Genomic DNA, 57,671 nt, shown 5'->3' on the forward strand with positions numbered 1-57,671 from the left:
CTGTTATACACAACAAAATCCACGGTCAGCTTCTTGCCATCCTTTTCCAGGATTCCGTCACCGTCGCCATCCTTCCAGCCGGCTTCTGCCAAGAGCTGTTTGGCCCGTTCTATATTATAGCCGTTCGGATCTGTAAGCTGTTCGAAACCGTAATCCATTGACGGCGGCACAGGGGCCTTGCCTTCAATAAAGGTTCCTTTTAAAATAACTTCATTGTACACCTTTCGGTCACAGGCGCTGATGAAAGCCGCGCGCACCTTGGGATCGCCCAGCAGACCTTTTTGGTTAATCCGCGCCAGCACAGTGCGCAGCGAGGCAATTCTGTCGACATGGAACTTGGCCTTGTCATTAAAGAGGCCAATGTCACCGGCCGCAATATTGACCGCCATGTCTACCTCGCCGGACTGCAAAGCCATGGCCCTTGTATTCGGATCATCGATGGAAGGAATCTCAACCGTTTCATAAGGCACTTCGCCATCCCAGTAATGGGGGTTTTTTACCATAACTGCTTTATCCTTAACGAAAGACTGGCACATATACGGCCCGGTGCCAATCGGACCTTCCTTGGCAAAATTGCGGGCCGGTTCAGCCGCTACATCCACAATCAAAAAGAGCGGGTCGGCCAAAAAGCCGGGCATATTCGGCTCCGGCTTTTCCGTCAGGATCGTAAGCGTTTGCCCGTCAGCCTTCATTTCCTTATATTTAAAAAACGTTACCGCCCGTTTATTTTTAGCAAAGGCCCTTTCCAGCGAGGCCTTGACAGCGGCCGCGTCCAACAGCTTGCCATTCGAGAATTTCACGCCCTCTCTGATTTTAAAGGTCCAGCTCATATGGTCGGCGCTAATCTGCCAGCTTTCAGCCAGCCAGGGCTGCACATTCATCTTCTCATCAAATTTTGTCAGACTTTCCCCCAAGCCATAACGCATAACGACCCAGCCAAAATAATTCTCCGTGGGTTCCAGTGAATCGGCAAAATTGGTTACCCCAATTTTCAGCGTCGTTGGATCGGCTGCCTTTTTGCTGTCGCCGCAGCCGGCCATAAGGGCCGCCGCCATACAAACCATCAGTAGCACGCCAATAATTTTCCCCAGTTTCTTCATGAAACTCTTCCTCCTAGTATTTATTTAATTTGCCCGCTGCGGGTCCATGATATCGCGCAGGCTGTCTCCCCACAGGTTAAAAATCGCTACAACGACCAGAATGGCCGCTCCCGGATACAGCATCAGCCAGGGAGCCGTCTGAATATGCTGTCTGCCCTCATTGAGCATCAGCCCCCATTCCGGTGTCGGCGGCTGCGCGCCAAAGCCCAAAAACGACAAACCGGCCAATTCCATAATCATCACACCGATATCCATGGCGGCCGTGATAACAATGGTCGGCAGGATATTCGGCAGAATATGGCGCCATAAAATATGCAACGGCCTGGTCCCTGTGGTTACGGCCGCCGCGATAAAATCGCGCTCACGCAGCTTCAGTGTAAGGCTGCGCCCCAAACGGGCGTACTTGGTCCAGTTCACCGCCGCCAGCGCCAAAATCGCATTGACAATATTGCCGCCCAGCATGCCGGCAATGGCAATCGCCAGCACGATCCCCGGAAAAGCCAGCATCATGTCGACAATGCGCATGAGCACAGTATCCACTTTACCGCCCACATAGGCGGCCATCACGCCGATAAATGTTCCCACCACCGTAATCATAGCCACTACCGTCATTGTCATCATCAACGAAGTGCGCGTCCCGTACAGAATGCGGGAAAAACAGTCCCGCCCCAGCTTGTCCGTACCGAATATATGCTCTGCCGACGGTGCCTGCAGCGACTGCCGCATGACCGCGTCATACGGATCATAAGGAGCCAGCCAGGGCGCGAAAGCGGCAAAGCCGATAACCAAAAGGACAAAAAACGTGTACAGGCCAAACAAGATCTTGTCCTTTGTCCAAAACGCCACTCAGCCCCCTCCTTTCTTCAGCCGCGGATCAAGATAAGTATAGGAAATATCGACTAAGAGATTAATTGCCATATATAACACGGCAATCCAGAGGACAACCCCTTGCACCAGCGGATAATCACGCATCGCAATGGCCTGCACCGCCATTTTGCCAAGACCGGGCCAGGAAAAGACCATCTCAATGACGGCCGCGCCGCCCAGCAGCCAGCCGATCGACAGGCCCAGGAGCGTGACCAGCGGCAGACAGGCGTTCGGCAGTACATGGCGCCAGAGAATCTTCCGCATGGGTAGGCCCCGCATCCGGGCGCCAATGATATAGTCCTGCCCCAGTTCCTCCAAAACGGCCGTACGTACCTGCCGCGTATATTTAGCCGACATCGCAATCGCCAGCGTCAGCGCCGGCAGCACCATCCGGTCAAACGACACCACGCCGCCCGCTATCGGAAACCACCCCAGCTTCAGGCCAAAAATATACAACAGAATGAGGCCCACCCAAAAGCTCGGCATAGATACACCTAAAAAGGAAACGCCGCGAATGAGATAATCGGCAGCGCGGTTTCGATACACCGCCGCCAGTATCCCGCACGGCACCGAGATCAAAAGCATCATGACAATCGACGCGGCGGCAAGCACCACAGTGCCCGGCAGGCACTGCCAGAGGCGCTCGGCTACCGGCATCTTCGCCGAATACGACATGCCCATATCCCCCTGCAGCAGACCGGTCAGCCAGCGGAGATACTGCACATGAAACGGCTGGTCCAGCCCCAGCTGGGCCCGCGTTTCGGCAATCGTTTCCGCCGCAACAATGGTATCGCCCACCTCCAGCAGCATCTCCACCGGGTCCCCCGGCGACAGATACATCAGAGAAAACGTCAGCAGACTTACACCGAACAGCGTAATAAGCATCTGCGCCAAACGATGCAAAAGCTCTTTTCTCTTCAAACCACCCTCTCCTCTCTGTAAAATTAGAAAAACTTGGCTTATGCCAAGTCTTCAAGACGCCGGCAGGAAGCCTTAGCCGTTCTTATCTATGAGCAGAAACCGCTACTTTCCGATCATGTAAAAATCCGGATAGAATCATTTTCTTAACGAGAAGAAAAGGATTCTATCCGGATTAAGCAGGACGCCCAGGCAGTCGCGCTGCGGTCGTATGCAGCAATCAGGCAACAGCACAGATTGGCACACACGCACGCATCCATTTCCTTATCACGCGTAAGTCAACAATGAATCTTATTATAAGCAGGCTTTCTGGCTCATAGATCATAACCTTGCTTCCGCCTTCCCAGAGTTTCCTCCAGTGACGATTTTTGAAGCAGGCTCCCTATTTACAGCTGCGGGACAGCACAGGACTCTCACCTGTTTTCCTCTCATCGTTCAGCAATACATACTGCTGACACTTATAACGTTCTGTATAAAATTGTCAGTAAAAATCATAATTTAGGAAGGTTACTTTTTATTATTATATAAACAAGCAGCAATGATTGTCAATCCATTATTTTGCTGTACCTACTCCTCCCGGGGCTCGTTGTCCCTGCTTGCGCCAAAGTTGAAAGCCGGCGAGCCTTCTTCGCTCACCGGCTTTTCGCGTTCTTGCGATTAATAATACGCGGCTCGGTCCCAGCCTGCACCCGGTTATATAATGTAGCTAAATTCCTGCCTGTTAATCAATTCCAGGATTTCTTCGCGGGCCTGCAAAAACTGCGTGGTATAGCGTATCCGGTTGGAATTTTCGCCGGAGATGGCATACGTGAACGCAGTTTTAAATTCTTTCACGATGCGTCCCGGTCGCTTGGACATGACCAGCACCCTGGTTCCTAGAGCCAGTGCTTCATCCACATCATGGGTGATAAATAAAATGGTGCATTTCGATTCCCACCAGATATTGCGCAGCAGGCTTTGCATCTGCTCCCGGGTCAGGGCGTCCAGGGCCCCGAAGGGTTCATCCATCAACAGTACGCGGGGTTTATTAACCAGGGACCTGGCAATCGCCACCCGCTGTTTCATGCCGCCCGATAATTCGTACGGCTTATGACTGCCGAACTCCTGCAAGCCCACTTTCCGCAGATATTCGTCAGTAAGCTTTTGGCTCTCACTGTCCGGGATATTGCGCATTCTTAGTCCGAACCGGACATTCTCGCGGGTGGTCAGCCAGGGATACAGGGGCTGCTGCTGAAAAACAACCCCCCGATGCCAGTCGGCTCCCTGTATTGCTTCGCCATCCATAACAGCCTGACCGGTCGACGGGCTGATAAAACCGGCAATAATTTTTAACAAGGTGCTTTTGCCGCAGCCCGAAGGTCCCAGCAGGCAGACAAACTCGCCTTCGTTCAGGCTAAGATTGATGTTTTCCAATGCATTTACGTCAGAGTCGGCATGATAAGTCAGCGACACATTCTTCAGGGCCACTACCGTATCAGTCTTTTCCTCAGCCCACCCCGGCTCACTTAGCACCATACCGCAGCCTCCTGCTTACATTTACTTTAATGTTGCCTCAATATATTGGGGATTAACGGCTTTCTCAAAAACCTCCAGGCCCGGGGCGGTTTCGATTGCTTTTTGCTCGACCAGGAAATCGGCGGTAGCCTTTAACACCTTAGCCAGATTACCCTTATTGGCGCTTGAGCCAAAGTATTTGTCGGCCACCTGCTCCCGGCCGGACAGCCATATCAATTCCCTGGTCTGCTTCAAAGCCTCGGCTTTATCGATATTCAGCCCTTTAGCCAGGGCTTCGGCCGCCTCATCAGGATTATTTTTGTAAAGGTCATGTGCTTTTTGCTGGATTTTTATATATTGAGCGACAACCTCCGGATATTTCTGGGCAAATGCTTTGCTGACAACCCCGAGATCGGCCGTTATAATGCCTTTCTCCGCTAGTTTTCCACTGTCGGTGATCACCTTGCCATCGGCCAGCAATTTGCCTAAAAAAGGATTCCAGACATAAGCGGCGTCAATGTCGCCCCGCTGCCAGGCCGCAAAAATATCAGGCGGCTGCATATCCAGGATCCTGACGTCAGCCTGATTGACACCCTCTACTTTCAGGGCGTTCAGCAGGCTGTAATGAGCCGTGGAACTAAACGGCACCGCCACTTTTTTCCCTTTCAGGTCCTGCACTGAATTAATATTGGCCGTATTCTTTACCGCCAGCGATTCCGCGGCTCCGATAACATCATGAATCCAGAAAACCTCATAGCCAATCCCCTGGGAGATGCCGACAGCCGCAGGCGTACTCCCCATTAACCCAATATCAATGCTGTTGGAGGCAAAGGCATTATTGACATCGCGGCCGGAATCAAATTTTTTAAAATTAACCTTTACCCCCAGCTCAGCCTCATAATACCCTTTCACTTTGGCTACAATCTCGTCATTGGGTATATCCTGAAAACCAATAGTGATTGCTTCCGGCTTTGCCGGTGTGCTGGCCTGGTTGGTCTGGCTGCCCTGGCCGCAGCCGGTCAACTGCAGGGCCACAGCCAGCATCAGTCCGCCGGCCACCAAAAATCTTTTCCATTTTGTCCTCATTAACAACCTCTCCCTTATCTGTTTATTCTTTACCTTTCCAAGGTACGATCCTGCTCTCGGCCAACCTGATCAGCCCGTCAATGATAATGCCTGTTATGCCCATAATAATGATGCCGAGAAAAATGATATCGCTTCTCAGAAATTTGCTCGCATCCAGCACCATCCAGCCGATACCGGTCACAGCCGCAACCATCTCGGCCGCAACCAATGTGGTGTAAGCAACACCAATGGCGGTCCGCAAACCAACAAAGATATCAGGCAGGCAGGCCGGAAAAATTACATGCAGGAAGACCTGCCTGCTGTTGGCCCCCAGGGTATAGGCGCCGTCAATATAGTCGTCCCGGATCTTCCGTACCCCTGCCACACAGGCGATATATACCGGGGCGAAGCCTGCCAGGTACAACAGCGCAATCTTGGATGAATTCTCTATCCCCATCCATAGCACCAGTAGGGTATAATAGGCCAGCGGCGGCAGCGGCCGGTAAAATTCAATCAGCGGGTCAACCACCGCCCGGATTTTGGAATTGTAGCCGCTGACTAAGCCCAGCGGAATAGCGGTAAGGACCACCAGCAGAAAAGAAGCGCCAAGCCGGATCATGCTGTCCCCCAGGTGTGTAAGCAGGCTATTTTCCTTATAACCGTTCCTGACAATCTCCAGAAAGCTGTTCATAACCTTGTGCGGCGAAGGTACCAGTATATCTGACACCAGCTTTAACTCCGTAACGGTAAACCACAGCAGCAGTATGCTGCCGACTGTGCTGAACGCCAGCAAGCGCTCGGTGGTAATATGCCGGCCGGCAGTGCGGCCTGCTCCCCCTATCTTACCTCTGGCCATGCCATTCCTCCTGTCCCCGGCCTTACTTTCATATATCTCACTCCCTCTGCCGCACGATTAAACCCGCAGCTTGCCCAGCGCGCCCCGCAGGGCAGCGGTAATTTTATCAATCCCCGCTTTGTCGATAATCAGCGGCGGCGCCGTATACAAGACATTATTGAGCTTAGGAACACTGCGCACCATTCTGCCGATAATAACCCCGGCCGCTTTGGCGTCAGCCACCGCCTGGGCCAGATATTTTTCCGGCAGCGGCTGCTTGGTTTTTTTGTCGGCCACTAATTCAATGCCTACCAATAGCCCTTTACCCCTGACCTCGCCGACAACCGGCAGCTCGGTCAGTTCTTGCAGGCCCGCCATTAAGTATGTACCCATGGCCGCACTATTTTCCGCCAATCGCTCCGTCTCAATGATCCTGATATTCTCCAGCGCCGCCGCCGAGCAGCCGGTACAGCCGCCAAAGGTGCTGATATCCCGGAAGTAACCGGTTGTGTCCTCCGGTGCAGCCAGAAACCGGTCAAAGATATTCTGCTTCGCAACCGTGGCCGCTATCGGCATATAGCCGCTTGCCAAACCTTTGGCCATGGTAATGATGTCCGGCTCCACCCGATAATGCTGATGGCCAAACATTAAACCGGTTCGGCCAAAGCCGGTAACCACTTCATCCATAATCAGCAGCACCTCATAGCGGCGGCAAATCTCCTGCACCAGCGGATAATACTCGGCCACCGGCGGAATAATCCCGCCGCCGGCTGTAACCGGCTCGACAATCACGGCGGCCACCGTATCTTCGCCTTCTTGTTGGATGACAGTCTCCAGAGCCCGGGCACATTCAATGTTACAGCCGGGGTAACTCTTGCCAAAGGCGCACCGGTAACAAAGCGCATGGGGGATTTCCACAAAGCCGGCCGGCAATGGCCCAAATTTCAGCTTCCGCTCTGTCTGCCCGCTGCTAGCCAGCGCCGCCAGAGTAGTACCGTGATAGTCGCGGTTGCGGTAAACAATTTTATATTTGTCCTGCCGGCGGTTTTGCTCACGAAAGTATTGTCTGGCAATTTTAAACGCTTTCTCATTCGCTTCGGAGCCGCTATTGGAAATATATACTTTCGGCAGCTCAGGCAATAAGGCTGCCAGCTTCTGGGCCAGCAAAATATAAGGCGGGGTCGCCAGCGAGCCGGCGTAATAAGGCAGCCGCCGCAATTGCTCGCTGATTGCCTTGATCATGCTTTCCCGGCCATAGCCGACATTGACGGCCCAGACCCCGCCGGATAAGCCATCCACGTATTCCCGGCCCAAGGCATCTTTAATCATAAAGCCATAGCCCTCAACCATGATCGGCGGTTCCTGGTGATCAAACTGCCTATGGTTTGTAAGGTGCAGCCACAGGTGCTGCCGGTGGAGACGTGCCAGTTCATCGGCAGCGAGCCCGCCTGCCACTTCTGTATTCATAATGTAACCTCCCGCTTAAAAATTTCCTGTTGTCCGCAAGCAATCGCCAATTTTGCGAAAATATCGTCGTATGGTCATCATGATGTACGGACAATATAAAATATAAGTAATACTGACAAAATATAAAGGCTAAGAATCACTTCCCCCCAGGGATGTTGATCTTAGCCTTCAGTTATTCTGATCAGCTTGCTCGCAATTAAGTTATATATTTTATATCACATAAAACTGTACGTTGTCAATGACTTCAAGGGAATGATCCATGACTTTTTGCAAATTAAATAATTTACAGCAGGAAAAGAAAAAATAAGTTGTCCGAACATCCGGATAATGATATAATTAACAGCAAATTGTAAAATATGGCGTAACCGCTTATAACCGGAGATATGGTTCCACCCGAGGAAGGATGTACAGGGCTGTGTTAGATCGAAAAAATTCTATGCCGCTCCATTTGCAGGTGCGGAATTGCCTGCACAACGAAATTTTGAAGGGGACGTTTACCGATAAGATCCCGGCCGAATATGATCTTATGGCTCGGTTTGCCGTAAGCCGGGCCACCATCCGCCGGGCCATCCGGAGCCTGATTGAGGAAGGTATCCTCGAATCACGGCAAGGACTGGGAACATTCGTGGCCGTCAGGCCGATTGAAGAATGGCTGGGCAATTTAAGCACTTTTTTTGAGATTGTTGATGAAATGGGAATGAACCCTAATATCCGGGTGCTGAGCCAGGGAATGGTTGCCGCGCCCCAGGATGCAGCCAAGATTTTCGGCGTAAAAGAGGTCTATGAAACAATCAGGCTGCGCTTGGCCAATGACACCCCGGTAGTGCTGGAAACCCAGTATTATCCATTGGCGATTGGCCAAAAGCTGGCAGAATTCGATTTAAATAATGTTTCAACCTACGATATCCTGGAAACAAAACTGGGTATCAATCTCTGGGAGGCCAAGCAGACAATCGCCTCCATTATTCCGGCCGACCGGGAGAAAAAACTGTTAGGACTGACTGCCGATCCTTGTTGCGCGCTGCTGTCCAAGCGCCTGGTCACCGATCACGACGGCAATCCGCTGGAATATGAGAAAAGCATCTACCGGAGCGACATGTATGCCTTCCGGATTAACTTAACCCGCAGGCGTAAAATCTAGCCTGCTAGTACTTCATCTTTCTTAAAAGCGAGGGAATAGTTTGCGTAGATTTTTTCGCAATGCAAGGCGGAGGAGCCGCACATATCGGACATATGTAAGGTGACGACAACGAAGCAGTGCGGGAAAAGATGCGCAAACTATCCTTGGTTTTAAGGGAGATGAAGTACTGCCCAAAACCGGCTGATCAGAACCACTGAAGGCCGGAGAGCGCTTTGCTTTCCGGCCTTTTTCTTTTTGGGCGCAGGGACAACGTTGTCCATAACCAATAATAAAACAGGAGAGTGTTTCATGTGGAACTGAGTACTGTCATTGCCAACCGGAGAAGCATCCGGCAATTCAAGCCTGACCCGGTGTCTGACGACGACATCAAAGCAATATTGGCGGCGGCAAGGCTGGCCCCCTCCGGGTCCAACCTGCAGCCTTCACGCTATGTGGTTGTTAAAAGCCAGGAAACCAAAGCCCGACTGGCAGAACATACACTGCCGTTTGTAACGAAAGCCCCGGTGATCATTGTATGCTGCACAGACTCGCAGGTATGGTCGACGGCCGCGGCCCGCTGGACAGAGCTGCAAGACGCAGGCGCATTTAAAAACAATCCGCTTGATGTGGAAAAAATTCTTGAGTATAAGCAAAAAAACCCGCTTGACCCGGAAACAGCCAAGGCCTACGCCTGGCTGAATGCGGCGATTGCCATTGATCATATGACCCTAACAGCCTTCGACTTAGGCTTAGGCAGCTGCTGGATCGGCATCCTGGACCGCCAAAAGATTAAAGCAGTGCTTGGGCTGGACGCCAGATATGATGTGGTGGCCCTGTTGCCGGTCGGCTATCCTGCTCAGCAGCCGGCGCCAAGGCCGCGGCTGGCAATGAGTGAATTATTGTTAAAAGAGGCTATAAGGCTGCGCCGTATGCATAAACTCCACCGCTTGGTGGAGTTTAATCCTGACAACGGGGACGTTCCTTTTCTGTCATGGACGTGACAGAGGTGACAGAGAGAGGTGACAGATAGGTGACAGAGGGACGTTCCTTTTTTGGCATAAGTTCAGCAGAAAAAGTGAAATAGTAAAATGGACAGACAGGAGTAGAAAGATGCGTGCTACAGGCTTTTACCATATAATCTTTTAGGAATTAACCGGCAGCAGTTATTTAAAGAAGGATTTTCTATTCGCCCACTAGAGCAGGCTACAGGGATATCCCAAGGATGATAGCAAAAAAGTTGATAAAAAAGGAACGTCCCCGCGTGTCGAAAACTGCTGCCGTCTCCGCAAAAATTCCCTGCCGGCCGGCCACCCGTACTTGCATTTTACCGCAAACAGGCTATAATTAGAAATAGGTGGAAATTAAAAAGTCGCCGTGACCTGAAAGTGCTGGAACACTTCCAGGCCCGCGCAAGGTGCCGTAACACCTACACGTAACAGCCAAGCTGTCCACGACGACATTTCTATTATACACCGCGCTTCTGCCGCGACACAAGCGGGCAGCGCGAGGTTAATAGCGGTTGCCGCCGGCGACGCCGGGCTGGGAGTGCGACTGGACGCAGCAAATGATTCTAGCCTCAGCCGCTGATAATTAGCAGCAGGGCACCCGAACCCCGAGGTTTGTGGCCGCCCTTGTTGTTCAGGCCGGGTATGTCCGGCTTATTAGCATTGAGTACGTAACAGACATCGAAACAGGACGCATGTGTAGGGTAAACCCTTTGCATGCGTTCTTTTTAATTTCCCCCTGTAAAAAAGCTGACGGCAATAATGGCCGCAGTCTAAATATAGGGGGTATATACATGTCTGACGAAATAACGGGTTCCGGCTCAGCCGCTTGTCCCCAGCCAACATCCGTCCTGCCGGCAGCACCGGACCGGGAACCGCAGCAGCCCGGCGCAGAGCCGGCGGACCGGCTGATGCTGAAAAGCATTTTAACCGAGACCTTTAATCAGTATCTCTTTACCAGGGTGGACAATATCCTCAAACTGGCCGAAACCAATGATGCCGACTACCGTAAGACGGTTCATGAGGTCAGCGGCCTCCTGAACCGTCTGCTGAAGCTGGCCGGAAAACTGCAGGACCAGTATCCGGAATTGATTGACCTGGTCATGGAATTGGAGTCGTTCACAGCCCTGGAATCAGGCCAGGCGGCGGAAATCGCCTACAAGCAGGGCTTGCGGGACAGCGGCTATATTCACCAGGAATTTATGGCCTTCCTGCAGCAGCGGTAGGATTGAAGCACACTGGTGGTTAATCTCTCCTAGCAAGCATCGGAAATGCCCGCAGCGGGCAAACAGGTCTGCTTTTTCTCATTAATTACTTCATAATTAAGGCTAGAAAGACGAGTGCCGCTGGCATTCGTCTTTCGCCATAGAGCAAGTTACAAAGACATCGAAAAAGTTGTCAAAAAAAGGAACGTCCCCACGTGTCTCACGTGTCTTGCGCTTTTTATATGCAAGTTAATAGCCATAACTGCTATTTATTCATCGGCAGTTATGGCTATTGCTTCTCAGGCCGGCATTCGGCCGGTGCGTTTACCAGCCGTTACTGCGGTGGGGACAGATCACAGAGGCTGCCGCTTCGCCGGCTTAAGCTGATGAATGATATCGCCGTCAATCCCGTGGGCACATTCCATAACGACCTCGGACAGGGTGGGATGGGGATGAATGGTGTGGGCAATGTCCCGGGCGGTCAGGTTATTGCGGATGGCCAGCGCTCCCTCCATAATAAGATCACTGGCATGGGCCCCGAGAATGTGCATGCCCAGGACTTTGCCGGTGCCGGCCGCTGCCACGATTTTAACCAGGCCGTCCGGTTCAGCCATGGATACCGCTTTGCCGTTGGCGGCAAAGTTAAATTTGCTGATTTTAATAGCCTCGCCGCCGGCCAGCGCCGCCTGTTCGGTCAGCCCTACCGACGCTATCTCCGGTGTTGTAAATATGCAGGCCGGAACAGCACTGTAATCCATCAGCGAGCCGGCGCCCAGCGCATTTTCCGCCGCCACAAGGCCCTCGGCTGAGGCAACATGGGCCAGCATGGACCGGCCGGTGATATCCCCGATGGCGTAGATACCGGGGACATTGGTTTCCAGGCGCTGATTAACGGTTATACCGGAGCGGTCATAAACAACCCCGGCCGCTGCCAGCCCCAGATCGGCCAGCACCGGCCGGCGGCCTGTGGCCACAAGTACCTTGCCGGCCGGCAATTGTTGCCGGCCTTTATCGGTCTCAACTGTAACAAGCACCCCGGCCTGAGCCGCCTCGATAGCCGTTACCCTGGCGCCAGCCAGGATTTTAATACCCTGCTTGCGCAGAATCAGCCCCAGCCGCTTGACCAGGTCATTGTCCAGACCGGGCAAAATAGCCGGCAGCAGCTCCACAATTGTCACTTCACAGCCAAAGGAGCGCATCAGGGCCGCGAACTCAATGCCCACGACCCCGCCCCCAATAACCAGCAGGCTGGGGGGAACCTCAGTCAGTGCCAGCAGTTCATCACTGGTAATCACGGCCGGCAGCTCGCAGCCAGGCACAGTCAGCAGGGCGGGCTGCGAGCCGGTGGCGATAATGATCTTCCGGGCCTCATAACTCTCCCGGCCGTCGTCAGCAGGCAGCCTGACCTCCAGCCGGCCCGCGCCGGTCAGCACGGCGGTCCCCTGTACCACTGTGATCCCATGACTGCGCACCAGTTGCTCAATCCCGCCCCGGAGCTGGCCCACCACTGCATTTTTCCGGGCCATGACCGCACCAAAATCAAAACCTATCCCGGTTGCTGTCAGGCCAAACTCGGCGCTGCGCTTGAGGTCTTCCCATTTTTCCGCACTTTTTAATAAGGTCTTGGTCGGGATGCAGCCCCGGTTCAGGCAGACGCCGCCCAAAGACGCTTTTTCCACCAGGAGTACCCTGCCACCCAGTTGGGCGGCGCGAATCGCCGCCACATAGCCGCCAGGCCCGCCGCCGATAACCGCTATATCATAAATCATGGGATAATTCCCTCCTGTATTTGAAGCTACCGCAACAGATTCCAACTGTCACAGCCGTATTTTGTCCTGACAAGTTCTTCAGCCGCTGCCTGCTCCTGCGCACTCAGACGGCCCGGTTCCAGTGTCAGCCCCAGCGCCGTAGCAAAAGCTATGGTCATTGTCTGGCGAACTGAATCCCAGCTCACCTCCCGGCCCAGTATTTCCTGCACCGAGATGGCCCGGCTTGCCAGCAGGGCCGCCACCGAGCTCTGTTGCTCCGGTGACGGGAGCTTAAGCAAAGCCGCAACCTGCTCCGGCTGAAACGCCAGCAAAATGGATCCATGCTGCAGAATAACCCCATCTTTGCGCACCTGCGCGCTGCCCGCCAGCTTCCGTCCCGAGACAGTCAGCTCATACTGCGAGGGGGCGTCAAAACAGGCCGCCGAGGCCGGCCGGCGCCTGGGGCCGGCCTGGCTGTAGGCGGCCCTGGGCATGCTCAGGCCGGCCTCAATGCCCAGCGCCTGCAGTCCGGCCAGCAAACCGGCACTAAAATAGTGATAAGAAGCGGTAATAGTAGCCGGAATCCGGGGAGCATCGGCCCGCACCACCACACTGTAGGTTAGTTCCGCCGCATGGAGAACCGCCCGGCCGCCGGTAAGCCTGCGGACAACAGCAATCCCAGCCTGGCGGCATTGCTCCAGGTTGACTTCTGCGGCCGCTTTTTGAAAATAGCCGATACTCATGGCGGCCGGCTGCCAGCCATAAAACCGGACTGTCGGCGGTACAGCATCGCCGGCATGGGCGTGCAGGATAGCCTCATCTACCGCCATATTCCATGCTGCCGGGCCAAACCCGCTGTTAATAACCCGCCATTTCATCGGCTCCGTCACCTCGCCGCCGCGGCCGGTCCGGCCAGGATGCCGCTCTCCGCCATGGCCTGCTCCACTTCGGCCCGGCTTAGCCGCCGGGGATAGTTGTACATGGTCCCTCCCGGCCGTTCGTTGTAATATGGCCGGTTACAGTCAGGACAACCGCTGGTTTCAAAAGCCGTCCCCGCCCGCAGCAGCTGCCTTAATTCGCCCGCGGGCACATGGATGCCGGTTAAAGTCCCGGCCCGATACCGGAAAACGTCCGGACTATAGCCTGACCGCAGCAGGAAATGAGCAATCTGCACCCGCCGGTATTGACCGACAGCCGGCGGCGGCCGCTCAGCCCAGGCGGTGCCCCGCACAGGCGTAAAGGCAAACAAGCCAACCCCAATCCCTTTATTGACACAGAGTTCTATCGTCTTTATCATTTCCGCTTCCGTTTCCCCCAGACCAACGATGAGATGGGTACTGGCCCGCCCCGGTATAGCTGCGGCCACCTGCTGCAACAGTTCCCACCGCTGCTGCCAGTGCCCCGCCTTCACCTGACGGAATATGGCCGGCGTGGCCGCGTCAAGGGCGATGCAAATCCGCTCTGCACCCCGGCTGACAAGCTCCCGGGCCTGCGCCACCGTGTCGATGGCACTGGCAACACAGACCGGAATGGGGCTGGCCTGGGTCAAAGCTTCCACCGCCCTGGCCGCCGTTGGCCAGCTGGCTTCGCTATCGACGACCTGCAGACAGGCCCGTTTCAGATTTCCAGCCTGAAAGGCGGCGCTAATGGCCTGAACAGCCTCCGCGCCGGCCAGCTCGGGCCAGGTAACCCGTGACAGCAGATCGGCCCGGGCCGCACTGCCGCGGGCCTGCGCGCAAAACCGGCAGTTATGCCGGCATTTAGACCCCAGCATAATATAAGCAGTTGTCGGCAATACATCAGCCTGTGCGTGTTTTTTGCCGATCACACAGGCCGTGCCTGCCGACAGTTTCCACAGGTTCACAGTACACAGCACTCCTCTCCCCGGGAAATTGTCAGGCCCAGTCTTTTCGCCAGAGCCACCGCCGCCGGCGCCGGATTAACGACAGTGTCAAAGCCGATGCGGACAGCCCACTTGTCGATTTCCTCCCGGTAGCGCCCGCCGGGCCGCATGCAGCCCAGATGCAAGGGGATAGCGGGGAAATTAAGCCGCGCATAGGTCAGCAGCCGGGCAACCTCGGCCATACGGGGGGGCTTACGGTCGCCAAACCGGGTCCCCCGGGTCGGCACAAAAATAATGAAGGTTAGCGCCTCGGCGCCTAAGGTCTGTAAAAGGTCTAACGCCTGGTACTCGCCGCTGATCTCGCCTCCTTTCAGGCCGGCGCAGATATGGGGCATTACCCGTACCTTGCGGCGCAGGGACTGGTAGCAGGCGATATAGTCCGCCCCCTGGCGGCCATTGCCAAACACTTCCCGGATTGTGGCATCATCAATGACAAAATCAAAGGACACGCAGTCGGCGACGGCGGCCAGTTGATCAATTTCAGGCTCTCCCACCAGGCCCACATGCAGGTTGTACCGCCGCCCGCTTTTCACTGCCGTCAGTTGCGCAAGGTGCTCCGCCACCGGCACTGACCCGTCGGCCCGGCAACCGCCGCTGACCAGCCAGCTGGGGCTGTCATCGGCGGCAACGGCTGCTGCCAGGGGCTGCATATGCCGCAGGTAATGCCCCCCGCAATGGGCGCAGTTCAGTTCGCAGGCAGGCCCTGTCACACTAACCGGCCGGGTTTTGTGGGGATAAGCAAAACAGATGCTGCTGCGCTCCGGCAGCCGCTCTAGCCTTTCCATTTTACAACCGGTTTCCGGGCCGCCGCCGCCTCGTCCAGACGGCCTACCACCGTTGTCCGGGGAGCGCCGGTAATCAGGGACGCATCCTCCCGGGCATCCCGGGCAATCTGCCGCATAGCGGCAATAAAGCCGTCCAGAGTCTCCTTGCTTTCCGTCTCGGTAGGCTCAATCATGATCGCTTCCTCCACAATCAGCGGGAAATAGATCGTCGGCGGATGATAGCCATAGTCCAGCAGCCGCTTGGCAATATCCAGGGTACGGACGCCATAGTCCCGCTGTTTCCGGGACGTTATAATGCATTCATGTTTGCACAGCTGGGCAAAGGGGGCATGATAGTCCTCTTTTAACTGGCTAAGAACATAGTTTGCATTCAATACCGCGTCCTCGCTGGCCTGTTTCAGCCCCGCCGGTCCCATCGCCCGGATATAGGCATAAGCCCGGACCACCACCCCGAAATTGCCATAGAAGGAATGCAGCCGGCCAATGGACAGCGGGCGCTCCTCCTCCAGGCGGAAAGCACCGGCCTCGCGGACAATAACCGGCACCGGCAGAAAAGGAATCAGGGCCTGTTTGACGCCTACCGGGCCGGACCCGGGGCCGCCGCCGCCATGGGGCGTGCTAAAGGTTTTATGCAGATTTAAATGAACGACGTCAAAACCCATATCGCCGGGCCGGGCAATACCCATAATGGCATTGGCGTTGGCGCCGTCATAATACAGCAGCCCGCCCGCGTCATGGACGATCCTGGCAATTTCCTTGATATGGATCTCAAACAGCCCCAGCGTGCTGGGATTTGTCAGCATGAGGGCGGCTGTATCGGGACCTACGGCCGCTTGCAAAGCCTCCAGGTTGACAGAGCCGTCGGCATTGGACTTTATTTCCACAATTTCCAGACCGGCCACCGCCGCTGAGGCGGGATTGGTGCCATGGGCCGAATCGGGCACAATCACCTTGGTCCGGTTTTCCCCCCGGTGCCGGTGATAAGCCCGTATGAGCTTAAGACCTGTCAGTTCCCCCTGGGCGCCTGCCACCGGCTGGGTGGTAACGGCATCCATGCCGGCAAGCTCGGCCAGATAGGCTTCCATATTCCCGAGCAGTTCCAGCGCCCCCTGCACCGTTTCCGGGGCCTGCAGCGGATGGATGGCGGCAAAGCCCGGCAGCCGGCAGGCATCCTCGTTTATTTTCGGGTTATATTTCATTGTGCAGGAGCCTAATGGATAAAAGCCCGAATCCACTCCGAAGTTGCGCCTGGACAGGCCTGTATAATGGCGCACAAGGTCCTGCTGGCTGACTTCCGGCAAAGCCGCCGGTTTTTTTCTCAGAAACCGGGCGGGAATCATATCGGCAACCGCGGCCTGCGGCACATCGCTGTCAGGCAGGTCAATCGCCCGGCGGCCGGTTCTGCTGATTTCAAAGATCAGTGCTGACGCTTTTCGATTACTCATATGCTTGCCTCCAGTCTGGCTGCCAGCAGGTCAATCTCCTGCCGTGACCGGTTTTCCGTCACACACAGCAGGGTGCAGCCTGTCAGCTCCGGATAATAGTTGCCCAAATCAAGGCCGCCGATGATATTGGCAGCCAACAGCTTTTTATTCACGGCGGCAACCGGTTGCGGCAGACGAACGGCGAACTCTTTAAAGAACGGGGCGCCGAACACGGGCTCAACCCCTTTGATCCCGGTCAACTGCGTATAGGCGTAATGCGCCTTTTGCAGGGACAAGGACGCTATCTGCGGCAATCCCTCCTGGCCCATGGTGTTTAAGTACACGGCAGCCGCTAAAGCGCATAAGGCTTCATTGGAGCAGATGTTGGAGGTTGCTTTTTCCCGGCGGATATGCTGTTCCCGGGCCTGCAGGGTAAGCACAAAGCCCCGGTTGCCCTCCTGGTCCACAGTCTGGCCCACAATCCGGCCGGGAATTTTGCGCATTAGCTTTTCCGTCGTCGCAAAAAAACCCAGATAAGGACCGCCGAAGGACAGAGGAATGCCCAGGCTCTGCCCTTCACCCACAACAATATCCACCCCCAGCTTGCCCGGTGCTTCCAGCAGCCCCAGCGAAATGGGATCAACGGCCGCAATCAGGAATGCTCCCTGCGCATGGGCCGCAGCAGCTACAGCCGCCAGGTCCTCAAGGCAGCCAAAAAAGTTGGGGCTCTGGACAATAACAGCCGCCACTGCCGGCCCGAGTTTAGCCTGCAACTCGCCGGCAGCGAGGCTACCGTCCTCATAGCCGATCTCGGTCAGCGTATAACCCCGGTCCAGGGCGTAGGTGCCGAGTATTGCCCGGTAGTGGGGATGCACGGTCCTGGCCACCAGGAACTCTTTACGGCCATTGGCGCCGGCGGCCACCATCGCGGCCTCAGCCAGGCCTGTGCCGCCGTCATAGAGGGAGGAATTAGCCACCTCCAGGCCTGTCAGTTCAGCAATAAGGGACTGATATTCCCATAAAGCCTGTAAATAACCCTGGGAAATCTCCGGCTGGTAAGGGGTATAGGCTGTATAAAATTCGGAGCGGCGTAAAATATGATCAACCACGCTTGGTATATAGTGGTCATAGGCACCAGCCCCGAGAAAGCAAATATTCTCACCGGCATGGGCGTTGGCTCCGGCCAGGGCGGCCAGATGCTTCGCCAGATCAGATTCAGCCAGCGCCGGCGGCAGGTTTAGCGGCCGCTGCAAGCGCAGCTCTGCCGGAATATCAGCAAACAGCGCCCCGCTATTTTCCACGCCGACAGCCGTTAACATGGCTTTCCGGTCCGCTTCGGTATGAGGCAAATAGCTCCAGGCCATGCTAGTGACCCTCCTCAGCCAATAACTGTTCGTAGGCCTCACTGTCCAGCAGGGACTCCGGCTGGGCCGTGTCGGCGATTGCCAACACAGCGATCCAGCCGGTTCCGTACGCATCCTGATTAATGGTCTCAGGCGCATCAGCCAGTAGTTCATTGATCTCGACTACCTTGCCGGCCAGCGGTGCATAGATGTCGGACACCGCTTTCACCGACTCGATCACCGCCAGGCCGCTGCCGGCAGCCACTGCGGTTCCTACTGCCGGCAGCTCCACGAATACGATGTCGCCCAGCTGGGATTGGGCAAAATCGGTAACCCCGATAATGGCCCTGGTGCCTTCAATCTTTACCCATTCATGTTCCCGGGAGTATTTCAGCTCTTTTGGAATATTCATCTTTTTTCCCCCTCCATATTATATGTACACACGCAAAACCGCATTGATTGCGCCCTATTTCCTTGCCGCGCTCCGCCTGATACCAGCAATTAAGAACGCCGGTAAAAGGGTTTGCCGATTACTTCGGCGGCTACTATGTTTTTACCACGGATTTCCACAGCAAGCTGCTGGCCGATACCGGCATAGGCAGCCTCGATTAAAGCCAGGCCGATATTCTTATTGAGTGTCGGCGCATAAGACCCGGTGGTTACGGTACCAATCCGCTGCTCTTGAAACAGAACCGGATACCCTGCCCTGGCTACACCACGCCCGTTCAGAACAAAGCCGGCCAGCCGGCGCTGAGGCGTAAGCCGCCTTTGCTCGGCCAGGGCGTCCCGGCCGTTAAACTCGCCTTTATCAAAGGCTACAAATTTGCCAATACCGGCTTCCAGCGGGGTAATATCCCGCGCTAATTCATGGCCATAAAGCGGCAGCGCCGCTTCAAACCGCAGGGTATCCCGGCAGCCCAGCCCGGCCGGGAGCAGGCCATAGGGCTCACCGGCTTGCATAATCGCCTCCCACAGATAAGCGGCATCTGCCGGCCGGCTGTAAATCTCAAATCCGTCTTCACCGGTATAGCCGGTGCGGGAAATCATGACCGTCCGGCCGGCCACAGTTGCCTCAGGTATAAACCAATAGTAGGCAAGCTGCTGCAAATCCGCCTCTGTCAGTTTACTCAGGATGGCTTCTGCCAGTGGCCCCTGCAAAGCCAGTTCGGCCGTTTCCGCCGACAGGTTGCTTAATTCCACATGAAAACCGGTGCTGTTCTCCTCCATCCAGGCCCAGTCCTTTTCAATATTGGCGGCGTTAATAACCAGAAAATACTCGCCTTCGCCCTGTTTGTAGATCAGCAAATCGTCAACCGTGCCGCCATCGGAATAACACATCGGCGTATACTGGACCTGATGATCGGCCAGGCGCGCCACATCGTTGGTTACTAATTTCTGCAGAAAGGCCAGCGCATCCGGTCCCTTAACCAACACCTCCCCCATATGGGACACATCAAATAACCCGGCTCTTTCCCTGACTGCCTTATGCTCCTCCAGTATCCCCGTATACTGAACAGGCAGCAACCAGCCGCCAAATTCGACGATCCTGCCACCGTACCTGATATGAGCTTCATACAGTGGCGTCTGCCGTACGGCCATAACCTCATCTCCCTTTTGGTATATGTTGTCGTCAGACAAAACTACTCCACCGCTACCATTCGCGTTCTCTTTTTATAATGGCCACAGGCTAAAAATCGACAAATAAAAAAGAGGCAAAGGAATAGTTCCCTTTGCCTCTGTCCGTTGTACCTGAGAGATTTGCCTTTTTCAGGCTTCCCCATCGGTGACACCCCCATTCCTGGCGGTGTGCTCTCCAGAGTATAGTCCGGTTACAGTCCTTCTGCCTGAGAGTTTGACAAAGCACTTACTCCTTCGGCGCCGCCTGCGCGGTCTCTCCCATAACCTTCATCCTATATATCTAATTGTATTTATCTTAACAAACCTTACTAATTTTTGTCAATGCGCAAATAGTTACATCTTATTCCCGCCAGCAAGGCCAGCCATTACAGCCGTCTGCTTTCATTCTTATCCAGCAAAGCATCTGCCGCATCAACCGGGGGTTCGGAGTAATGCTTGCAGCCTGAGACAATCGAGGATAATTCACCGCTTTTTTCGACAACATCGTTATAAAAAACCATGTAAATATGGCCCAGGGCAAAAATAAAGAAACACCAGGCAATCACATGATGGACGACATGGGTCATATATTCACTGCCAAGCCAGCCGTTAACCGGAGCAACCAAATAAGCAACAGGCGAATTAGGGTTAATCATGGCGTACATGGCCAGCCCGGTGATCAGTTCGATAACCATCAGCAGATATGCTGCCAGGTAAGAAGTCGCCGCCAGCGGATTCCGCAGATAAAGGCGATGCCGCGGGCGGAGAAAGGAATAATACGCGGCCATTTCTCCCAGCCCCCGCCAATAATCGCCTGAGCGAAAATCAGGAAACAGCCGGTTTCCCGGGTAGGTAAACAGCAGATAGACCCGCAGCAGCAGCCCGCCGCTGAAAACAAAAGCAGCTGTAAAATGAACAAACCGCATGGTTTCCATAGAAAACAGATTGGTTACCGCGAAGGTCGGTTCAGTCCCCTGAGTGCCAATATATCCCGGACTGCCAATGTAGAGGCCGGTTAAGAATAAAACAGCCATACACGCTGCCATCAGCCAATGGAAAAACCGCAGACCGGGGCTTAATACACGATAAACGTACACGCTGCTCACCTCCAGGCCTATACATAAGGGTCGGTATGCACGACTGACACTTCCTGGCCGTCAGGGTTGTACAGATGGGCCGCGCAAGCCAGGCAAGGGTCGAAGGAGTGAATGGAACGCAGTATTTCCAGCGGTTTGTCGGCAATTGCAACCGGTGTGTCGATCATGGACAGCTCAAAAGCGCCTTGCTGGCCATCAGCGGTGCGGGGGCAGGCATTCCAGGTAGTCGGCACTACGGCCTGATAGTTTTTTATGCGCCCATTTTCGATGACCGCCCAATGGCCAAGCGAGCCGCGGGGCACCTCGTGCACCCCCACCCCCTGAGTTAGTTTGGGCCAGGTGCCGGGTTCCCATTTTTCATTATTCATTACGGTCGTGTCGCCATTACGGATATTCTCGACCAGCTTATTGAAAAAGTGGCGTTCCAGGGCAACACATACCTGGCTTTCCAAAGCCCGGGCCACCGTCCGGCCCACCGTGGTCGGCAGCCAAACCTCAGGTGCCAGCCCGAATATCCTGGAGGCTTCATCCACTTGCTGCACAATCATCGCCTCAACCCAGTTGGGCTGGATCACGCCCTGCTTCACCTTGGTATAGATAATCATGTAGCGGGCCAACGGGCCAACCTCAGCCGTTTTGCCTTTCCAGGCCGGCGTCTTGACCCACGAATATTTGCCCTTTTCATCCAATTCGAGCCACTGATTGCCTTGCTTTTTGCCGGTGAACTGAAAGTCCGCCGCCGATACGCCCTGCCAGGGATGCAAAGTCGTGCTGCCGGCAGGATATTTGTACCACGAATGGTCGACCGCTTCCGTGATGATCCCGGCCGCGGTCAGGTCGGCTGCACCAAGCTCATGCACCGTAGCCGTAAGCACACCGCCGGCAAAATTTTCGACCACCCCGTTGGAGCGCAATAAAATCCGGTCATAAAATTCGCCAATGCCTTTAAACGGGTTATCAGGATAATCACCGTAGCCAAGCACGCGCTGCTTGGCCAGCCCGCCCCCGCCGGTCTGTCCCTTCGTCAAGTATATATGGGCCATCGCCAGCACATCGGCAATATAATACTGATCCACGAGGGTAGCTGTCAGATTGATACTGGTGTCAACCATCGCCAGGCGATTGCTGTTAATGGGCGCATTCATGTCGTTCATGGAAATGGCACAGGGCATCCCGCCCACAGCATAATGGGGATGGGGGTTTTTACCGCCAAATACAACCTGGGGCACCATAATATCGGCCTGCTTGTCCAGGGTGGCCAGGTAATGGGCAATCCCGATCAGATGCACCTCCGGCGGTAAGAGTTCATAATCGGGGTGCTCCCACCAGTGAGCCGCAAAAATACCCAGCCGGCCGCTCTCGACAATGTCTTTGACTTTATTCTGCATATCCCGGAAAAAGGCGGCCCCGGCGCGGGGTGTCTCTTTCGGATAAGCGCTGAAGGCATGAACGGCAGGGGTGTCTGTTTTCAGCCGGTATTTGTCCAAAATCGTATCCTGCAATTGGGCGGCAGCCGCAGGATCAGCCTGCAGTGCGGCCACAGGGCTAACCCAGTCGAGCGCATGGAGGTGGTAAAAATGGACCAGGTGGTCATGAACCATAATGGCTCCGGCCATAATGTTCCGTATGTAATTGGCGTTTTTAGGAATTTCAATCCCCAGCGCATCCTCAACCGCCCGCAGGGAAGCATTGGAATGCTCTGAGGTGCACACGCCGCAGATGCGGCCGGCAAATGCCCAGGCATCCCGCGGGTCCCGGTCCTTGAGCACGACCTCAATCCCCCGCCAGGCAGTCCCGCTGGATAAAGCATCCTGCACCCTGCCGTTATCATCTATAATTAACTCCAGGCGCAAATGCCCTTCAATCCGTGTAATCGGGTCGACGACAATTCGTTTCATAGTTACTCACCACCTCCGATTGTCTGATCATGGCCGGTCCTTTCATCCTGCTTGCCGGCCCGGTTATGCCGCAAGAGGCTGGCCCCGGCATGGACAGCAATCCCGGCTGCCGTGGCCCCGGCGACCGCCATCCCGATCTGGTCGGCGTTACTGATGGTGTTAGGCGTGGCTACATTGGGCAGCCGTTCGAAGAACGGGTCATTATCCCAAAAACCGTTGTCACTGCAGCCAATACAGGGTGAGCCGGCCTGAATCGGATAGGACAACCCCTGCCACCAGCGCATATTGCCGCAGGAGTTATACGTAACAGGGCCGCGGCAGCCCAGCTTGTACAAACACCAGCCGGCCTTGGAGCCGGCGTCGTCCAGCCGCTCGGCAAACATCCCGGAGTCAAAAAAAGGCCGGCGGTAGCAGGTATCATGAATCCTGTTGCCAAAAAACTGTTTCGGCCGGCCGAAGCGGTCAAGCGGCGGCAGCTGGCCAAACAGGGTATAATGCATAATGACGCCGGTCATAACCTCTGGAATAGGCGGACAGCCCGGAATCTTAACAATGGGTTTATCGGCTAATACCCGGCTTACAGGCAGGCTGTCCGAAGGGTTAGGTCTAGCCGCCTGAATCCCGCCCCAGGCAGCACAGGAGCCAAATTCCAGAACAGCAGCCGCCGGTTTGGCCGTCTCTTTCAGTACGTCAACATAAGGAAAACCGCCGACAGTGCAGAAATTGCCGCCACTGCCCACCGGCACGCCGCCTTCAACCACCAGCAGAAACTTGCCGGCAAACTCCTGCATTACCTGTTCCCGGTGATGCTCTATTCCCAGCCCGGAAGCGGCCGACAGGGTGTCGCTGTACTCCAGGCTGATCATTGTTAAAAGGACATCAGAAGCCAACGGTGCTTTGGAACGGATAAATGATTCGGAGCAGCCTGTACATTCTAAACCATGCAGCCAGATTACCGGGACTAAAGACCGTTGTTCCGCCCGGGCAATAACATCCGGTAAAGCAGTGGGTGCCAAGCCCATCATCCCGGTCAGGGCAACGCAGGTTTTGATGAAATTACGCCGTGAAATCTTCTTCTTTTGAAATAAATCCCATAATGACTGGTCATAAAGCACGCAATTCCCTCCTTCATGTTAAGCCTTGCATTAGGGTCTTGAACGGATTAAAACGTTGGCTAGCTTGTGAATCTTTTCCTGTCCTGCCCTGTTGTCACCGTCTACATATGTCCGATATGCGCGGTCGTCCGCCTTGCAGGACAAAAAAATCTCCCAGCCTAACCTAAATTTTCAAGCCGGTCAAGACACTAGGCAGCTTCCCAAAAACCATCAGGAAATATATTCCTATATTTAGGTGATTTCTCTAAACAATGACAAAATCCTGCATATTTCAGCATTTTTACGCTGTTGAGCATTTTTCAAGAAAAAAACAGCAACGGCGGAAAAAACTCCTGCCAATTGCTGTAACAAACTTGGAAAACGTATGGACAGCGCGTAAGCTGATCTGTGAGTTACACATGCTGATTACTATAGGCCGGTTTTATCATTGCGCTCGCCGCCACTTGCCAGACCGCCAGTTGGGCCATAATTTCCAACAGCGCCCTGTCGATCATGGCCCTGACAGGTGCCGACAGCTCCAGCCCCACTTCCAGTGTCGCCGGCTCAACCCCCATAATTATTATCTCGCCGACTGGCTGTTCCAATAGCGCCAGCGTAGCCAGCACATCTTTAAGCCCCAGGTCATGCATTGACACTTTATTTTGCCAATACAGTTTAGCCTCATTGCCGGCAAAGCGGTAAAAAGTACCCGGCACCCCGCCGCCGTCAATAGCGTCTATTACCATTAGTTTATCGGTTCCGGCCAGAAATCTTACTAACCCCAGGCCAAGGGTCCCGCCGTCCAAAACCTGAACATGGGCCGGAAAGCAGTACCGCTCGCGAAGCTGTTCTATTACCCTGACGCCGAATCCCTCATCCTGCAAAAGAATATTTCCTATTCCCAGTACGGTGATCCGCTCCATTCGTTATCCCCTTTCCGCCTCTGTCGTAATCTTATATATATCCCTTGTTATAGTTTCACCACATTTTTTCTCTAAATTTCACCGGTAAAGTCTAATTAGGCCAATATTTTTTGAATAATATTACACCATTCAGAATAATTAAATTGAACTGAAAGCATCTTTACTATAAAATAATAATATACACTAACTGTAAGAACATTCGTGCTAATATTCCAAACCTTACACTGCAGCAACAGCATTTAATATCATTACACCATCAGAGTAAGAAAAGACGGTAAGTCAATTTATCAAAAAAGGAGGGTAAATGATAAGTAGTCAAACTATGCCGCAAGATATAGAAAATATCAATTTCTTTAATTAGTTTTTTCTATATCTATAAGCTGGTATTATCCTAAGATTTTACGATTTAGTGATTTCTAGGCAATACTCATGTAAAGGAGCGCGATAAAAATTTATGGAAACAATTAATTTGATAATTGATGGTTTGCCGGTACAGGCTGGCAAAGGGGCATCCGTTCTTGATGCCGCCCGCCAAGCCGGCATCAAAATTCCTACCTTGTGCCACCTGGCCGATTTAACCCCTGAAGGCTCCTGCCGTATCTGTGTTGTTGAGGTGGAAGGAGCCCGGGGCCTGGTTACAGCCTGTACGTATCCGGTTGCGGAAGGAATGGTTGTACGCACAAGTTCGGTCACAATTTTTGAAGCCCGCCGCAGTGTTGTGGAACTGATCCTGGCCAATCATCCGCAGGATTGTCTGTCCTGCAAACGCAACCTCGATTGTGAATTGCAAGCCCTGTCTACTCAGCTTGGCGTAAAAGAAGTGCGCTTTGCGGGAGAAAAACGCCAGCATGCTCTTGATGACAGCAATCCGTTTATCATTAGAGATAACAACAAATGTATTTTATGCGGCCGCTGCGTGCGCGTCTGCCAGGAAGTGCAGTGCTGTAATATCCTGGATTGGACGGATCGCGGCTTTACTGCCAAAGTCACACCTGCCTTTGATGATCCTTTAGTCAAAACCGATTGCTTTTTCTGCGGCACCTGCGTGTCGGCCTGCCCGGTAGGCGCCTTGCTGGAAAAACCGCTGTTCAACGAAGGCCTGCCGGATAAAAAAGTTAAGACCACCTGTCCCTTCTGCGGTGTAGGCTGCAATTATGACCTTAATGTTAAAGAAGGCAGGGTAATAGGCGTTACTTCCAACCTGACCAGTGTGGTAAACGGGCGGCTCACTTGTGTAAAAGGCCGCTTTGGCATCGATTATATCCACAGCCCCGAACGGTTGACCACGCCGCTGATAAAGAAAAACGGAGAATTTGTGGCGGCCACGTGGGACGAAGCATTGGAGCTAATTGCGACAAAATTTAGTGAAATAAAAAACAAACATGGCAGTGATGCCCTGGCTGCCATTAGTTCTGCCCGCTGTGTTAATGAAGATAACTACATTATGCAGAAATTTATGCGGGCTGTTATCGGCACTAATAATGTCGATCATTGTGCCCGGACCTGCCACGCCCCCACGGTAGCAGGGCTGGCCGCCTCCTTCGGCTCGGGCGCCATGACCAATTCAATTGGCGAGGTTGCGGACTCGAAAGTAATCTTCTTAATTGGCGGCAATCCTACAGAAGCCCATCCGGTCATTGCTGCCAAAATGCGTCAGGCCCTCCGTAAGGGGGCAAAACTGATTGTTGCCGACCCGCGGAAGATAGAGCTGGCAGGAAAAGCCGATGTCTTTATGCAGCTGCGGCCAGGTACTGATATTGCGCTTATTAATGGTCTGATGCATATCATCCTCAAAGCCGGCTGGCATGACCTGGAATTCATTAAAAATTGCACTGTCGACTTTGATTTAATGGTAGAGGTAGTCGAAAAATACACCCCTGAATATGTGCAAAATATAACAGGAGTACCGGCGCATTTACTGCGCGAAGCTGCCCGCATCTATGCCACGGCGGAGCGGGCTGCGATCTTCTACACCCTGGGCATTACCGAACATACCTGCGGCACTGACAATGTAATGAGCCTGGCCAATTTAGCCATGCTGACAGGCAATGTTGGTAAACTTAATGCCGGCGTAAACCCAATGCGTGGTCAAAACAATGTACAGGGTTCCTGCGACATGGGGGCGCTGCCGAATGTTTATTCCGGCTATCAGAAGGTTAATGACCCTCAGATGCAGGAAAAGTTTGAAAAAGCCTGGGGGGTAAAGTTGTCGGGAAAAATCGGACTGATGCTGCCTGACATGATTGATGCTGCGGTCGAGGGCACTTTAAAGGCCATGTATGTCATGGGCGAAGACCCGGTACTGACAGACGGCGATGCCAACCATGTGCACAAAGGGTTTGCCAATCTTGAATTTTTGGTAGTGCAGAACCTCTTCATGACCGAGACCGGTAAATTAGCTGATGTTATCCTCCCCGGCGCCTCGTTTGCTGAGAAGGATGGCACCTTCACCAATTGTGAACGCCGCGTGCAACGGGTCCGCAAGGCCATAGAACCCATTGGCAGCAGCCTCCCCGACTGGCAGATTATCCGCGATCTGTCAGCCAAAATGGGTTATCCCATGGCCTACAGCAATTCCAGTGAGATTATGGATGAAATGGCCGCTTTAAGCCCCATGTTTGCCGGCCTCTCGTTTGAGCGGATTGACGAAAACGGCTTGCAGTGGCCGGTACCAAGCAAGGAGCACCCCGGCAGTCAGTATCTTCACAAAGACGGTAAATTTACCAGCGGCGCCGGCGTATTTAAGGCGATCGAGCATCAGCTTCCCGGCGAGGAGCCTGATGCCGAATATCCCTTCGTCCTTACCACCGGCCGTATTTTGTATCACTATAATATTACGACAGCAGGCAAATCTAAACATTTGACCGAGTTCCGCCCGGAGGAACAGGTTATGATCCACCCTGCTGACGCGCAGCGCCTGGGCATCAATAACCAGGATATAATTAAGGTTTCTTCCCGCCGGGGTTCAGTACAAGCTAAAGCCTGGGTAACTACTGATGTATTGCCGGGCGGAATATGGATGTCTTTCCATTTTGTCAACGCGCCGACCAATCAGGTCACCAGCGGCTTCTACGATAAAGTAACCAAAACCTATGAATATAAGGTCTGTGCCGTAAAGGTTGCCAAGGCTGCCAGTTGATTGAAATTTTATAATTGCTGACGCGGTGAAGAAAAAAGCCGTCCAAAAGCGCAACGCTTGGGGACGGCTTTTTATTGCCCCTTACTATGAGGATATTTTACCGGATTACTTAATACTTGGTAATAAGTTTCACCACATCCATAATTAGCTGGAGTTTTTCGGGCGGACATTCCCGGAGCAGTTGGGCGATGTCTGCCTTTAGATAATCCTGTGAATGATAAGAAATACCGGTAAGAAAATAACCTGGCTCAGTGTCCAGCAAGCCTGCGAGCCGGACCAGCATTTCCAGACTGAGCTTTGTCCTCCCGTTCTCTATCTGACTGATATAAACAGTGGAAACTTCCAGGCTTTCGGCTACTTTCTCCTGTGTTAGTCGTTTTTGTTTGCGAATTTTCTTAATTCGTTGACCAATTGCATTGTAATCAACATACACACACATCACCTGACTTTTACTATATCAATGTCCCGAAAATGTATACATAAAATTATTGATTAATATTAAGTTATACATTAATATTTAATTTATAACTTAATATTAATTATGACGTAGGCATTGTTGGTTAGTACTGCAATAAACACGTCAACTTGACATCAGCAGAGGTGGGTAAGTGTTTTATAATTACGCTTGGTTAATACTCTCATCATCCGGAGCGCTTATCGGTATAACCGGCTATTATCTGGACATAGTTCTGGCGGGAAATTATGGCGGGTTATTGTGGGCAGGTATTACCGGCATCATTGCCGGCAGCGGTTTGGTAACCGGCAGTTTAATCCGGAAACTAAACCGGCTTTCCCACACCGATTTTCTCACAGGCTTATGGAATAGACGTTATTTTTACTCGGTCCTGCAAAAACATTTTTGCCGGGCAACGGCCCAAAGACTGCATTTATGTGTGGCCATGATCGATGTCGACGGGTTTAAAACAATTAACGATACCTACGGCCATACGACCGGCGATCAGTTATTATCAGGCCTGGCAGTCCTTTTGAAAAAAAATGCCGGCACCACTGTCGTTACCCGCTGGGGCGGTGACGAATTTGCCATTATTTTTGCCGGGACTACGATAGAAAGATCCCGCGAGGTGATGGAGAAAATACGCCGCCTCGCGGAAACCACTTTTTTACCCTACCAGCTTACGATAAGCGCAGGCGTTGTGCCATTACAGCCAGGCCAGACGTTAAATGAATTTTTGCTGCAGGCAGATCACGCTCTCTACAAAGCCAAAATGCAAAAGAATTCAATTATTACTATCATCGACGATGAACTGCTTACACTTTAAAAAAATTTGTTGTTCTACCCGTATCAGGCCCGTTTTTTTGCGTTTAAATCCCGGTATGGCGCAGATTTTGCCGGTTTTCGGCCGAAATTCGCTGAAGAGTTCAGCATGCAGCGCTTAGTGCCTTGACCACAGTATCTTGTTAGGCTGCTGACGGCCAAAATGGCAAGTGGCGGCGTCAGCCCCTCCCAGCAGACCCCTGCCGGTATGCGTCGGCGGCGCTGCCTTGCCCTTTGCCATTATCTCGCCCTAAAACTAAAATATAACCTGGCTAAGACACTGGCAGGAAATCACTGCTATTTTCTTGAATACTAAAAAGAGCCGGCAGTCGTCTATATCAACCCGGTTGAAAAAATTGCTGGAGGAGTCTATCTATGAAAAAGAGCAGGTTACTGATAATAACCTTAACTTGCCTGCTGCTGCTCACCGGCAGCGTTACCGCCCATGCAGCCAAGACAGTCAACTGGCATATCGAAAAAATCGGCCTGTACTCTATTCCTGAAAATTGGCAAACAACCAATTTGCTGTTTGTATTCTCGAAGATCATAACAGAAGCCCAGGAAAAAGCAAGTGCCGATAAGCCGGCCCCTCCCAAGCCGGTGCCGCCGGCCGATCCCCTGGTCCTGCTGGATAAATTAAACCTGCAATTATACCAGATTACTGCCAACGACGGTAAAACCTACCGTACGGCAGTCCTCTTGTTTTACCGGGACGACAAACCAATGTCAGCCCGCGATAAGGCATATTTCACCAGAGAAATTACCGCTGCCGAACGGCAAAACCTGGAGGCAACAATTACCGCCACCGCCAGTGTAGTGACAAAAGAACTGGCTAAAGCCTATGACCAAACGCGGGCCGGTGTGCCTTTCCTGGAGGTCAGCCGCCCTGACTATCTGACAATCAATGACCGGCCGGCCTATGGCCTGAGTGCCCGTTTACTTATGTCGGTGTACGGAATAAACATGCCGTATTATGCCAAAGGCTATACTTTTAATGATAATGGTCACCTGGCAACCGCGGTCCTGCTGACCACAGACAGCGAACGCAAATATTGGGAACCGCAGGTCCGGAAAATGCTCCGGTCATTTGCGCCTGCCAAGTCGTAATTGCTTTCCCCTACAGTGCGGCGGCATTGCTAGGGGCTTTATCTTTTTCAACAGTAGCTGTTGTACTTGTTAGGAGGTTCAAATGAATTTTATCAAAAAGCTTATTCTGTTTGTCATGGCAACAGCCATTCTGAGCAGCAGTGCAACCGCCGCTGCCCTTACAGTAACGCCAGGCCTGAATATCGGCTGGCTGCCGGAATGGGAGGTAAGCACAAGCTCCCGGGGCGGAACCTTACTGCTGTCTGATAGTCCGGAAATGGTAAGGGGTAACGGCATACTCTACCAGGATAAGGTATCAGGTTTTGTACGACTTTTCTTTTATCATGTCAATGCATCCAGGGATGTAAAAAAAATTGCTGTGCTGTTAACAAATCAGGGAGAGCATACCGCCCAGGTTATGGTCAGCCAGGCTACCCTGGGGGGACCGGGCAACCCCTGGCTCAAGGTCGGCAAAGAAACGCAGGCTGCTTACTTCGGCGCAAAACAGGCTTACCGGCTCAGCATTCCGCCGGGGGGAGTACTGCCGCTGGCTGCCAGCCTGGAGGAAACCGCCATTGTCCCGAATATGCTGGTCAATGGCATTTATGATTTTGAGGTTGACCAGCCGGTTACCGTTACGGTTATGATGCTGCCGGTGACGGAGAGCAGCATTTCCTATGCCCGGACGGCAACCGTGCTTGCAGCTGATGAGTGTCATTTACGCGGGACCTTTGCCGGGGCGAACAGGCGGATTACCCCTGTCAGGGACTATGACCCGGCAGCGGGGGAAATCGCCGGCATCACCCTGGCTGACAACGAAATCGATCCTTATGTTACGGGAATCGACGCCACTGACGGCTCCGCCGTGCTCAATTACGGCAATTACGGCATTGTTTATGAAATACTGCTGCCTTCCAAACCTGGCGGCAAGGTTTCCTATTACCTGGTGCCACTGGGGGGCACCTACGCCGGCGCTATCGGCATAAACCATCCGGAAGTAAACTGGAGCCCTGTTGCCACCCCCCGTGGCCGGCTGCATTTCGGCGATGCCCACAAGCAAGAATGGGCGTTCCTGGGCACGTACACCAGCGGTGACCCGCTGTCTTTCACCTTCAGCCCGCCAGGGGCATCAAACCTGCCGGTCAGACTTGTCATTGTGCCGCAGTGACGGCTCAGCCCCTAAAAATCCATATATTCCGCCGGCCGCGAAGGGCTGTCGGGATAGCTGCATAACAGAGACGGCCTGAAGCAAAAGGGCACAGCAAATGCCAGGATAAAAATCCTTGGCTGCTGTGCCCTTCTTATTATTAGGCGAAGCTTATGATAAATCTCTTCATCGATATCCTGGGTTCCTGGCCAGAGGGTCATCCGGATGAATCACAACACATAATCTGCCTCAACGCACAAAAACCCCGAAACCAGGAACAACCAGAAGCCAAAAACTTTCTTTGCAAAAGCAAGTAAACCTTGCAGGATTTTTCTAATTGATGGTAAAATTATATATTGATAATGAGAATTATTCTCTTTTGAATGGTTTATATGAATAAGAATACTATGCTTACAGGAGGAAGATAAAAAATGGCGCGAGTTTTGGTAGTTGATGATTCGATGATGATGAGAAATACGTTGCGTAAAATACTGGAAAAATCCGGACACACCGTGGCCGGTGAAGCCGCTAACGGCGAACAGGCCATTGCCCGCTATCCGGCATGCCAGCCGGACATTGTAACAATGGATATTACCATGCCAGGGTTGGGTGGGGTGGAAACAATTAAGCGCCTGCTCGCAACGGACCCGGCGGCAAAAATTATTGTAGTGAGCTCATCCGGCCAGAAACATGTCATCTTTGATGCGCTGCAGGCCGGGGCCAGAAACTATATTATCAAACCGGTCAGTGAGGACAATTTGCCGCCGGTTATTGACCTGGTCCTGCAAAATAAACAGACGCCGGCGCCACAGCTGTAGCCTGGCGTCCGGCTGCTGGTTATACTTGATTGTAAAGGAGCAAACACAATGTTTAATCAATATTTTGGGCATTATCTGTTAAATAAGGGCTTGCTTACGCCGGATCAGCTTTTCCAGTCACTGCAGCATGAGCGCTCCGCCCGGGTCAGGCTGGGCACCCTGGCGGTGGATGCCGGCCTGTTGACAGGGAAACAGGCGGAAGAACTCCATGATCTGCAACGGGCAAGAGACAAAAAGTTTGGCGAGCTGGCCCTGGAGCAAGGCTATCTGACGGCCGAACAGGTAGACAGGCTATTGGCCGCCCAGGGCCAAAGCCACCTGGCATTGGTGCAGGCCATCAGCGACAACGGCTACTTGACCTTACCGGCTATCGAAAAAGCCTTAGCCGATTTCCGCCAGGAGTACGGCATTGCCGGCAACGCCCCGCTCACGGCTGACGATGCCGAACTCAACAGGCTGCTGGATTTCTCGCAGGCCGGCGACAAGGCCCAGCTGCTATACAGCTATGCCGGGCTGACCTTGCGCAATATTGTCCGCTTCTTAAACGCCACGCCCTTCCTGCTGCCCCAGACCGTCCCGGCCGGCGCAGCCGGCTGCTGGGTTGCCTCCCAGCAGCTCACCGGTGATCAGGCTGTTACAATCGACTTAATGCTGGACGAACAGACTGTGCGCGCAGCAGCCAGCCGGTTCAGCGGCGAAAACCTTACCAGTGTCGACGAAATGGCCCTTGACAGCATTGGCGAGTTTCTCAATGTGCATAACGGGGTGTTCGGCGGCCTGCTGTCCACCAAGGGCATTAAGGTCGATTTACAGCCCCAGACAGTCCGCAAGCAAGAACTCCCGCCCGCTGAGGCCGGTTACAGCCTGGCCATCAATACCTCCCTCGGCCGGTTTGATTTCAGGCTATCGGTATCATAGCGCTCCTACGAAGCCAGTCCGCAGACTCTCGTCTGCGGACTGTTCTGCTTCACTCCCCCTTACCCGGTGCCAGTCGCGCAGCTTTATCTTTTTTTTAACTATTTTTATAAAAACTTTATAAACAGTTTAAAACGGCTTTAATTTCATTAGGTACAATAACCTCAAACAAATGAGGAGGTTATCATAACTATGAACAAGCTCAAATTATTGTATGATGTGGTGCAGACACTGAAAAGAAAAGAGGTAATCACCGGCGTTCTTACGGCCCAGGTGCAAAAAAACCAGAAACAAATATTCTTTTTGCACAATGAATTCGAAAAAAACCTGGCTTCCCGCCAGGTAAAAGCCAAGATTGCCACTGAATTGGATTACGGCGGCACGGCATGCCAGCATAAAGACAGCGATGAATTTACGCCAGACCGTTGGGGTGCACGCGGCCATCATGGGGAACGCCCCTTTCATCCCCATGGCCATGGGTTTAAGCACGGTGGGTTTCGGGGCGGTTTAACCAGGCTGTCATTAGCGCTAAGCTTATTAAATGCCCTGCAGATAACAGAACAGGAAGGCGAATCAACACTGCTGTCGCTGCAGAGCACTGACCTGCCGGCCGATCTGCAAACACGGCTGTATGAAAAATTAAGCGGTGAACGCCCGCATCACCGTCATCACCGTTTGCTCAAAGAACTCGGCCCTGTCGCCCAGCCCCGGTTTACGGTGAATGTATTTATCGACAAGAGTTATGAGATCCAAAAGGCAGTCGTGGCCTTAAGCGGTTCCGGAACCGAGGAAGATCAGGAACCGCAGGAATTAACCGCCAAGGTTGAGTTAACCTTCGCTGCAGCAGCAGGCTAATAATTTACAGGGCGCAATATTTTGCGCCCTGCAATTATTTGGAATATAATAGTGTAGTAAGTAAGCTGCCAAACTAAAACATATAGGGGATTGACATGTTCAGACACAGACGGCCTCAGGGCATTCATGCCCATTTACGGCGGTTGCATGATGGTCATGGCGGCCATCATGGCCGGTTTTTACGCCATTATAAATACTTCCGCTATCTGCGCCCGGCCTTTATTTTGTTTAACCTGCTTATCATATATCTCTTGTTTAGCTGGGTCGGCATCAAGGAAGTCGCTATTTTTTTCGCTGTGGCAATCGGTCTTAAAGAGTTGATGCAGCTCCTGTTCCTGCTACGGTTGGAAAAACGGATACTCCTGCCGATGGAAAAGCTCAGGCAGGGCCTGGATGAGGTTGCCCGGGGCAATTACAGCATTACACTGGAATATGACAAACCCAACGATCTGGAGCTGTTAATAGCTGCTTTCAACACAATGACCGAAAAATTATCTAACAGCGAAAAGCGGCAGGCCGAATATGAAGCCAACCGCAAAGCCCTTGTTGCCAATATCTCTCACGACCTGAAAACACCGATAACCGCCATTCAGGGATATATTGAGGCGCTGGTTGAGGGAACAGTCGCTGCCGGGGAGGGGCAACGCAAATATTTGCAGACTATCCATAAGAACACGGTTTATGTGAATAAACTCATAGATGATCTGTTCCTGTTTGCCAAATTGGATATGCAGAAGTTAGACCTTCACTTTGAGCGGGTACACATCGGCCAGTTTATGCAAGACCTAATGGAAGAATACAAGTTCGAACTGGCAGAACAGAACGTCCGCTTGCTGTACCATCCACACCTGGCGGCAGATTACTGGCTGCAGGTGGACGGCAAAAGAATCCGCCAGGCGCTGAGTAATCTGATCAATAACGCCGTCGTCCACAGCCCCGGCCAGGATTTGCTCATCACGGTCCGGCTGTATCAGCAGGCCGGCTCCATCTGTCTCGATATCGCGGATAATGGCCCTGGCATCCCTGCAGACAAACTGCCGTTTATCTTTGACCGGTTCTACCAGATTGACGCCGAACGCCCCAAAAATTGCGCCAGTACAGGCCTGGGGCTGGCAATTGCCAGGGAACTGGTGGAAGCCCATCAGGGAACGCTTGCCGTATCAAGCGGCCGGCAGCACGGTTCCTGCTTTACCGTCAGGCTCCCGCTGCCCCAGGCCCAGGAGGAGGAAGATCAGGCATGAAACGTGTGTTAATTATTGAAGACGATCCGGACATTGCTGAATTGGAGCGCGATTACCTGCAGCTGAACGGTTTTCGGGCCGATATTGCCGCCGAGGGGCTGCTGGGCCTGAAAAAAGCGCTAACCGGTGCCTATGATGTCGTGGTCGTTGATTTGATGCTGCCTGGTACAGACGGCTATGCAATTATCAGGGACATCAGGAAAACCCTGGAGATACCCATTATTGTCGTTTCCGCCAAAAACGACGACATTGACAAAATCAGAGGCCTCCATCTGGGGGCTGACGATTATCTGACCAAACCCTTTAGTCCGGCTGAACTGACAGCAAGAGTAAAAGCCCATAGCAAAAGGTATGAGCGGCTGCGGGGACATATGCCGGCTTATGAAGTAATCCAGTATAAAGGCCTGGAAATTGATACTGCCTCCCATAAAATTCTTGTCAACGGCCAAGAGGTACAGCTTACGGCCAAGGAATATGAACTATTGGTATTCCTTGCTTCCAATCCCAATATAGTATTTAGCAAAGATCATATTTTCGGGACGATCTGGGGGGACGATTATTGTGGCGATACGGCCACAGTAGCGGTGCATATCCAGAAAATACGCAAAAAAATTGAAAAAGATCCCGCCAATCCTGAATATATCGAAACCCTTTGGGGTACAGGCTATCGATTCAACCCGGTATAGCGACGGCGGCATTTTTGGACCACTGTTTACAAGAAAATGGTCACTTTCGCCAGCACCTGAATACTATATAATAACTGGTTATGTAATATTTCAGGAGGTGGCGTAAGTGACCATGCAAGATACCAGGGCAGACCTTACCAGATTTTTAAACCATTCGCTGGGACAACAAGTCGAGTTTGAGATATTGGAACGGTTTATATTAAAAGGTACGCTGTCTGCTTATGATGATGCCAGAGTAAACCTTACCGACGTTGTCCTGGAAGCAAATGAGCAAGCTGTTGCTTTTCCCTGCTATACGCTTGATGTAAAACATATATCAAACTATTCTCCGAATCGGTTTGTGTTTCCCTATAACCTGGCCTTCCGCAAAATAACGCCCGTAAACGGGTTCGATATCGACAACCCCGACAATGCCAGACAGAACAATTATACCGCGTCAATGGCTGAATTAGGCGATTACATGTATGTCGGCACAGCCAGAAATATTCCCTATACAGTGATAAGCAGCGGCTTATTCGGAAATATTCCTGTTCCGTCGGCCCTGATACCCCAAAATATCGATAACGCCGCCGAAATCTGGCGCTATAAAAAAGACGGCACAGCGGGCTGGCAGCGTGTGTATAAAGCACCGGCCGCACCGTTAATCATTGGCTTTCGCTACATGATCACCTACAATAATGTCCTGTATGCCGGCGCGCTTACACCGTCAAGCCCGGAATTGTTAATCCTAAAATCCACAGACGGCGAAACCTGGACGCTCCTGGACGCCAATATTCAGGGCTATGCAACCAGCGCCATTGCCATCCACCAGGGACGGCTGTATATGGGGGCCCAGCCGCTAACCGGCGTTGCCGAAGCCCGGTTATTTACCACAACGGATCCGGAACTTGGCTGGGAAGAAGTGAATCTCGCCGGCGGTCCTAACGGCAATCCCCGGGGTAATATTGACCTGCTGCTAAGTTATAACGACCAACTCTATGTGGCCACAGCCCTGCCGACAGGCTTTGAACTTTGGCGGACCAACAATACGTCACCGCAGGTAAACGACTGGAAGCTGGTTGTCGATAAAGGCGCCGGCGATGCCCGCAATGAACACCCCTGGTCGCTGGCGGTCTTTAAAGATCATATCTATATTGGTACAGCCATGGAAGCGGCGATTCTAAGCCTCAATCCGGGCGACCAGATTGTAGCCCCCAAGGGCTTTGATGTCATCCGGATTGCGCCCGATGACAGCTGGGAATTGGTTGTAGGGGGAATCCCGGTCAGTCCCACAGAACCTGTCACCGGCACGCGCGGCCTGCCGTTAAGCGGCTACCCTTCCGGCTTTGGCGATCTGACCAATGGCTACTGCTGGCAGATCCAGGCTTTTGACGACAAGCTTTATCTGGGCACCTGGAGCTGGAATAATCTGCTGCCTCAGCTTATCTCCGTGATTCCTGATATCGTGGAAACACTGCTGCCTGCCAATCCAGCAGGCACTATGACCCGCTTTCTTAGATATATCTTCTCCGCTTATCTGGTTAATGCGCTGTATGTTATCGGCTACAGATCACTTGGCTGTGATCTCTGGGAATCCAATGACGGCATTCTCTGGCTGCCGGTGTCTCTAAATGGTTTGGGTAATCCCTATAATTATGGTGTAAGAAAATTATTTGCCGGGGCAGATCAAAAACTATACCTGGGGACGGCAAACCCGTTCCAGGGCTGCGAAGTCTGGGTAAAAACCGCTCAATAATAATAGTGAGCAAAACAGACCTGCAATAATAGTGAGCAAAACAGACCTGCCGCGCCAGGCACAAACGCAAGCAGCTTTCCCTGATCAGGGAAAGCTGTTTTACTCACTATACGTCCTGTATATACTAAACAGATTGCTGCAAGTCTTCAGCAAGAGGCAGGGGTGGCCAAGCTAATATACAGGAATATTCTGCCTGAACATCTCGGCTATGATCGTTTCCATCGCGTACATGCCCGGCGGCTTGCCTATCAGAAAATTCACGGCAAAGATAGCGCCCTGGCCAAAGGCTGCCCGGCTAATGCTTTCATGGGACAGCCGGATCGTCTGGTTCGGCATGCCAAAGATAATTTCATGGCGGCCGACAATACCGCCGACGCGGATAGAATTCAGATGCTCCTCCACATTAAGGTTAAGCACATTGGCAATTCTTTTCGCCGTTCCCGATACCTCTTTTTTCCCCTTAAAATGCTCCTCAACAATCTCAATGTCCGCATGGGGCGCTATTTTTTGCAAAATTTGCGCCGCAACCATCAATACATTAATCCCTAACGTAATATTAGGAGAATAAAGTACTGGCGCAAATTCTGCATAGGATTTCAGCACTTCCTGCGCTTCCTGCTCATATTGGGAAATGGCGGAAATTATGGGTATTCCCGCCTGTGCCGCTTTGGCGTATTGGTATACACCGGATGAGTCTGAAAAATCCACCAGCGCATCCACTGGCCTTTCTCTAAAAAAACTATCATCAATGTCATCAACAGAGAAAATCTCCCCGGCATCAAACTCATGCCCCAGCAGCCGGCTGGCATATTTTTGATGATCAGCATCACCTTTACGAACTACCCAAGCCAGCGTAAATAAGTTGTCCTGCAAAAATTCATTAGCAACCACTTTACCTGTTTTCCCAAAACCGAAAATGCCAATCCTTGTTTTCCCCATCATACTCCTCCTTAAAACTGTAGTTTGTTCTTTTTCTACCCTCATCCTGCATGTTGATAGAAATTTCAAAACCAGCTTTGAGAAGGATTCTCAAAGGTATTTGTTAGCCTTTGAGAGCGGCAGGACAATAACATCCTTCTCTTTCAACGCCTACGAGGTTAGCTGACGGATTCGGGCAGAAAGAAATTCGCCCTACCTGCTTGCACAGGATTCACCCCAAAGATGGTTCCCCCGCTTCCAATTACATGAAACTCGGCGATTGCCTTTTAACAGAAAACACAGGTTTATGTTTAATAATACCTTATTTTCCTTTTATTTACAACTCCTAAGTGACAGCAGGCCCCGGAATTGTCTGCAGGACCCGACTGGCAACTTTACACCTTCCCCTAAAGCATATCATTAATAACGACGATTTACAAGACGAAACCACCGTCCCCGTGTCAGCATAAATTAAAAACTCCTGCACTTGGCCTGCATACAGGAGTTTAGAAAATGTTTTTTACCGGGAATACATTTAAAGCAGGCCGTAAGCCTCCATCTCAGCCCGGAGCAACGCCAGGTTTTCCTCACTGATTTCTGTTAACGGCATCCGGCACTGGCCGGCTTTGTACCCCAGCAGCCTGACCGCGGCTTTAATCGGAATCGGGTTTACCTCGCTAAACAAGGCTTTGATCAGATTAAGGGTTTGCAGCTGCAGCCTGATGGCACCGGCAAGGTCTCCCTGGATAAATTTCATGACCATAGCGTGAGTATCCCGGGGGATAATATTGGCCATCACCGAAATAACCCCCTTCCCCCCCAGTGACAATACCGGCAGGACCATGTTATCGTCACCTGAATACACGGTAAAACCCTCACCACATAAATTTACCACATCACCTACCTGCCCCAGGTTACATTCTTTAACCGCAATAATATTGTCTATTTCCGCCAGGGCTTTTATCGTCTCGGGATTCAGATTAAGGTTGGTTCTACTGGGTACATTGTACAGAATTAACGGAATGCCCACACTGTCGGCAATAAGCTTAAAATGGCCATACAGTCCCTTTTGCGTGGCCTTATTATAATAGGGCGTAACTGACAACAACCCGTCGGCGCCAACCGCTTCGGCGGCCTTCGACAGCTCGATGGCATGGCGGGTATCATTACTGCCGGTACCGGCAATAACCGGTACCCGTTTGTTAATTGCCTGTACGGCAAATTTAATCGCGGCAATATGTTCGTCATCAGGCATTGTTGAGGCTTCGCCGGTAGTGCCACAGACAATAATGGCATCTGACCCGCCCTGAATCTGAAACTCAATCAGTTCTGTGAAAGCCTGATAATCAATGCCGCTGTGGGCAAAAGGAGTTACAATCGCTACGCCGGAGCCGATAAATAATGGTTTCTTCATTAGTCTAACCGCCTTTATTTATATTTTAACATTAGCTCTTCCCGCTATCATAATATCAATATTCCCATCCCGGTATAAGAAATCCTGCCGCTCAGCCTGGAATTTAAAATATATCTGCCGCTTCTGCCGGCAGCGACCTAGAGTGAAATGTTTTCTTTTACCCTATTGACAAAAAACCGTTGTCCTGTGATAATGAATAATAAATAAACAATATCCCCCGTACAACGCCCATTAACAAACAAAACTGTAAACAAATCAGGCTTTGCGGGAGAAATTGTTTAATTACAGCAGTACAAGTAATGATTGGGATGAAAGCAACAGGACAAACACTGCAGAGAGCCGGCGGCTGGTGCAAGCCGGTGTGTGACTGTGGCCGTTACCTCGCCCATGAACTCTCCTGTTGACTTGTATACATTGTGAAGTATACAACAGACAGGGGCGCCGCCCGGCGTTAAAGAGGCTGTCCGCTTCCCGGCGGCCATAAAGAGTACAATGTAGGGTGGTACCGCGCATTCGCCCCTACTGGCAGAGAGTTCTGCCAGTAGGGGCTTCAGCTTTTCTTAAGGGGGTTGAGGACAGTTAGTGGTAATCGGACCGTAGCTGAAGCAGTTTAAAATAAAAAGCAAAGGTGGAGGATTGGTATGTTTACTATGCGCAATAAGTTCAAAAAATGGTCGGCAGCTGCCCTGGCCCTGGTATTGGCCGCTGCCGCCGCCGGCTGTGGCGGCAGCCAGCCGGCAGCCCCAGCCGGCCAGGAAGCAGGCGGTACAGCCAAAATCGGGGTGGTATCGTATCTTACCGGCGGCGGCGCTGCTTATGGCGAAGCGATTAAGCAGGGCCTGGAGCTGGCCCGGGATGAAATCAACAGCAGGGGCAAGGTTAAAATCGAGCTCATTTTTGAAGACTCCAAAGGGGATAAAAACGAGGCCATTAATGCCACTAATAAACTGATCCACAAGGATAATGTAATTGGCATAATCGGCCCGACCCTGAGCGGGGAAATGTTTGCCGTAGGCCCGATTGCCAGCCAGGCCGGGGTATCGATTATGGGTACTTCAACCACGGCGGAGGGAATAACAGACATCGGTGACTATGTCTTCCGCAATGCCTTACCGGAATCGCTGGCCATTCCCCACGCGGTAAAGAAGGCCAAGGAAAAGCTCGGCCTGCAAAAAGTGGCTGTCATGTATTCAAATAATAACGACTGGGCCGTATCCGGCTTTAAAACTTTTGAACAGGCAATAAAAGACAATGGCATGGCCACGGTGGCAGTGGAAACCTTTGCTGATAAAGACACTGATTTTTCCGCTCAGCTGACCAAGATCGCCGCCCTGCAACCTGATGCAATTATGGTGGCCGGCTTATATCAGGAGGCTGCGCTTATTTTAAAAAAGGCCAGGGAGCTAGGCATTACCGTGCCGATTGTCGGCAATAACGGGTTCAACTCCCCCCAATTAATTAAAGCCGGCGGCGCGGCCGCAGAAGGCGTTGTTGTGGCCAGTCCCTGGTTCCCGGGTAAAGACGATGAAAAGGTTAAGCAGTTTGTGGCTGCCTATAAGGCAAAATACAACAAAGAACCCGACCAGTTTGCCGCCCAGGCTTATGACGCCCTGTATATCATGGCCGACGGGCTGGAAAAAGCCGGCACCACAACCGACCGGCAGAAACTCCGGGACAGCCTGGCCAACGTAAAAGATTTCCCTGGTGTTACCGGCAAATTCGCTTTTGATGCCAAACGCAACCCGGCGATGGAGGTTACCATCCTTGTCGTCAAAGACGGCCAGTTTACTGAATTAAAATAGTATGAAAAAATAACCAACGAGGAGTGAAGCTCGTGTTCTTGCAGCAAGTGGTCAACGGCCTCACATTAGGCAGCACCTATGCAGTCATTGCCTTAGGCTATACTTTGATCTTCGGCGTACTAAACATTGTGAATATGGCCCATGGCGAAATATTCATGATTGGGGCTTTTGTCGGCTTGATGCTTGTCACAAAGTTCAATATCGGTATTATTGGCGCTCTGGCCGGGTCCATGCTTACCGGGGCCGTGCTTGGCTACCTGTTGGAACGGGTGGCCTTGCGCCCCCTGCGCCGCAAAGAAGTCTCCCACCTGGCGCCGCTGATCAGCACGATTGGGGTATCTATTTTTCTGGAAAGCCTGGCCCTTAAGCTATTTGGCCCCCAGGCCCAGTCCTTCCCGCCGGTCTTCGCCGGACAGCTGCTGGATCTGGGAATATTTAAGATTTCCTTTATCCAGCTTATCATTCTGGCTATCTCTTTTGGTCTCATGCTGGTGCTGCGCTTTTGGCTGGCTAAAACCAAGGCCGGCAAATCCATCCGGGCCACAGCCGAAAATATTGAAACAGCAGGCCTGTTGGGTGTTGACACCCGCCGGGTCATTGTCATGACGGTTATGCTGGCTTCCGGACTCGGGGCCGTAGCCGGCGTCCTCGTCGGGCTGGCATTTAATGCCGTCGAACCGACGATGGGCATTACCATGGGTTTCAAAGGCCTGGCGGTATTAATCCTGGGCGGTCTTGGCAATATAACCGGCGCCATGGTCGGCGGCCTGCTGTTAGGTATTGCCGAGGTATTTAGCGTCGCCTACGGCGATTCCTCCTACCGGGATGCCGTCGCCTTCGGCCTAATCATGATCTTATTATTTGTGCGGCCCCAGGGTTTGTTTGGCGGCAGCGCGCCTCAGGGAGGGCGGTAGCCATGGACACCCTCTTAAATCCATATTATCTCCAGATTCTGATGTTCATTCTGATTAACGCCATGTTGGGCATCAGTATTTATTTAACCCTGGCCACAGGACAGCTGTCGCTGGGAAATGCGGGGTTCATGAGCGTAGGCGCCTATACCTCCGCCCTGCTGACGCTAAAACTTGCTCTGCCCGTATATCTGGCCATCCCGGCCGGCGGTTTGGCCGCCTGCCTGACGGCCGCAGTCATTGGCATTCCCGCTACCAGGCTGCAGGGCATCTATCTGGCAATTGCCACCCTCGGTTTTGGCGAGGTCGTCAGAGTCATTATTCTCAACCTGAAAATTACGAACGGGGCGTTAGGCCTTGCCGGCATCCCCTCCCTGGGGGTGCTGATCGGCAAACAGCTTTCTGCCCTGGGCTATAGCCAGGGCTTGGCCGGCTTCAGCCTGCAGCAACTCAGCAATGTAGCGGTTATTGCCGTTTTGGCGGCGATCCTGGCTTTTATCGTTTTTTTTGCCGTCCGGCTGCGCAACTCCAGAATCGGCCGGGCCTTTGCCGCCATTAAGGCTGACGAGCATGCGGCGGAAGTGTCAGGCGTAAATACCACCAATTACAAGCTGCTGGCCTTTTTTCTCGGCGCTTTTGTGGCCGGGATTGCCGGCGGGCTGGCAGCTCATATTACCTTTTATATTGGCCCCAAGGACTTTTCCTATCACCGGGCGGTTGAAATCCTGCTCTTTGCCGTATTCGGCGGCAGCAATGTGGTGTGGGGGCCGCTGCTGGGCTCGGTCCTATTGACAACCCTGCCGGAAGTACTGCGCGCGGCTGCCGACTACCGGGCCATGATTTATGGCGGTATTCTTGTGATCATGATGATCTTCCGCCCCCAGGGACTGATCAGCGAAGAAACCATCCGCTACTGGCAGTCCAGGCTTAACACCGCTTCGCCAGCGCAGGAACAGGCGGAACCCACAAGGAGGTCGGCAGGATGATCCTGGCACTGGAAAAAGTCAGCAAAAATTTTGGCGGGCTGGCGGCGTTAGCTGATATCAGCTTTCATGTCAATAAACGGGAAATCCTGGGGGTAATCGGCCCTAACGGCGCCGGCAAAACTACTCTGTTCAACCTGATTACCGGCGTACTGCCGCCTAGTGCCGGCCGCATCGTTTACCAGGATAAAACCATCGTCGGCTTAAAGCCCCATAAGATTACCAAACTGGGGATTTCCCGTACCTTTCAAAATATCCGCCTGTTCGGTCAGATGACAGCGCTGGAGAATGTTATGGTTGGCGCCCACTGCCGTACCCGCGCCGGTCTCTGGCAAGGCTTATGGCAGACCAGGGCGCAGCGGGAGGAAGAAAAAACCATCCGCGGCCAAGCCCGCGCCATGCTGGAACTGACAGGCATCGGTGCTGCAGCCAATACCCTGGCCGGTGCGCTCGCCTATGGCCAACAGCGCCGTCTGGAAATTGCCCGGGCCCTGGCCTCGGATCCGGAGGTGCTGCTGTTGGATGAACCTGCCGCCGGTATGAATGAAAGTGAAACAGAGGACCTGCGGCAGCTGATTGCGCAAATCCGGCAGCTGGGCAAGGCAGTCATCCTGATTGAACATGACATGCACCTGATGATGAACGTATGTGAGCGTTTTGTCGTGTTAAACTTTGGCCGGAAGATTGCCGAGGGCCCCCCTGCCAGCATCCAGGAAAACCCGCAGGTGATTGAGGCCTATCTGGGAAAGGAGGATAAGGGAGATGCTTGAGATTTCACGGCTGGTTGCCGGTTATGGTAATATTAACGCCTTAAAGTCAATCGACCTTGCCGTCCCTAAAGGCAAAATTGTCTCCCTAATTGGCGCCAACGGTGCCGGCAAGACAACAACAATGAAAACCATCATGGGCATGGTTCAGCCGTCAGCCGGTCAAATCTCCTTCCAGGGGCAAAACATTGCCGGTCTGGCTGTGCATAAGGTAGTCAACCGGGGAATATCGCTCGTGCCTGAAGGGCGCAGCATCTTAGCGCAGATGACAGTGCTGGAGAATTTGGAGATGGGCGCTTACCAGCGTACAGACAGCGCTATCCTGAGCGATCTGGAAAAAGTTTTCGCCCGCTTCCCCATTTTGGCGGAACGCCACCAGCAGTTGGGGGGGACCTTGTCCGGCGGCCAGCAGCAAATGCTGGCCATTGGGCGGGCCTTAATGGCCCGGCCAAAGCTGCTGCTCCTGGATGAGCCCTCCATGGGCCTGGCCCCGCTGGTAGTCGCCGATATATTTAAAGTAATCCAGGAGATTAATGACGAGGGAACAACGGTCCTGCTGGTTGAGCAAAATGTCCGTCAGGCAATTAAGATTGCTCATTATGCGTATGTCATGGAGACAGGCCGGATTGTTCTCCACGGCCAAGCCGCTGAAATTGCCAATGACCCCCGGGTGATGGAGGCCTATTTAGGCGGCCGGAAAGTTTGCTAGCAGGCCACACACCCGCTTTCCCGCCATAAAACCGTGTTGATTTGTCCGTAAAATTAACACGGTTTTCCGCTTGCTCACAGACACTTGGCCGCTTAAAGCAGATCACAGTGCTGCCGGCCGAAACCTTATCATCGCCTAGGTATTTATCAGATCAGCAGGTTTATGCCCTGGGCTATTCTCCGGCCCAGCTCGCTGTCTGTCCGTAAGAAATGCTCAATCATTCTTCTTTGAATAGGCTCATAGGCCTGACTTAGATTTTCAACAATATTGGCAACCAGATGTCTCTTTTGCATAGCCGTCATGGTCCGGTACCTAAAACCGGCCTGATAATAAATGTCGCCGCCGCTCTCTTGCCGGACGGCACAACCGGCAATATGGGCCCGGGCCGGCTTGCCGGCCGCCGGCGCCGGCATGGGCGTCCCGCCCCCTAATGTATTAGGCAGATAGTTGGCAACGCCCCCGCTGTACATGGTCTGCATGGCTCCGTCCTGCATCTTGTTGTCTGCCGGCTTGCGCGGCCTGTTGGTGGGCAGTTCCAGATAGTTGACGCCAAGCCGGTATCTTTGCGTATCCCCATAGGCAAAGATACGGCCCTGCAGTATTTTGTCATCGGTAAACTCTATTCCCGGCACCAGAGCCGCCGGTGAAAAAGCAGCCTGCTCAACATCAATAAAAAAATTATCCGGATTTTTATCCAGTACCATTTTTCCTACCGGCTTCAGCGGAAATACATCTTCCGGCCAGATATTAGTCGCATCCAGGGGATCAAAGGGCTGTTCACACTCCTCTTTTATATCCATGGTCTGGACTCGCAGCTCAAATTCAACCGGCCGGCCGGCAGCGATGGTATCAAATAAATCCCGGCGCGCTATATCCGGATCGGTGCCGGCAAGCATGGCTGCGGTCTTGCTGTCGATATATTCAATACCGGCGCAGGGCTCCCAGTGATACTTAACATATACCGCTTCCCCCCGCATATTGACCCACTTGTACGTGTTGACCCCATAGCCCGGGATCGTCCGGAAGCTTTTGGCAGTGCCATTATCCGCAAATAAGTAAGTGAGGAAATGGATAGACTCCGGCCGTAAGGACATGAAATCCCAAAAGCGGCTGGCGGCGATCGGCCCGCCCCGGACATTGGTAACCGGGTCAGGCTTCAGGGCGTGAACCAGGTCCGGAAACTGAATTGGATCGCGCAGCGGAAATACCGGGATATGGTTGCCCACAATATCATAATTGCCTTGGTCTGTGTAAAACTTTACCGAAAACCCTCTGATATCCCGCACTGTATCCGCACCGCCCAGAGAACCGCCTGCTAACGAAAACCGGACAAACACCGGCGTTGCCTGTTCCGGGTCCTGCAAAAAATTGGCTTTCGTCAGGGCCGCCAGTGAGCTATAGGGTCTGAAAAAACCGAAAGCGCCGGCGCCTTTTGCATGCAACACCCGTTCTGGAATTCTTTCCCGGTCAAAATGGGCGATTTTTTCCAGAAAAACGGTATCCTCAAGTAAAATTGGTCCCCGCTGCCCGACACTTAAGGCTTGCTGGTCATTGGTAACAGGTGCCCCCTCATTGCTGGTAAGATAGCGTTTTGGCATATCCTCTCCCCCAAATCGTAAAATCTATTATGATTATATTGAATAGCGGGATTGCTCAGAATAAGTTTTAATCATCGCTTCATTAAAAACACAGAAAAACACGGGGACAGGGATTTTGTTTCTGTGCCAATCACAACGCCAGCCCTTGTTCCAATGACAGTTGAGGGCAACACAATCCCTATCCTTGTTGCCGGTAAAAGTCATTAGTGCATAAGAAACTCCCATGCAGGCCAACATTCCTTCTGCCTGCATGGGAGCCCATGAATACGCTGAGGTGCGGCTGGGGGTTACCGCCAACTGATCTTCAGCCTATTTTATAGCTTTTCGATTTTTACCAAGGCCTCATCCATTGCTTCCGTAATCCCTCTTTTCATCGCGGTGCCGATTCCGGGTACACCAATTGAGGTTACTTTGTTATTGCCTTTGCCGGTTGTTTGGAAAGCAGTGATTTTATCCGCGCCTTTGGAGTAGACTTTATAGCGAAGTTTTACCTCGCTTTTGGCCGAGGTTGAGAAAAAGCTGGCATGCCTTGAGTTCATAAAATGAACGATCTCCATGGCAATCACGTAGTCGGCACCGGTTTCCTGCGCCAACCGCCGCATTAGCTCATTGTCCGGCAATTCCAGATTCGATGGGTCATACTGGTTGGCGGACAAAATGCTTTGTACTTTTTCTGCGGGAACCGTTTGATATTTTTCATTGGCAAATTGTTGGGTAAACTTCTCCTGGACAGTTTCGCCGATGTAATCTTTGGTTTCTGCGGTAGAATTAAGATGAGGCAAAATGAGCACTTGCTTGACACTGGCTTCAGTAGCCGGGGGATTAGCTGACACACTGCCGACACTAACTGCAAACATAAAAAAAAGCAGGACCGTAAAACACAGCATAAATTTTTTCATATAACCATCTCCCTACATTATTCCCTTCCATATCATATCACTTTGTTTACTTAAATCCAAGAAGATTCTGATAACTAATTGACATAATTTTTTTTGCCAAACCACAGACACCGGGGCTATGGTTGAAAATCGCAAGCAGAGTCAACGCACGGTTGCCATGAGTTGACTCTGCTTGGTGCTGTTGCCGGTCCCGGCAGTTGCCGCCGCCGGCTAAAACGCCTGCTGTTCCGTTCTTTCGATAATTTCGTCCTGCAGGTCTTTGGTAAGATTATTGAAGTAATCGCTGTAGCCGGCTACCCGAACAATCAGGTTGTTGTAGCTCTCCGGGTTCTTTTGCGCCGCTTTTAAGGTCCCGGCATCGACGATATTGAATTGAATATGGTGGCCGTCCAGCTTAAAGTAGGCCCGGATCAGGTCTTTCAGTTTGCGCAGTCCCTCCTCGCCCTGTACGACCTGGGGGGTGAATTTTTGATTCAGCAAAGCGCCGCCGGTTCGGAGCTGATCCATTTTCGCTGCTGATTTAATGACCGCCGTCGGACCGTTTTTGTCTGCCCCCTGGACTGGCGATATCCCTTCGGAAAGAGGCCGGCCCGCTTTGCGCCCGTCCGGAGTGGCGCCGATCACGGCCCCGAAATATACGTGGCAGGTAGTCGGCAGCATCTCGATCCGGTACGTGCCGCCGGTCGGTGTTTTCCTGCCGTTTACGGCCTCATGGAAAATCTCAAATACCTTGAGCATAATTGCATCGGCATAATCATCGTCATTGCCATATTTCGGGGTTTTGTTCAGCAGCAGCTGGCGTACCTTCTCCTGGCCGGCAAAGTCAGACTTTACAATGTCCAGCAGTTCAGTCAGGGAGAACCTTTTATGATCAAACACATGGTATGCAAGGGCTGCCAGGCAGTCGGTGATACTGCCGATGCCAACCCCCTGGATATAGCGGGAATTGTATCTGGCCCCGCCGGCATTATAATCCCGGCCTTGGGCAATGCAGTCGTCAATGACAATGGACATAAAGGGAGCCGGCATATATTTGGCATACAGCATTTCGATGATGTTGTTGCCTTTGATTTTAATATCCACAAAATGTTGCACCTGCTGCGTAAAGGCCGCCAATAGTTCATCCAGGGAACTGAATTGGGCCGGGTCCCCTGTTTTGGGCCCCAGTTGTTTGCCGGTGCGGGGATCGAGGCCGTTATGGAGGGTAATCTCCAGGATTTTGACAAGATTCAAGTAACCGGTCAGGATATAGGCCTCTTTGCCGAAGCAGCCGACCTCGACACAACCGCTGGTGCCGCCGCCGCGCGCGTCTTCCAGGCTTTTTCCCTGGCGGAGAAGCTCTTCCAGGACCGCGTCGGTATTGAAAACCGAGGGAAAGCCCATACCGGCCCGGATGACCTCGGCCGCCCGCAGCACAAACTGATCCGGGTTTTTCCGGCTGACCTGCACATTGGTGCTGGGCTGCAGCAGTTCCATCTCCTCAACAATGTCCAGCAGCAAATAAGAAACCTCATTGACGCCGTTGCTGCCGTCCGGCTTAATCCCGCCGATATTGATATTGCAAAAGTCCGTATAGGTGGCACTTTCCTGCAGTGTAATCCCAACCTTGGGCGGCGCCGGCTGATTATTAAATTTGATCCAGAAGCATTGCAACAGCTCCTTGGCCGCCTCGCGCGTCAGGGTACCGGCCTGAAGCTCCCGTTCATAAAACGGATACAGGTGAATGTCAAGCTTGCCCGGGCAGAAGGAATCCCAGGTATTTAATTCGGTAATAACGCTGAGATGGACAAACCAGTACATCTGCAGCGCTTCCCGGAAGGTTCTCGGTGCCCGGGCCGGTACCTGGCGGCAAATATCGGCAATCTCCGCCAGTTCTTTCTTTCTGGCTGGATTCTGCTCTTTGCCGGCCAGCTCGCTGGCCATATCGGCATGCCTACGGGCAAAAGTGATAATCGCATCACAGCAAATGGCCATCGCGGTTAACTCTTCCTGCTTATCATACGCTGCGGGGTCCTGCTGATAGTCCAGGGCCGCCAGCCGGGCCTCGATCTCTTGTTTAAAATCGAGAAAGCCCTGCTGATAGATTTTCCCGCCGGCAACCGTATGGCCCGGTGCCCGCTGTTCCATGAATTCTGTGTAGATTCCCGCCTCATAACAATCCTTCCAGGCTGGAGTCATCTGGGCAAACATTAAATCACGAATCGCTTTTCCCTGCCAGAAGGGGATAATTTCTTCGGCCTGAATGCGTTTGGTCTCCTCGTCCACCTTAAAGAATATCTTATCCCGCTTATCCATAATAACAAAATCGTCGACAGTATGGCAGCATAGCTCCGGGTAAGTCGGGGCCTCCTGCGGCCCGGTGCCCCGCTCGCCGACTATGAGTTCCCCGTCATTGATGCAAATTGTCTTATTTTCCATTAAATATTGAAAGGTTAAGGCCCGCAGAACCGGAACCGAAACCTTGCCAGCGTATTGTTTGTAGGCTGCGGTTACCAGTCTGGCTCTTTCGATAGATAACCGCGGCACCGCAGCAACACTCTGGTCCCGTAATGTCTGCACCCTGCTATTGATGTTCTTGCCTGTAGCCATTTTTTCTCACCCTCCTATTTTTGCGGTTATGCCAAATGCCGCCAATCCCTGGGAAACCTCAGCCATTTGTTTGCTTGACGGCGGCTGCAGGCCGTCAAGGCGGTAGGTCCTGCCCAGCCGCCTGTATTTATCGGCGGCGATATGGTGATACGGCAGCAGAAAAACCTCGCTCAGGTGCAAAGCCGCTAAAAAAGCGCCCATTGCCTTTATATTTTCCCCATCGTCGTTGAGGCCGGGTATAACAGGCACGCGAATCCAGATTTTACGGTGACTGGCGGTCAGCTCTTTTAGATTCGCCAATATAAGCTGGTTGGAGACACCGGTGTACAGCCGATGCTTGCCGTCATCCATATGTTTCAGATCATAGAGAAACAAATCCACCTTGTCTTTTATCCTGGCAATTGACGGCCAGGCGGCATAACCGGAGGTATCTAAAGCCGTATGCAGGCCGCCGGCTTTGCAGGCGGTAAGCAGACTGTCCAGAAAGTCCGGCTGCAGTAAGGCTTCGCCGCCGGAAAAAGTAACCCCGCCGCCCGATTCTTCATAAAAAACCCGGTCTTTCTCAATCTCTTTCATAACCTCGGCCACCGTCACCGGCCTGCCAACCCGCTCCCTGGCGCCGGTTGGGCAGGCCTCCGTACAGGCCCCACAGGCCCTGCAGCTTGCCGCCGCTGTCAGCAACCCCGGTTCAGTTACTGTCAGGGCTTTATAGGGGCAGCTTTGCCCACAGTCGCCACAGCCGATACATTTGTTTTGCAAAAAAACGATTTCCTGGGCCATCGCCATACTTTCCGGATTATGGCACCACTGACAGGCCAAGGGGCAGCCCTTCAAAAATACAGTAGTGCGTATGCCCGGACCATCATGGATGGAATATTTCTGAATATTAAATACTGTTCCTGTCTGCAATAGATCACCTCCCATCACAACCACTATTGCCGGCTGTAACGCTCACTGCCCTCATTAGCCCGGCAATAATATATATTGCAATAACCATGCCAAACAGCGGCTGCCGCCAAAACACCGGCAAGCCTCCGCCGCCAGACCATTGATTGCCGCCGTCCCAGAATTGGGCTAAATTATTTGTGACATTGTCTGAAATTCGGGACTAATGTGTCACCTCACTTTGCGCCGGCAGAATCATATCGCCGGCCGCCGGTAATGTAAGGTGCTAATTCCGGGCCCTTGTCCCCCTATTCCTTAAAGGGGTTGGGTGCGCTGGCGACAATGAGCCTTACTAATTTATTGGTGTAGTTGGCCCAATTATGAACAAGGTTGGAGCTATAGTGGGCCGAATCACCGGGAAACAGCTCAAATTGCTCGTTGTTGAGAAAAAGCGTCAAGGTCCCTTCCAGCACATATACAAACTCTTCCCCCTCGTGGGCATAGGGAGAGATATCCTCTTCACAGTTGATCGGCAAAAGTTCAATTAATCTTGGCAATATTGATTTTTCTCCGGTGTCATTGGTTAAATGGTAATGAATAAAGCGGCCATTGATAATTTGAAACACTTCTTTTTCATAGCTGCGGATAATAGAACTGCGGTGTCTGGTATAGCCGACAAAAAAATAGGATAAATCAACATCCACCGCCGCCGCAACCTTTTCCAGCGAGTCAGCCGCAATGGAGGTTAAACCCCGTTCCAGCTGGGATAAAAAGCCGGTTGACAGACCGGTTTTCTCACTTACATCCTTCAGGGTCATCTTTTTTCGGGTTCGCAGCTCTTTAACCTTGCTGCCAATATCTTTGTTCATAACAATCCCTCATGTCTTAACGTGATCATATTATGTATATAATAATATATGGTGTCTGAAAACAACACATATTTTATATAAATGAATTTTGTTTATACCCATGAATATACTGCCATTGTGGTAAAAAAGCCTATCAGCACGTCAGCTAATAGGCCTAAGAAAAACATATGGGCGTAGTCTGCCTAGCCTACAATGGTAAGCTTTTTGTCAAATTTGTTTAATACCTCACAGCCTGTTTCTGTTACCAAAACCAAATCTTCAATCCGCACCCCGGCCACACCGGGCAAATAAATTCCCGGTTCGATGGAGAAGATCATGCCTGGCTGTACCTGACTAGCGTTGGCGGCAGAAACGTCACCCGGCTCATGGACCTCAAGACCAATGGAGTGCCCAGTGCGGTGGGTAAAATATTGGCCGTACCCGGCGGCTTCGATATGGTCTCTGGCAGCAGCATCAATGTCACAAAACCGGACCCCCGGTTTAATCTTATTAATCGCCCGTTTATTGGCCTCAAGCACCGCATCATAGATTTTTTCCGCACTAGCCGGCACATATTGGTAAAATACCGTCCGGGTCATATCAGCGCAATAGTCGTTCTTTTTACAGCCAATGTCAATTATGACACTCTCCCCGGCCTGCAGGACGGAGCCATCCGGTTCATGGTGGGGATCGGCCGCATTGGCGCCATAGGCGATGATCGGGGCAAACGAGCAGCCGCCGGTGCCCAGCTCGTCATAAATAGCAGTCAAACGCTGGGCCAGCTTGTGCTCGGAATAGCCTCCGGGAATAAGCTGTATCAGCTGCGCCATTGCCTGGTCATTGAGTTGCGAGGCCTGACGCATCAGGTCCCGCTCCTGTTGATCCTTGCACTGCCGGAGTTGGTCTAACAGGACCGAACCGTTTACAAACCGGCTGCCGGCGGCCTGCTCCATCAGCCTTAATAAAAAGTGGGCCGGCCAGTTTTTGTCCACGCCAACCGGGGTCCCGGCTTCGATACAGCCGGCCAGGACCGCGACTGCATCCTGGGTATCATCGAACCAGACTTTATCGACCCCCAGGTCGGCCTCTACCGGAAACAGCTTATTAATCAACAGTTTGTGCTTGCCCCTGCAGCTAAGATACAGCGCCAGCAGCCTTTCCCCCGGGTGAATCCAGGCACCGGTAAGATAAAAGACAGCCGCGGGATCAGTAATCACTAATTGGGGAAGGCCGGCAGCAGCCATTTTTTTCAATACGTTATCAACCCGTTCCTGCTTCATTACATATTCCTCCCTTTTTAGCTATTCCAGCATGCTTTTTCTTTTGCTCTCCATGTATTTGTGCCAGGCATGGAGCAGCAGCGATACGCCGATAATGCCGTAGGCGATAAATACCCGGAAAAACTCGCCGATCTGCGCATCGCCAAACAAATTGTTGCCGGCCTGCGGTGATACAATAAACAACGTATGAAAAAGCAGCGTGCCGATGACGGCATCGGTAATTGTCGCTTTGGCCACCGTGGCGCCACCGATTAACAGGGCGGCAATCGCGAACATCCCCACTTGTTCATGACTATTGTAGGTATTCAGGGTGCCGATATTCTGTAAGAATATGATCTGGCCCCAGGCGGCCAGGATCGTCGATATGGTGATCGCAATCAGGCGGATTTTATCGGTGGGAATCCCGGCCACCTGCGCAATATGCAGGTCCTGACCCAGGGCCCGGAAATCCTGCCCGATTTTGGTGGTGACAATAAACCGGGTAAACCACGCCAGGGAAATGACGGTGAGAAAGGTCATGACCGGAATGGTGATGCCGCCGATTTGGAAATAAAGCAGCTTATCCAAAGAATACTGGATAAACTTAAGATCAATCGCATTCTTTAAGCCCACACCGCTTTTCAGAACTATTTCCGGATTGTAAACAGGAATCAGCGTGCCGATAAACAGCAGAAACACCAATTGCCACAGCCCGTTCGCAAAAAAACCCAGGATCATGCTTGTGATCATTTCCCGGCCTTTGGTCTTATTTAAGGTCATACCGGTAAGATAGCCAAATAAAACCGCAAACGGCGTAGCGACCAGGATCGAGGCGGCCAAGCCGGCCAGTCCGCCAATATCCCAGATCTTAACCGCAATCAGGCCAATCTGCCCGGCCATAGCGCCGATGACCAGGGCAAAGTTAAGCCCCATGCCCGCCAGGACGGGAATAATCAGGGCGATGACCAGAAACAGGTTTCTGGACAGGCGGACCACCAGTTCGTTGATGACAAATTTTAACGGCAATTCCGAAGCAATGGTGGTAGCAATACATAAAACCAGGAAAATTAACGGTACCGTATGGGCCCGGAGAAAGTTTTTCAGCCAGCCAAAGGCCAACACCTGTTTCGCCTGGGTTGCCAAGCCTGTATTCATCTAGTGATTCCCTCCCACTTTTGTCAAAGCGTAGAGGATAACCCCGTTGCTGACAATAATACGAATGACCTCCGACAAATTGCCGACATTGACTGCCGAATTAATAACAGGCAACGATATGGTTAACAGGGTTTGAAACAGGATGGTCCCGGCCACCACATGGGCAATTGTCGCTTTTTTGGCGGTCGCGCCGCCGATTAAAATCGCGGCGGTCGCCGCAAAGGGCATCATGAGCGGCGCCTGGTAAAGCTGCAAAAAACCAAAACTCTGGGAGTATACAAGCATGCCGATCCCGCCCAGGACTGTCGACATGACGGTGCCAATCATCCGCTGCCTGTCCACATCAATCCCGGTGGCGACGGCGAATTGAGGATTATCGCCTGCGGCCATCATCGCAATACCGGTTTTGGATCTCATAAACAGCCACATGAGCAAACAAAAAATAGCAACAAACAAGATCGCGCCGGTTGGAATCTGCGAGCCGAAAAACGGAATCGCCAGAAAATCATCCAGTACTTTAGCATACCGGCCGCTGAGGGATATGGTGGTCCTCAGGCCGCTGCCGCCAATGGCCCAGATCATCTCCGGGCTTGTAAACGGCATGATCAGCCAGCCAATCGACATCAGCGATACAATGGCAAACCCCATATAGGTACCTACTGTCATCTCATCGCCTTTCACCTTGTTGAGAATCCAGCCGTACCAATAGCCCATGGCCGCCGACAGAGGTATCGATATGGCCACCGCCCACATAAACGCCGCCATCCCCCGCATATCCATTTCAATGCTGATACAGCCGGCCAGCAGCCCGGTAATAATGCCTAAAGACAAACCGAAGTTTATCCCCGTGCCGGCTACAATACTGGGCACCATAGCCAGGACCAGGATACCGTTCATAGCGATTCTCACCATGGAATCGCCGGCCATGGCCGGAATGTCCTGCTTTTGAAACACTGCCAGAATAATCAAAAATGCCAGAAAGATCGTAATGCAAACCTTGGGATAGCCGTATTTATCAGTCAGCCTGCGCCACAGTTCCATATTATACAGCCTCCTCCCGGCCACTGTACTTGCCGGCCATGGCTAAGCCAAACTCAACGTCCGGTGCCGTCGGACTCAATAGGGCTTCGATTTTTCCGCCGTAAATAATAGCAACCCGGTCGCAAATCGATCTTAGTTCACTAAGCTCGCTGGAGGTAACGATAATGGTCATACCCCATTCCTGATTAAGTTTGACAAGCAAGTCGAGCAGTAATTTTTTGGCGCCAATGTCAATGCCTCTTGTCGGCTCGGAAACAAATAAGATATCCGGTTGCAGGGTCAAAGCCCTGGCCACACATACTTTCTGCTGATTGCCGCCGCTGAGCCGCCGGGTGATTTGCGTCGGCCCGGTGCAGCGGATATCAAGGTCTTTAATCATCCGGAGAGCATGTTCGCGGATTTTTTTATAATCAGCCATCTGGATGGCCTTTATTCCCAGCAAAGGCTTGAGAAATTCCCCGCGTATCTGCATGCTTGTCATCATAATATTCAGCTCAATCGAGGTGTCCAGCAGCAGGCCCACACCTCTCCGGTCTTCGGAAACAAAAGCCAGCTTGTTCTGGATGGCTTTTTTAGGATTATTGAGTTCCAGCCGGTTTTGCTCCTTATACACTTCCCCGCTGGCAGGGTAGAGCCCCATCACCCCGTTGGCCACCCCGATTTTTCCCTGCCCGGCCAGTCCGGCCAAACCCAGAATCTCGCCCCGTTTAATATCCAGATTAATATTTTTCACCATTTCTCCCGGCATCGTCACACTCAGGTTTCTAATGGTCAGCACTACTTCCTGGGATTGTGCGGTTTTGGCTGTCTGCACGATTCTTTCCACATTTTTCCCAATCATCATTTCGGCGATCTTCTCCAGGTTTGCTTCCCCCCGGCTCATAAAGCCGACATTGGCCCCATCCCGCAGCACAGTGATGGAATCAGCAACAGCCAGAACTTCATCCAGGCGATGGGTAATAAATAAAATAGCGATCCCCTGTTTAGCCAGTATTCTCATGGTATCAAGCAGCTTATCGGCTTCGCTTTCCGCCAGCACAGCCGTCGGTTCGTCAAACACCAGCAGGCGGATATTTTCCTTGTCAATCTCCCGGGCGATCTCCACAAACTGCATATACCCGACCGGCAGCCCCGCGACCGGCAGCCAGTCATCCACATTCATCCCCAGCGTTTTCAGCGCCTTTTGCGCATCTTTGCGCATGGCCGGCAGATCGAGGGACCTGAGACTGGCGCCTGCTATTTTACTGACCAGATTGTGCCTGGTGGTTTCCCTGTTTAATTTAATATTTTCCGTAATCGTGAAGCCGGGCAGCAGCATAAATTCCTGATGCACCATGCCAATGCCCAAATCCATTGCTGTTTTGGGTGATTCTATAACCACCGGCTTGCCGTCAAAAGTAATCTCGCCTTGAATCCCGCCGGTGCTATAGATGACAGGCATCCCAAAGAGGATATTCATCATTGTCGATTTGCCGGCCCCGTTTTCGCCGACCAAGGCATGGATTTCTCCCGGTTTCACCTGTAGGTTCACACCTTTTAAGACCTTGTTGCCAAAATAATCTTTAACGATATTTTTCATTTCAAGTATATAATTTGCAGCCATTTGTCATCCCCCTGCGGATACATTTTCAGACAGTACAAACAAAACAGGCTGTTATGTAGCCAGCCTTGTCCTGGGAAACAGCCGATTTTCAACTAAGCCTCAGCGGCAGTACTGCCGCTGAGGCTTAGTTTCCCGCTTATAATGTTACATAATCAATAAGAATCAGATAGAAGTTATCAAGAACGACCTCTTTGCCTGTTTTGTCGGTTGTCTTAAGGGTTTGAGCCTCGATCTTGGTCCCTGCCGCTGCCGATAGTTTTTGCAGCAGAATTTCTTTGTTGTTCCGCTCGGGGAATTTGCCTTCCGCCCAGTCTTTGGCGTATTCCACGCCGGCCTCAATGAACGTCATTGTAACCGGTACCGGCCAGGTCGAGAACCGGCCTGTGCCGTTTTTCTCAGCCAGCTTGGCTTTGATTTCTCCGATCACATAGTCAACATCACCGGCTTTCTCTGCCGGAATTTGAATGCCAAGAGCCCCGGGATAG

General features: G+C 52.4%; 50 protein-coding genes and 3 riboswitches (2 of these 53 cut by a window edge). Of the genes, 18 read left to right on the forward strand and 32 right to left on the reverse strand.

All coding sequences use genetic code 11. The features are described from left to right. The 7 genes from ACZ481_RS23625 to ACZ481_RS23655 form a co-directional block, all read right to left on the reverse strand. Positions 1-1,100 carry the 5' portion of an ABC transporter substrate-binding protein gene (locus tag ACZ481_RS23625; RefSeq protein ID WP_464767790.1) on the reverse strand. The gene continues 469 nt to the left of window position 1, outside the view, so only the first 1,100 of its 1,569 coding nucleotides appear in the window; it begins with the start codon at positions 1,098-1,100; its stop codon lies beyond the left edge, outside the window. Positions 1,101-1,124: 24 nt separating this feature from the next. After that, positions 1,125-1,946, reverse strand: coding sequence for a nickel transporter permease (nikC, locus tag ACZ481_RS23630; protein ID WP_464767791.1), 822 nt, complete (start codon positions 1,944-1,946; stop codon positions 1,125-1,127). Next, positions 1,947-2,888 carry a nickel ABC transporter permease gene (nikB, locus tag ACZ481_RS23635; RefSeq protein ID WP_464767792.1) on the reverse strand — a complete coding sequence of 314 codons (942 nt, stop codon included), beginning with the start codon at positions 2,886-2,888 and terminating at the stop codon, positions 1,947-1,949. A gap of 279 nt (positions 2,889-3,167) precedes the next feature. Further along, positions 3,168-3,362: riboswitch (cobalamin riboswitch) on the reverse strand. A gap of 216 nt (positions 3,363-3,578) precedes the next feature. Further along, positions 3,579-4,400 carry an ABC transporter ATP-binding protein gene (locus ACZ481_RS23640; protein WP_464767793.1) on the reverse strand — a complete coding sequence of 274 codons (822 nt, stop codon included), beginning with the start codon at positions 4,398-4,400 and terminating at the stop codon, positions 3,579-3,581. Between the two features lie 21 nt (positions 4,401-4,421). Beyond that, the gene (locus ACZ481_RS23645; RefSeq protein WP_464767794.1) at positions 4,422-5,465 is read right to left on the reverse strand and encodes a taurine ABC transporter substrate-binding protein; all 1,044 of its coding nucleotides are present in this window, start codon (positions 5,463-5,465) and stop codon (positions 4,422-4,424) included. A gap of 22 nt (positions 5,466-5,487) precedes the next feature. Beyond that, complete coding sequence (locus ACZ481_RS23650; protein ID WP_464767795.1) at positions 5,488-6,300, reverse strand: ABC transporter permease subunit; 813 nt, start codon at positions 6,298-6,300, stop codon at positions 5,488-5,490. A gap of 57 nt (positions 6,301-6,357) precedes the next feature. Then, entirely contained in the window at positions 6,358-7,746 is a 1,389-nt protein-coding gene (locus ACZ481_RS23655) for an aminotransferase family protein (RefSeq protein WP_464767796.1), read from the reverse strand. A 415-nt stretch (positions 7,747-8,161) separates the two neighbouring features. Here ACZ481_RS23655 and ACZ481_RS23660 point away from each other — a divergent pair, with 415 nt between their 5' ends. The 3 genes from ACZ481_RS23660 (at position 8,162) to ACZ481_RS23670 (ending at position 11,096) form a co-directional block, all read left to right on the forward strand. Continuing rightward, a complete protein-coding gene (locus ACZ481_RS23660; RefSeq protein WP_464767797.1) occupies positions 8,162-8,887 on the forward strand; it encodes a GntR family transcriptional regulator in 726 nt (241 codons plus the stop codon). A 290-nt stretch (positions 8,888-9,177) separates the two neighbouring features. Next, entirely contained in the window at positions 9,178-9,867 is a 690-nt protein-coding gene (locus tag ACZ481_RS23665; protein ID WP_464767798.1) for a nitroreductase family protein, read from the forward strand. A 797-nt stretch (positions 9,868-10,664) separates the two neighbouring features. After that, positions 10,665-11,096, forward strand: a complete 432-nt coding sequence (locus ACZ481_RS23670) for a hypothetical protein (protein WP_464767799.1) — start codon at positions 10,665-10,667, stop codon at positions 11,094-11,096. A 332-nt stretch (positions 11,097-11,428) separates the two neighbouring features. Here ACZ481_RS23670 and lpdA read toward each other — a convergent pair whose 3' ends face one another. The 12 genes from lpdA to ACZ481_RS23730 all read right to left on the reverse strand — a co-directional run bounded on the left by lpdA (position 11,429) and on the right by ACZ481_RS23730 (position 24,907). Beyond that, positions 11,429-12,844: a dihydrolipoyl dehydrogenase gene (gene lpdA / locus ACZ481_RS23675; RefSeq protein ID WP_464767800.1), complete on the reverse strand. Its 1,416-nt coding sequence runs from the start codon at positions 12,842-12,844 to the stop codon at positions 11,429-11,431. Positions 12,845-12,870: 26 nt separating this feature from the next. Further along, the gene (locus tag ACZ481_RS23680) at positions 12,871-13,701 is read right to left on the reverse strand and encodes a lipoate--protein ligase family protein (protein ID WP_464767801.1); all 831 of its coding nucleotides are present in this window, start codon (positions 13,699-13,701) and stop codon (positions 12,871-12,873) included. 8 nt (positions 13,702-13,709) lie between these two features. Then, positions 13,710-14,687, reverse strand: a complete 978-nt coding sequence (locus ACZ481_RS23685) for a radical SAM protein (protein WP_464767802.1) — start codon at positions 14,685-14,687, stop codon at positions 13,710-13,712. Further along, complete coding sequence (locus tag ACZ481_RS23690) at positions 14,684-15,511, reverse strand: radical SAM protein (RefSeq protein WP_464767803.1); 828 nt, start codon at positions 15,509-15,511, stop codon at positions 14,684-14,686. Before ACZ481_RS23690 ends, ACZ481_RS23685 begins: the two co-directional genes overlap by 4 nt. Continuing rightward, positions 15,499-16,956, reverse strand: a complete 1,458-nt coding sequence (gcvPB, locus tag ACZ481_RS23695; protein ID WP_464767804.1) for an aminomethyl-transferring glycine dehydrogenase subunit GcvPB — start codon at positions 16,954-16,956, stop codon at positions 15,499-15,501. Before gcvPB ends, ACZ481_RS23690 begins: the two co-directional genes overlap by 13 nt. Then, a complete protein-coding gene (gcvPA, locus tag ACZ481_RS23700) occupies positions 16,953-18,299 on the reverse strand; it encodes an aminomethyl-transferring glycine dehydrogenase subunit GcvPA (protein ID WP_464767805.1) in 1,347 nt (448 codons plus the stop codon). Before gcvPA ends, gcvPB begins: the two co-directional genes overlap by 4 nt. Position 18,300: 1 nt before the next feature. Next, positions 18,301-18,690, reverse strand: coding sequence for a glycine cleavage system protein GcvH (gene gcvH, locus ACZ481_RS23705; RefSeq protein ID WP_464767806.1), 390 nt, complete (start codon positions 18,688-18,690; stop codon positions 18,301-18,303). 89 nt (positions 18,691-18,779) lie between these two features. Continuing rightward, positions 18,780-19,877 (reverse strand): glycine cleavage system aminomethyltransferase GcvT, encoded by a 1,098-nt coding sequence (gene gcvT / locus ACZ481_RS23710; protein WP_464767807.1) that lies wholly within the window; start codon positions 19,875-19,877, stop codon positions 18,780-18,782. Between the two features lie 223 nt (positions 19,878-20,100). Next, positions 20,101-20,187, reverse strand: a riboswitch (glycine riboswitch). Positions 20,188-20,281: 94 nt separating this feature from the next. Next, the gene (cybH, locus tag ACZ481_RS23715) at positions 20,282-20,992 is read right to left on the reverse strand and encodes a Ni/Fe-hydrogenase, b-type cytochrome subunit (protein WP_464767808.1); all 711 of its coding nucleotides are present in this window, start codon (positions 20,990-20,992) and stop codon (positions 20,282-20,284) included. Between the two features lie 17 nt (positions 20,993-21,009). Continuing rightward, positions 21,010-22,890 (reverse strand): nickel-dependent hydrogenase large subunit, encoded by a 1,881-nt coding sequence (locus ACZ481_RS23720; protein ID WP_464767809.1) that lies wholly within the window; start codon positions 22,888-22,890, stop codon positions 21,010-21,012. Positions 22,891-22,892: 2 nt separating this feature from the next. After that, on the reverse strand, positions 22,893-24,005 hold the full coding sequence (locus ACZ481_RS23725; protein WP_464767810.1) for a hydrogenase small subunit: 1,113 nt from the start codon (positions 24,003-24,005) through the stop codon (positions 22,893-22,895). A gap of 392 nt (positions 24,006-24,397) precedes the next feature. Then, positions 24,398-24,907 (reverse strand): HyaD/HybD family hydrogenase maturation endopeptidase, encoded by a 510-nt coding sequence (locus tag ACZ481_RS23730; protein ID WP_464767811.1) that lies wholly within the window; start codon positions 24,905-24,907, stop codon positions 24,398-24,400. A 454-nt stretch (positions 24,908-25,361) separates the two neighbouring features. Between ACZ481_RS23730 and fdhF the strand changes: the two genes are divergently transcribed. Next, positions 25,362-28,046 (forward strand): formate dehydrogenase subunit alpha, encoded by a 2,685-nt coding sequence (gene fdhF, locus ACZ481_RS23735; protein ID WP_464767812.1) that lies wholly within the window; start codon positions 25,362-25,364, stop codon positions 28,044-28,046. 109 nt (positions 28,047-28,155) lie between these two features. Here the strand turns inward: fdhF and ACZ481_RS23740 are convergent, their stop codons facing one another. Then, the gene (locus ACZ481_RS23740; protein WP_464770686.1) at positions 28,156-28,485 is read right to left on the reverse strand and encodes a helix-turn-helix domain-containing protein; all 330 of its coding nucleotides are present in this window, start codon (positions 28,483-28,485) and stop codon (positions 28,156-28,158) included. Between the two features lie 169 nt (positions 28,486-28,654). Here ACZ481_RS23740 and ACZ481_RS23745 point away from each other — a divergent pair, with 169 nt between their 5' ends. The 9 genes from ACZ481_RS23745 (at position 28,655) to ACZ481_RS23785 (ending at position 37,805) form a co-directional block, all read left to right on the forward strand. Continuing rightward, the gene (locus ACZ481_RS23745) at positions 28,655-29,326 is read left to right on the forward strand and encodes a GGDEF domain-containing protein (protein ID WP_464767813.1); all 672 of its coding nucleotides are present in this window, start codon (positions 28,655-28,657) and stop codon (positions 29,324-29,326) included. Between the two features lie 371 nt (positions 29,327-29,697). Further along, the gene (locus tag ACZ481_RS23750; protein WP_464767814.1) at positions 29,698-30,429 is read left to right on the forward strand and encodes a hypothetical protein; all 732 of its coding nucleotides are present in this window, start codon (positions 29,698-29,700) and stop codon (positions 30,427-30,429) included. A gap of 82 nt (positions 30,430-30,511) precedes the next feature. After that, a complete protein-coding gene (locus ACZ481_RS23755) occupies positions 30,512-31,576 on the forward strand; it encodes a hypothetical protein (protein WP_464767815.1) in 1,065 nt (354 codons plus the stop codon). Positions 31,577-31,986: 410 nt separating this feature from the next. Next, positions 31,987-32,373, forward strand: coding sequence for a response regulator (locus tag ACZ481_RS23760; protein WP_464767816.1), 387 nt, complete (start codon positions 31,987-31,989; stop codon positions 32,371-32,373). A 48-nt stretch (positions 32,374-32,421) separates the two neighbouring features. Then, complete coding sequence (locus ACZ481_RS23765) at positions 32,422-33,291, forward strand: chemotaxis protein CheX (RefSeq protein ID WP_464767817.1); 870 nt, start codon at positions 32,422-32,424, stop codon at positions 33,289-33,291. Between the two features lie 189 nt (positions 33,292-33,480). Further along, positions 33,481-34,143 (forward strand): hypothetical protein, encoded by a 663-nt coding sequence (locus ACZ481_RS23770; RefSeq protein ID WP_464767818.1) that lies wholly within the window; start codon positions 33,481-33,483, stop codon positions 34,141-34,143. A gap of 95 nt (positions 34,144-34,238) precedes the next feature. Further along, positions 34,239-35,384 (forward strand): sensor histidine kinase, encoded by a 1,146-nt coding sequence (locus ACZ481_RS23775; RefSeq protein ID WP_464767819.1) that lies wholly within the window; start codon positions 34,239-34,241, stop codon positions 35,382-35,384. After that, complete coding sequence (locus ACZ481_RS23780) at positions 35,381-36,070, forward strand: response regulator transcription factor (protein ID WP_464767820.1); 690 nt, start codon at positions 35,381-35,383, stop codon at positions 36,068-36,070. The genes ACZ481_RS23775 and ACZ481_RS23780 overlap by 4 nt, the downstream gene beginning before the upstream one ends. Positions 36,071-36,176: 106 nt before the next feature. Continuing rightward, positions 36,177-37,805 carry a beta propeller repeat protein gene (locus ACZ481_RS23785; protein WP_464767821.1) on the forward strand — a complete coding sequence of 543 codons (1,629 nt, stop codon included), beginning with the start codon at positions 36,177-36,179 and terminating at the stop codon, positions 37,803-37,805. Between the two features lie 171 nt (positions 37,806-37,976). Here the strand turns inward: ACZ481_RS23785 and ACZ481_RS23790 are convergent, their stop codons facing one another. Together ACZ481_RS23790 and dapA are read right to left on the reverse strand one after the other, a co-directional pair. Beyond that, a complete protein-coding gene (locus ACZ481_RS23790; RefSeq protein ID WP_464767822.1) occupies positions 37,977-38,747 on the reverse strand; it encodes a 4-hydroxy-tetrahydrodipicolinate reductase in 771 nt (256 codons plus the stop codon). A gap of 130 nt (positions 38,748-38,877) precedes the next feature. Beyond that, a riboswitch (cyclic di-AMP (ydaO/yuaA leader) is annotated at positions 38,878-39,012 on the reverse strand. A 246-nt stretch (positions 39,013-39,258) separates the two neighbouring features. Further along, positions 39,259-40,137, reverse strand: coding sequence for a 4-hydroxy-tetrahydrodipicolinate synthase (dapA, locus tag ACZ481_RS23795; protein ID WP_464767823.1), 879 nt, complete (start codon positions 40,135-40,137; stop codon positions 39,259-39,261). A gap of 641 nt (positions 40,138-40,778) precedes the next feature. Here dapA and ACZ481_RS23800 point away from each other — a divergent pair. The 5 genes from ACZ481_RS23800 to ACZ481_RS23820 are packed head-to-tail and all read left to right on the forward strand — an operon-like array spanning position 40,779 to position 45,309. Further along, positions 40,779-41,939, forward strand: coding sequence for an ABC transporter substrate-binding protein (locus ACZ481_RS23800; RefSeq protein ID WP_464767824.1), 1,161 nt, complete (start codon positions 40,779-40,781; stop codon positions 41,937-41,939). Positions 41,940-41,971: 32 nt separating this feature from the next. Then, the gene (locus ACZ481_RS23805; protein ID WP_464767825.1) at positions 41,972-42,853 is read left to right on the forward strand and encodes a branched-chain amino acid ABC transporter permease; all 882 of its coding nucleotides are present in this window, start codon (positions 41,972-41,974) and stop codon (positions 42,851-42,853) included. 2 nt (positions 42,854-42,855) lie between these two features. After that, positions 42,856-43,836, forward strand: a complete 981-nt coding sequence (locus ACZ481_RS23810; RefSeq protein WP_464767826.1) for a branched-chain amino acid ABC transporter permease — start codon at positions 42,856-42,858, stop codon at positions 43,834-43,836. After that, the gene (locus ACZ481_RS23815) at positions 43,833-44,603 is read left to right on the forward strand and encodes an ABC transporter ATP-binding protein (RefSeq protein WP_464767827.1); all 771 of its coding nucleotides are present in this window, start codon (positions 43,833-43,835) and stop codon (positions 44,601-44,603) included. Before ACZ481_RS23810 ends, ACZ481_RS23815 begins: the two co-directional genes overlap by 4 nt. After that, positions 44,596-45,309, forward strand: coding sequence for an ABC transporter ATP-binding protein (locus ACZ481_RS23820; protein ID WP_464767828.1), 714 nt, complete (start codon positions 44,596-44,598; stop codon positions 45,307-45,309). Before ACZ481_RS23815 ends, ACZ481_RS23820 begins: the two co-directional genes overlap by 8 nt. A gap of 146 nt (positions 45,310-45,455) precedes the next feature. Here the strand turns inward: ACZ481_RS23820 and ACZ481_RS23825 are convergent, their stop codons facing one another. The 10 genes from ACZ481_RS23825 to ACZ481_RS23870 form a co-directional block, all read right to left on the reverse strand. Continuing rightward, positions 45,456-46,907, reverse strand: a complete 1,452-nt coding sequence (locus tag ACZ481_RS23825; protein ID WP_464767829.1) for a catalase — start codon at positions 46,905-46,907, stop codon at positions 45,456-45,458. Between the two features lie 314 nt (positions 46,908-47,221). After that, the gene (locus tag ACZ481_RS23830) at positions 47,222-47,806 is read right to left on the reverse strand and encodes a hypothetical protein (RefSeq protein ID WP_464767830.1); all 585 of its coding nucleotides are present in this window, start codon (positions 47,804-47,806) and stop codon (positions 47,222-47,224) included. Positions 47,807-48,016: 210 nt separating this feature from the next. Next, the gene (gene hypD / locus ACZ481_RS23835) at positions 48,017-50,395 is read right to left on the reverse strand and encodes a trans-4-hydroxy-L-proline dehydratase (RefSeq protein ID WP_464767831.1); all 2,379 of its coding nucleotides are present in this window, start codon (positions 50,393-50,395) and stop codon (positions 48,017-48,019) included. 6 nt (positions 50,396-50,401) lie between these two features. Beyond that, a complete protein-coding gene (locus tag ACZ481_RS23840) occupies positions 50,402-51,304 on the reverse strand; it encodes a glycyl-radical enzyme activating protein (RefSeq protein WP_464767832.1) in 903 nt (300 codons plus the stop codon). Between the two features lie 284 nt (positions 51,305-51,588). After that, positions 51,589-52,149 carry a helix-turn-helix domain-containing protein gene (locus ACZ481_RS23845; RefSeq protein ID WP_464767833.1) on the reverse strand — a complete coding sequence of 187 codons (561 nt, stop codon included), beginning with the start codon at positions 52,147-52,149 and terminating at the stop codon, positions 51,589-51,591. Positions 52,150-52,331: 182 nt separating this feature from the next. Then, positions 52,332-53,408, reverse strand: coding sequence for a M24 family metallopeptidase (locus tag ACZ481_RS23850; RefSeq protein WP_464767834.1), 1,077 nt, complete (start codon positions 53,406-53,408; stop codon positions 52,332-52,334). 21 nt (positions 53,409-53,429) lie between these two features. Further along, positions 53,430-54,542 carry an ABC transporter permease subunit gene (locus ACZ481_RS23855; protein WP_464767835.1) on the reverse strand — a complete coding sequence of 371 codons (1,113 nt, stop codon included), beginning with the start codon at positions 54,540-54,542 and terminating at the stop codon, positions 53,430-53,432. Beyond that, positions 54,543-55,583, reverse strand: a complete 1,041-nt coding sequence (locus ACZ481_RS23860; RefSeq protein ID WP_464767836.1) for an ABC transporter permease subunit — start codon at positions 55,581-55,583, stop codon at positions 54,543-54,545. Position 55,584: 1 nt separating this feature from the next. After that, positions 55,585-57,186: a sugar ABC transporter ATP-binding protein gene (locus tag ACZ481_RS23865; protein WP_464767837.1), complete on the reverse strand. Its 1,602-nt coding sequence runs from the start codon at positions 57,184-57,186 to the stop codon at positions 55,585-55,587. 136 nt (positions 57,187-57,322) lie between these two features. Further along, positions 57,323-57,671: the final stretch of a DUF3798 domain-containing protein gene (locus ACZ481_RS23870; RefSeq protein WP_464767838.1), read on the reverse strand. The gene runs 812 nt beyond the window's last position; the window shows 349 of its 1,161 coding nt (coding positions 813-1,161); its start codon lies beyond the right edge, outside the window; its stop codon occupies positions 57,323-57,325.

The organism is Sporomusa intestinalis, assembly GCF_055383785.1.

Bases quoted from the DNA above. Each gene is read 5' to 3' on its own strand.
- ACZ481_RS23640 (WP_464767793.1), bottom strand. From the start codon at position 4,400: ATGGTGCTAAGTGAGCCGGGGTGGGCTGAGGAAAAGACTGATACGGTA.
- ACZ481_RS23860 (WP_464767836.1), bottom strand. From the start codon at position 55,583: ATGGAACTGTGGCGCAGGCTGACTGATAAATACGGCTATCCCAAGGTT.
- ACZ481_RS23760 (WP_464767816.1), top strand. From the start codon at position 31,987: ATGGCGCGAGTTTTGGTAGTTGATGATTCGATGATGATGAGAAATACG.
- gcvPB (WP_464767804.1), bottom strand. From the start codon at position 16,956: ATGAGTAATCGAAAAGCGTCAGCACTGATCTTTGAAATCAGCAGAACC.
- ACZ481_RS23815 (WP_464767827.1), top strand. From the start codon at position 43,833: ATGATCCTGGCACTGGAAAAAGTCAGCAAAAATTTTGGCGGGCTGGCG.
- lpdA (WP_464767800.1), bottom strand. From the start codon at position 12,844: ATGATTTATGATATAGCGGTTATCGGCGGCGGGCCTGGCGGCTATGTG.
- dapA (WP_464767823.1), bottom strand. From the start codon at position 40,137: ATGAAGAAACCATTATTTATCGGCTCCGGCGTAGCGATTGTAACTCCT.
- ACZ481_RS23810 (WP_464767826.1), top strand. From the start codon at position 42,856: ATGGACACCCTCTTAAATCCATATTATCTCCAGATTCTGATGTTCATT.
- ACZ481_RS23765 (WP_464767817.1), top strand. From the start codon at position 32,422: ATGTTTAATCAATATTTTGGGCATTATCTGTTAAATAAGGGCTTGCTT.
- gcvT (WP_464767807.1), bottom strand. From the start codon at position 19,877: ATGGCCGTACGGCAGACGCCACTGTATGAAGCTCATATCAGGTACGGT.
- ACZ481_RS23720 (WP_464767809.1), bottom strand. From the start codon at position 22,890: ATGAAACGAATTGTCGTCGACCCGATTACACGGATTGAAGGGCATTTG.
- ACZ481_RS23790 (WP_464767822.1), bottom strand. From the start codon at position 38,747: ATGATGGGGAAAACAAGGATTGGCATTTTCGGTTTTGGGAAAACAGGT.
- ACZ481_RS23670 (WP_464767799.1), top strand. From the start codon at position 10,665: ATGTCTGACGAAATAACGGGTTCCGGCTCAGCCGCTTGTCCCCAGCCA.
- ACZ481_RS23690 (WP_464767803.1), bottom strand. From the start codon at position 15,511: ATGGAAAGGCTAGAGCGGCTGCCGGAGCGCAGCAGCATCTGTTTTGCT.
- ACZ481_RS23650 (WP_464767795.1), bottom strand. From the start codon at position 6,300: ATGGCCAGAGGTAAGATAGGGGGAGCAGGCCGCACTGCCGGCCGGCAT.
- ACZ481_RS23740 (WP_464770686.1), bottom strand. From the start codon at position 28,485: ATGTGTGTGTATGTTGATTACAATGCAATTGGTCAACGAATTAAGAAA.
- ACZ481_RS23850 (WP_464767834.1), bottom strand. From the start codon at position 53,408: ATGAAGCAGGAACGGGTTGATAACGTATTGAAAAAAATGGCTGCTGCC.
- ACZ481_RS23755 (WP_464767815.1), top strand. From the start codon at position 30,512: ATGAATTTTATCAAAAAGCTTATTCTGTTTGTCATGGCAACAGCCATT.
- ACZ481_RS23845 (WP_464767833.1), bottom strand. From the start codon at position 52,149: ATGAACAAAGATATTGGCAGCAAGGTTAAAGAGCTGCGAACCCGAAAA.
- ACZ481_RS23730 (WP_464767811.1), bottom strand. From the start codon at position 24,907: ATGGAGCGGATCACCGTACTGGGAATAGGAAATATTCTTTTGCAGGAT.
- ACZ481_RS23655 (WP_464767796.1), bottom strand. From the start codon at position 7,746: ATGAATACAGAAGTGGCAGGCGGGCTCGCTGCCGATGAACTGGCACGT.
- ACZ481_RS23770 (WP_464767818.1), top strand. From the start codon at position 33,481: ATGAACAAGCTCAAATTATTGTATGATGTGGTGCAGACACTGAAAAGA.
- ACZ481_RS23645 (WP_464767794.1), bottom strand. From the start codon at position 5,465: ATGAGGACAAAATGGAAAAGATTTTTGGTGGCCGGCGGACTGATGCTG.
- ACZ481_RS23855 (WP_464767835.1), bottom strand. From the start codon at position 54,542: ATGAATACAGGCTTGGCAACCCAGGCGAAACAGGTGTTGGCCTTTGGC.
- hypD (WP_464767831.1), bottom strand. From the start codon at position 50,395: ATGGCTACAGGCAAGAACATCAATAGCAGGGTGCAGACATTACGGGAC.
- ACZ481_RS23800 (WP_464767824.1), top strand. From the start codon at position 40,779: ATGTTTACTATGCGCAATAAGTTCAAAAAATGGTCGGCAGCTGCCCTG.
- fdhF (WP_464767812.1), top strand. From the start codon at position 25,362: ATGGAAACAATTAATTTGATAATTGATGGTTTGCCGGTACAGGCTGGC.
- ACZ481_RS23825 (WP_464767829.1), bottom strand. From the start codon at position 46,907: ATGCCAAAACGCTATCTTACCAGCAATGAGGGGGCACCTGTTACCAAT.
- gcvH (WP_464767806.1), bottom strand. From the start codon at position 18,690: ATGAATATTCCAAAAGAGCTGAAATACTCCCGGGAACATGAATGGGTA.
- ACZ481_RS23750 (WP_464767814.1), top strand. From the start codon at position 29,698: ATGAAAAAGAGCAGGTTACTGATAATAACCTTAACTTGCCTGCTGCTG.
- gcvPA (WP_464767805.1), bottom strand. From the start codon at position 18,299: ATGGCCTGGAGCTATTTGCCTCATACCGAAGCGGACCGGAAAGCCATG.
- ACZ481_RS23680 (WP_464767801.1), bottom strand. From the start codon at position 13,701: ATGAAATGGCGGGTTATTAACAGCGGGTTTGGCCCGGCAGCATGGAAT.
- ACZ481_RS23775 (WP_464767819.1), top strand. From the start codon at position 34,239: ATGTTCAGACACAGACGGCCTCAGGGCATTCATGCCCATTTACGGCGG.
- ACZ481_RS23830 (WP_464767830.1), bottom strand. From the start codon at position 47,806: ATGAAAAAATTTATGCTGTGTTTTACGGTCCTGCTTTTTTTTATGTTT.
- ACZ481_RS23865 (WP_464767837.1), bottom strand. From the start codon at position 57,186: ATGGCTGCAAATTATATACTTGAAATGAAAAATATCGTTAAAGATTAT.
- ACZ481_RS23780 (WP_464767820.1), top strand. From the start codon at position 35,381: ATGAAACGTGTGTTAATTATTGAAGACGATCCGGACATTGCTGAATTG.
- ACZ481_RS23820 (WP_464767828.1), top strand. From the start codon at position 44,596: ATGCTTGAGATTTCACGGCTGGTTGCCGGTTATGGTAATATTAACGCC.